Raw genomic sequence first — 55,456 nt, 5'->3', positions numbered from 1 at the left:
CCAGGAGATGGCGTTCCTGAACAAGGGACTGACCATCACGGTCCGCGACGAGCGCAAGACCGAGAGCGCCGACCCCGACGGCGAGGACCTCGACGAGGCGCCGGACGCCGAGGGCTACGTGTCGAAGGTCAAGGAGCGGACCTTCCACTACCCGGGCGGGCTCGAGGACTTCGTCGCCCACATCAACCACGCCAAGGACCCGATCCACCGCAAGCCGGTGGGGTTCCAGGCGGAGGGCACCGGCCACCAGGTCGAGATCGCCATGCAGTGGAACTCGGGCTACTCCGAGTCCGTCTACACCTTCTGCAACACGATCAACACGACCGAGGGCGGCACCCACGAGGAGGGCTTCCGCTCCGCGCTGACCGCGACGGTCAACCGCTACGCGCGCGACAAGAAGCTCATCAAGGACAAGGACCCGGCGCTCACCGGCGACGACATCCGCGAGGGCCTCGCGGCCATCGTCTCGGTGAAGGTGGCCGAGCCCCAGTTCGAGGGCCAGACCAAGACCAAGCTGGGCAACACCGAGGTCCGCTCGTTCGTCCAGAAGGTCTGCAACGAGTACCTGGCCGACTGGTTCGAGGCGAACCCCGCCGAGGCCAAGACCATCATCAACAAGGCGGTGGGATCGGCCCAGGCCCGCCTCGCCGCCCGCAAGGCCCGCGAGCTCGTCCGTCGCAAGACGGCCGGCGACCTCGGCGGCCTGCCCGGCAAGCTGGCCGACTGCCGCAGCAACGACCCGGAGCAGAGCGAGGTCTACATCGTCGAGGGCGACTCGGCGGGCGGCTCCGCGAAGTCCGGTCGCGACTCGATGTTCCAGGCGATCCTCCCGATCCGAGGGAAGATCATCAACGTCGAGAAGGCCCGCATCGACCGCGTCCTCAAGAACAACGAGGTCCAGTCGATCATCACGGCGCTCGGCACGGGCATCCACGACGAGTTCGACCTGTCGAAGCTGCGGTACCACAAGATCGTGCTGATGGCCGACGCCGACGTGGACGGCCAGCACATCCGGACGCTGCTGCTGACCCTGCTGTTCCGGTTCATGCGACCGCTGGTGGAGCAGGGGCACGTGTTCCTCGCGATGCCCCCGCTGTACAAGATCAAGTGGGGCGGCCGGAACGCCGAGCCGGAGTTCGCCTACAGCGACCGCGAGCGGGACAGCCTGATCGAGGCCGGCCGCGCCGCCGGCAAGAAGATCAACAGGGACGACGGCGTGCAGCGCTACAAGGGCCTCGGCGAGATGAACGCCAAGGAGCTGTGGGAGACCACGATGGACCCCGCCACCCGGCTGATGCAGCGAGTGACGCTGGACGACGCGGCCACGGCCGACGAGCTGTTCAGCGTGCTCATGGGCGAGGACGTGGAGTCGCGCCGTTCGTTCATCACCCGCAACGCCAAGGACGTGCGGTTCCTCGACGTCTAGTCGAGGTCGAGGGAAGGGGGCCGGTTTCCCGTGGAACCACGCACTCCGTCCCGAACCCGACAGGCCCCTGACCGGCGCGAACACGCCGCGACGGGCCGTCCGGGGGAGCCGGGAGATCGATCCCGGCCCCGATACGATCGAGAGCGTCCGGTGCCCTGTGCGAGGGGTGCCAGGAGGGTGAGCACCGCGTGACCGAGACGACCCTGCCTCCCGGTGGGTCCGGCGACCGCATCGAGCCGGTCGACATCCAGCAGGAGATGCAGCGCTCCTACATCGACTACGCGATGTCGGTCATCGTGGGTCGCGCGCTGCCCCTGGTGGAGGACGGGCTCAAGCCGGTCCACCGCCGCGTCCTGTACTCGATGTACGACTCGGGCTTCCGGCCCGACCGCAGCTACGTCAAGTGCGCCCGCGTCGTCGGCGACGTCATGGGCAACTACCACCCCCACGGCGACTCGGCGATCTACGACGCCCTCGTGCGCCTCGCCCAGCCGTGGTCGATGCGCTACCCGCTCATCGACGGCCAGGGCAACTTCGGGTCGCCGGGCAACGACCCCGCCGCGGCCATGCGCTACACCGAGTGCCGCCTGACGCCGCTCGCGATGTCGATGCTCGCCGACATCGACGAGGAGACCGTCGACTTCGCCGACAACTACGACGGCCGTACGCAGGAGCCCACGGTGCTCCCCGGTCGGGTGCCGAACCTGCTGATCAACGGCAGCGCCGGGATCGCGGTCGGCATGGCCACCAACATGCCGCCGCACAACCTGCGCGAGGTGGCAGCGGGCGCGACGTGGGCGCTCGACAACCCGGAGGCCTCGGAGGAGGAGACCCTCGAGGCCCTCATGGGCTTCATCAAGGGGCCCGACTTCCCCACCGCCGGCCTCGTCGTCGGCACCGACGGCATCGAGTCGGCCTACCGCACCGGTCGCGGGTCGATCCGCATGCGCGCGGTGGTCGAGGTGGAGGAGGACGCCAAGGGCCGCACGATCCTGGTCGTCACCGAGCTGCCCTACCAGGTCAACCCCGACTCGCTCATCGAGTCGATCGCGACGCTCGTGCGCGACGGCCGCATCCAGGGCATCTCCGAGATCAACGACGAGTCGTCGGACCGCGTGGGCCGCCGCATCGTCATCACGCTGCGCCGCGACGCCGTCGCGAAGGTCGTGCTGAACAACCTCTACAAGCACACGCAGCTGCAGTACAGCTTCGGCGTCAACATGCTCTCGATCGTCGACGGCGTGCCGCGCACCCTGCGGCTCGACCAGATGATCCGGCACTGGATCCGCCACCAGATCGACGTCATCGTCCGGCGCACGCGCTTCCGCCTGCGCAAGGCCGAGGAGCGGGCCCACATCCTGCGTGGTCTGGTCAAGGCGCTCGACGCCCTCGACGAGGTCATCGCCCTGATCCGCGCGTCGGAGACCGTCGACGTCGCCCGCGCCGGCCTGATCGACCTGCTCGAGATCGACGAGATCCAGGCCCAGGCGATCCTGGACATGCAGCTGCGTCGCCTGGCCGCCCTCGAGCGCCAGAAGATCATCGACGAGCTGGCCGAGATCGAGGCGACGATCCGGGACCTCGAGGACATCCTCGCCCGCCCGGAACGCCAGCGGCAGATCATCCGCGACGAGCTCGGCGAGATCGTCGAGAAGTACGGCGACGACCGCCTGACCCGCCTCGTCGGCTACGACGGCGAGGTCGCCGACTCCGACCTCATCGCCGTCGAGGACGTGGTCGTCACGATCACGCGCACCGGCTACGCGAAGCGCACCAAGACCGACCTCTACCGCGCGCAGAAGCGCGGCGGGCGGGGCGTGCAGGGCGCGACGCTCAAGCAGGACGACCTGGTCGCCCACTTCTTCGTCTGCTCCACCCACGACTGGCTGCTGTTCTTCACCAACAAGGGGCGCGTGTACCGGGCGAAGGCCTACGAGCTGCCCGAGGCCAACCGCAACGCGCGCGGCCAGCACGTCGCGAACCTCCTCGCCTTCCAGCCCGAGGAGCAGATCGCGCAGGTCATGCACATCAAGGACTACGACGCGGCGCCGTACCTGGTGCTCGCGACGCAGGGCGGCCTGGTCAAGAAGTCGCGCCTGACCGACTTCGACTCCAACCGCTCCGGCGGCCTCATCGGGATCAACCTGCGCGAGGGCGACGAGCTCGTCGGCGCCGTGCTCTGCTCCGGTGACGACGACCTCCTGCTCGTGTCCGCCGAGGGCCAGTCGATCCGGTTCACGGCCAGCGACGACGCGCTGCGCCCGATGGGCCGCGCCACCTCCGGCGTCACCGGCATGCGTTTCAACTCGGGCGACGAGCTGCTCTCGCTCGGCGTCGTGCGCGACGGGACGTTCCTGCTGGTCGCGACCGGTGGCGGCTACGCCAAGCGCACGCCGATCGACGAGTACCCGGTGCAGAACCGGGGCGGCAAGGGCGTGCTGACGCTGCAGTACGACCGTCGTCGCGGGACCCTCGTCGGCGCGCTCATCGTCGAGCTCGACGACGAGCTGTACGCGATCACGACGAGCGGCGGGGTCATCCGCACGACCGCCAAGGAGGTCCGCAAGGCGGGACGCCAGACCAAGGGCGTGCGCCTGATGAACCTCGGGGAGAACGGCACCCTGCTCGCGATCGCGCGCAACGCCGAGGAGGCCGCCGACCCCGACGCGGGCGGGTCGACGTCCTCGCAGCCGCAGCCGTGACCGTCCCAGCCCTGATCGACGCGTGATCCCTCCCGACCGCCGTCACCGACCGACGAAGCGAGTTCTTCCGTGAGCACACCGAGCAAGCCGGACGATCCGGACCCTGCCTCGTCGGAGACGTCGGGCGCGGGCGGGACGCGGACGAGCACGCAGGAGTCCGCGCCGGCCGAGCGCAGTGCCGAGCGCAACGGGGGAGACGCGGAGTCGACGACCCGGGTCGACGCCGTCGAGGACGAGAAGAAGGCCGCGTCGGCCGGCGAGGCGACCGACGGCGAGTCCACCGGCTCGGCGTCCGCCACCGGCTCGGACGGCGAGACGTCCGGCGGGCCCGCCGGCCCGCCCCCGCCGTGGCAGCGCGGCGGGGCGGCCACCGGCCCGCCGTCGGGCCCGATCCCCACCGGCCGGCCCGGGGGTCCCCCGGGCGGCGGTGCGCCGCGGCCCGGTCCCGGCGGGCCGGGGGGCGCGCACCCGCCGTCCGGCCCGTTCCCGCGTCCGGGCGGCCCCGGCGGTCCCGGTGGTCCGGGTGGGCCCGGCCCGCAGGGTCCCGGCTACGGCCGCCCGCCCGGTGACGGGTCGGGGACGCCGTCGGGCGGCATCCCGATCGCGGCGCGCACCGCGCCCGCACCGGGCACGTCGCGTCCGGGCGAGACGCACGGCGGGCCCGGGACGGTCACCGGGTCCGGCATCGACGCGCCGACCAACCAGCTCTCGCCGGAGCAGCTCGGCCTGCGCAACCGCGAGGACGACGACGCCCGTCGTGAGCCCGACGACGTCGCCGAGCTCTCCGCCGGGCGTCCGCGCAGCGGCAAGGCGCCGCGGCGGGCGAGCCTGCAGGTGCGCCGGTTCGACCCGTGGTCGGTGCTCAAGCTCGCGCTCGTGCTGGGCGTGGCCCTGTTCTTCGTGTGGATGTTCGCCGTCGGCGTGCTCTACGCCGTGCTCGACGGCATGGGCGTGTGGGCGCAGCTCAACGGCACCTACCAGGACCTGACCTCCGACGCGGGGGGCGGCGGCGAGCTCATCACCGCGGGCGGCGTCTTCGGCGTCGCGGCGGTGATCGGGGTCGTGAACATCATCCTGTTCACGGCGCTCGCGAGCGTCTCGGCGTTCATCTACAACATCTCCGCCGACGTCGCCGGCGGCATCGAGGTCACGCTCTCCGAGCGCGACTAGGCGCGGGATCCCGGTGTCGGGCGCCCGGTGACCGTCGGGTACCGTGGCGTCCGCACCTCAGGGGCCCATAGCTCAGTTGGTTAGAGCGCGTCGCTGATAACGACGAGGTCGCTGGTTCAAATCCAGCTGGGCCCACCCTCACGGTGCACCCACACCGACACGAACGGCCCCGGAGCTCCGCGCTCCGGGGCCGTCGTCGTCTCGGGGTGACTCAGCCGGAGAACGTCGCCGAGTGCTCGGAGCCCTTGCGCTGCGACTCCCAGGCCTCCACGACGTTGTTCGGCACGCGGCCGCGGTCGGACACCTCAAAGCCCTGGGCCTTGGCCCACTCACGGATCTGCTTCGAGGTCTCGCGGTCGTACCCACCGGGCGAGGTCGCCCGCGGGGTGCCCGTGCCGGCGCCGGAGCGGCGACGCCCGCCGCCGTTCGAGCGGCGACCGCCGGTGCGGCGCGCGGCGGCGACGTACTCGGCGAGTGCGTCGCGCAGTCGGGCGCTGTTCTTGTCGTCGAGGTCGATCTCGTAGGTCACGCCGTCGAGTGCGAACTCGACCGTCGTGATGTCCTCGGCCTCCTCGCCGGTCAGGTCGTCGACCAGGGTGACGATGGTCTTCTGTGCCATGGCTGGCGTGACTCCTCACTACATCATCGAACCGATGAGGTGCCGTCTATTCGTTGCCGGGCGAGATTAGCAAAGAAAAGGCGGAGAGTTCGAACGGGGAGGAGTTCCGTGCCGTCGACGTCACGCCGACGACGACAAATGCGAGGCCAGACCCTCCAACCCGCTTCCGAACACATCCCTTCCGAACAACGCACTGAGCCGTTCGGCGTCGTCGAGGTCGCAGTCGAAGAGCACCGACCAGGAGACGAAGGATTCGCCGGTGGTCGTCACCGGGAGCACGCGGATGGTGGAGCGGTAGTCCCGGACCGGGAACGGGGATTCGAGGATCGCGTAGGTCAGGAGGCGTTCGCGGTCGTCGAGGGTGACGAGGCTTTCGCGCACGACGCCGCCGTCGCCGAGGGTGAGCCTGCGCACGGCGCCCACACGGTCGGTGTGCTCGCCGCCCTCGAGCTCGCTCGCGGCGATGGCGGGGTGCCAGTCGGGGAGTCCGTCGAAATCGCGGATGACGCGCCACACGGTGTCGGCGTCGGCGGGGATGACGGCGCTCGTGGTCACTTCCGGCATGTCAGTCCTCCTGGGGGGTCGAGGGACGCAGGGAGACGAACTCCCGGGTCGTGGCGGTCAGGGCCTTCTCGGTGGGCAGGCGTTCCATGCTGCTGGCGCCGTAGAAGCCGTGGCAGGCGCGCGTGCGCGAGAGGACGTACGCGGCGTCCTCCGGGGAGGAGACGGGTCCGCCGTGCACGAGCACGAGGACGTCGTCGCGGACCGAGCGCGCGGCCTCGGCCCATTCGTCGACGAGTTCGACACAGTCCGACAGCGATTTCGCCGTCTGCGCACCGATCGTCCCGCCGGTGGTCAGTCCCATGTGACAGACAACGATGTCGGCGCCCGCCTCGGTCATCGCGCGGGCGTCGTCGACCGAGAAGACATAGGGCGTCGTGAGGAGATCCTCGTCGTGCGCGGCGGCGATGAGTTCCACCTCACGGTCGAAGCCCATCCCGGTCTCCTCGAGATTCACCCGGAAGGTGCCATCGATGAGGCCGACGGTCGGAAAGTTCTGCACGCCCGCGAACCCCAGCTCGCGGAGCTCGCGCAGGAAGCGAGGACGGATGAGGAACGGATCGGTGCCGTTGACGCCGGCGAGCACCGGTGTGTGGCGCACAACAGGAATGACCTCGCGCGCCATCTCGACGACGATGTCGTTGGCGTTGCCGTAGGCGAGCAGACCGGCCAGCGACCCGCGTCCGGCCATGCGGTATCGGCCGGAATTGTAGATGACGATGAGGTCGATCCCGCCCTCTTCCTCGCAGCGTGCGGAGAGACCGGTGCCGGCGCCGCCGCCGACGATCGGCTCGCCGCGGTCGACCTTGGCGCGCAGTCGCTCCAGGATCTCGGCGCGGGTCACGGGCGTCCTCCGGTGATCTCCTCGAGCGCGGCGACGAGGGTCGCGGCGAACTCGGGGTCGTTGACGTGGTGCGGGCTCTCGACGACGCGGTGCGTGTCGTCGGTGCGGACCTGCGCGCGCAGGGTGTCGAACAGGGCGGCGTCCGCCTCGGGGTCGGCGAAGGGCATCCCCGGGGCGTCGAGGGCCGAGACGCCGCCGGTGGGCAGCACGAGGCGCACGGGCCCGGGGCAGGCGTTGAGCCGCCCGGCGAGGAACTCCGCCGCCGCGCGGTTCTCCTCGGGCGTGGTGCGCATGAGCGTCACCTGCGCGTTGTGCTCGTAGAGGGTGCGACCGCGGAAGGGCTCCGGGACGGTGTCGGGCGCCCCGAAGTTGACCATGTCCAAAGCTCCGACCGAGCCCACCCACGGCACGCCGGTGCGCGCGATCGCGCCCAGCCGGTCCTCGGTGGCCGCCATGACGCCGCCGACGACGAGGTCGGCGACCTCGGTGGTGCTGACGTCCACGACGGCCTCGACGAGCCGGTCGTCGACGAGCTTCTCCATCGCTCGCCCACCGGTGCCGGTCGCGTGGAAGACCAGGCAGTCCCACCGGTCGCTGACCGCCTCGGTGACCGCGGTGACGCACGGCGTCGTCACCCCGAACATCGTCAGCCCGAGCGCGGGCTTGTCCTGCGCGGCGGGTACCGGCGCGGCGATCGCCCCGCCCAGTGCGTGCGCGGCGTTGGACAGCACCCGTCGGCTGATCCGGTTGAGCCCGGCCACGTCGGTCACCGAGTACATGAGCGTGAGGTCGACCGCGCCGACGTACGGCGCGACGTTGCCCGAGGCCACCGTCGACACCACGATCTTCGGCACCCCGACCGGCAGTCGCTGGAGCGCCGGCGTCACCAGCGCGGTGCCGCCGGACCCGCCGAGCGCGAGCACGCCGGCGACGTCGTCGCGCGCCGGCAGCCAGCGCTCGAGCGCCGCGCTCATCGCGGAGACGGAGCTCCCGCGGTCCCCGGTGAACGCGTCGTCGCCGGCGACCTCGCGCGGCCCGACGTCCGCGGTGCTCGCGTCCGGGTCGCTCGTGCCCACGTCCACGGTGGTCACCGCGTGCCCCGCGTCGCGCAGGAGCCCGGCGACGTACCGCAGCTCCTCGCCCTTCGTGTCGAACGTGCCCACCACGTAGGCACGACCCGCCCCGCCCATCCGAGCTCCCGTCCACGACGCCGTCGTCCGGGTGAGTCCTACCGCTCGCAGCGGGCACGGCGCGAGGCCGCCCGACGATCACCCGGCTTTCCGAGCGAAGGGCACCTTCGCTCGGGTAGACCGGCGAGGGGCGCCCGTCGCCGGAACGGGCGGGCGCGCGACGGGCACGTTCGGCAGTCGCTGAGGCCTGTCGATCATGCGCAGCGTGCCCCTCGCGTGCGGCGGACGGACGTGGTCAGGTGCTGCGGTACCGTGGATCGGGTCGTCGTGGGGAGGGGTGCGGTGAAGGCGCTCGTGACTCTCGCCCTGGCCGCAGGGGCCGTCGTGCTCCTCCGGCGCCAGCGCGAACAGCGACCCACGAAGGACGTCTGGCGCGAGGCGACAGCCTCGGCCTGACTCGCGGGGACGTAGCTCAATTGGCAGAGCACCGCCTTTGCAAGGCGGGGGTTGAGGGTTCGATTCCCTTCGTCTCCACCCACTGTGACCTGCGAAAACGTTGGTCCGACTGAGCGAACGTCAAGCGACGTGGCACGGTTCGTGGCACGAGTCGGCCTAACGTCCCGGGTCATGGCCAAGGCGGTGCGCCCCTCCTCGCGAGACAAGGGCAACATCGAGCTGCTCCCGAGTGGAGCGCTGCGGGTGCGGGTCTACGCAGGCCAGGACCCGGTCACGAAGCGTCGGCACAGTCTCGTCGAGACCGTGCCGGCCGGACCCAAGGCATGGGAGCGGGCCGAGGAGATTCGCCTCGGCTTCCTCGCCGACATCCGCAAGAGGCGCAATCCGCAGACGACGGCCACGGTCAACCAGCTGCTCGACCGCTACCTCGATCAGCACACCGGGGGCCGGCGCACGGTCGAGGGCTACCGGGAGTACGTCGACAAGCACGTCCGCCCGTTCATCGGCACGTCGAAGGTCGGCGCGATCGACGTCGAGATCCTCGACTCGCTCTACGCCGAGATGCGGCGGTGCCGCGATCACTGCCGCGACCGCCGCGGCGTGGACCACCGGACCTCGTTCCCCCACGAGTGCGACGCGCGATGTCGACCGCACCGGTGCCGGCCCCTCGGCAATGCCACCATCCGCAAGATTCACTACGTCCTCAGCGGCGCCTACAAGCGCGCGGTCCGCTGGCGCTGGGTGGCCGTGAGCCCGATGGCCCAGGCCGAGCCGCCACCGGTGCCAGCGCCGGACCCGCAGCCTCCGACTCCCGAGGAGGCGGCACGGCTCGTTGCCGAGGCGTGGCGGCGGGACCCCGACTGGGGGATGTTCGTCTGGTTGACGATGGTGACGGGTGCTCGCCGTGGCGAGGTGTGCGGACTGCGCTGGCAACACGTCGACCTCGAGCGAGGCGTGATCACCATCCGGCGCGCGATCGCCCAGGTCGGAAGCGAGACCGAAGAGAAGGACACCAAGACCCATCAGCGCCGCCACGTGACGATCGACCCGAGCACGATCGAGGCCCTCGCCGAGCACCGCGATCGGTGGAAGGAGCGCTGCTCCGCCCTCGAGCTCGAGCTGTCGACGGACGCCTTCGTCTTCTCGCCCTCACCGACGGGGGCGGAGCACTTGACGCCGTCGTCGGTCACCCAGCGGTACAGCAAGATGGCCGACCGGCTCGGCATCGACACCCACCTCCACAACCTCCGGCACTACTCGGCGACCGAGCTCATCGCCGGCGGGGTCGACGTCCGCACGGTTGCCGGCCGTCTCGGCCACGGTGGCGGAGGCACGACGACACTCCGGGTCTACGCAGCGTGGGTCGCCGAGGCTGACCAACGCGCGGCGGAGGGGTTGGCGGACCGGCTCCCCGAGCGGCCCGCCTTCACTGAGGTCGACGACGTCGAGCGTGCCAAGACCGATCCGCGGTACCCCTTCGAACGCATCGCTGCCGCCCTGAGTGATCGCATCAGTGGTGGTGAGTGGGCCTGTGGCACCCAGCTTCCTACTGGCAAGCAGCTTGGCGTTGCCTTCGGAGTGTCGACTGCGACGGCGCAACGCGCGGTGAAGCTGCTGCACGCATGGGGACTGGTCGAGGTCAGGCGAGGCCAGCGCCCCGTCGTTCGGCCGCAAGTCTGACGCAACCCGACCGGCCACTCCCACACGGCGACCTCGGCAGGGCGTCACGGACCTGCTCCGAGGCACGAGAATGGCTACGCACGCCGACCACGGCCCCGGGACGCCTGCATTCGCGCTCCGCTGGTGTTCATCCGGAAGCGCACCATGTCGGTAGTGACGTAGGTGCGCTGAGCGAGATCGTCGTCGGGCTCCTTGTCCCGCGCGGCGCGCAGCAACAGAGGACGGGGAAGCAAGAGGCAGCCGGCTAGCCAGTTCGCTTCCTCTTCCTGCTCAGGGTCGCAGGTGAGGAACGGATAGCCGGCGATGGTCTTGATCTCGCGCAGCTTGTGACCAAGGACGAGGTGTGCGATCTCGTGGGCCACGTCGCTGCGAGTGCGGCCGTGGGTCTGAGCGGCACGCGCCGTGAGAACCTCGCCGGACTCGTAGACCACGGGGTTGTAGACGACGACGATGCGGTCCCCCGGTAGGTGAAACGTGGCTCCGGAGAAGGCGCCCGGCTGCTCGGCATGCAGATCGAGGAAGGGCTGGACGTCACCCAGGGCGCGATGGCCTGCCAGAACTTCGAGCTTGAGGTGGGCGGCGAGGCGGTGAAGGTTGATCGTCTCGGTGTCCGAGCAGCCTGCCGCTTCTCGCAACTCCGCGGCTTGGCGTTCGGCCTGGGCCTTGAAGCCTCGTCGCACGCTCGCCTACTCCTCCTCGTGCCAACCGTAGTTGGTGCCGAGGGCGTCGTCGGCGACGAGAGCCGCCTGGATGTTCTCGAGGAGGTCCCCAACCTGCCGCGCGGCAGGAGGGGTGAACGTCTTGCTCGCTCGCAGACTCACCTGGCTTTCGGTCGGAGCGGCCGCCAGATTGGCATACATGTTGTCGACCATGTCCGCGATCTGCCGGGCGGCTCGTTCGGTGAGGCGGGGATCGCTGCGCAGGCTGGAAAGTACGACTTCAGGGGTGCTGTCGGCTCGCTGCCGTGGGGCGGTGCCGAACACAGTGGCCGGGTCGAGTCCGATCCATGCCACGAGTCGGCTGAAGTTGGCGAGGTCCGGTAGCTGGCCCTTCTCGACGCGAGAGAGCGTGTTGAGCGGCACGCCGGACTCGTCGGCGGCGGCACGCAGGCTTAGGCCACGTTCGCGCCGGTAGTCCCCGACTCGCCGACGCAACTCCTCGACGTCGACAGGCTCCTCCACGCACCCCCCTCTCGCGTCGTCTTGGTCGACCCCTGGCCGGGGTAGCGCCACCGTAGAGAGCAACGACGCGACACGCCGCGCGACACCCGTGAGCTGCAGCAGCGGTTCTTGTACCGATATTGTTGCACACATGAGGTTGTGATCTGCTAGCGTCCCTCTCGAGACCGAACCGGGACCTCCGGTTGGCTCGCGACAGGACAGGAGGCCACCCCGATGGCCACTGCACAGGTCGGCACTCTCGCCAACACCGGCGAGGTCTGCCCAGAGTCCGGGGTGTGGGTCGTCGTCGGAACACCGACGACCACCGCGCCCATCGCGAAGGGCAACCGCATGCCCCCCTACAACCGGAGGGCGGTGACCTGGCGCCTCGAGCGCCTCGCCTGAGCTCACCCCTGAGTAGCTCTACCGGCTTGCGTGTCACGCAAGCCTCGCTCCCCAAACACAGACAGGAGGGCGTCATGCCCAACCGCTCCGCCAAGACCGGCCGCTACATCAGCAATGCGGCCGCTGCTCGGCACCCGCGCACCAGCGTGCGTGAGAAGCCGGGTCCCAACCGCTCCTCTGCGACCGCTCACCGATCCGCGTCGAGCGGGCGCTTCGTCAACGAGCGCACCGCGAGGCGCAACCCCGGCGGCACCGTCACCGAAAACGGCTAGCGACGGCTGCGCTTGTGCCGAGGAAGGCCCGCCGGCAGCTCTGCCGGCGGGCCTTTCGTTGCCCGAACAGCCGCAGACCAGCACGAGCCCTGAGATCCTTGAAGTTAGCGACGACATCGAGCTTGCTGCTGACGGTGCGACCTAGGCGCGAAGGATGTCGGGCCGACGAGTCTTCGACTCGACCCCTAGGCTGGGGCAGATGCCTCTCGACCCGTTCGACGCGGAGGCGTTGGCACGGCGACTCCTTGACGGTCCTCTACCTCGTCGTTGGTCCCATGTACTTGCCGTCGCTCGTAAGGCTCGGCTCTTGGGCCCCGAGCTCGGTGACGATGCTGGGCTCCTCGAAGCGACGGCCTGGGTGCACGACATCGGCTACGCGCCGGACCTTGCGGTCATCGGCTTCCACCCTCTCGACGGGGCGCGTTACCTCAATGAGGAGGGGGCGCCACGGCGGGTCGTCGACCTCGTCGCCTTCCACTCGTCAGCTTGGGTGGAGGCACAGGAGTTCGGCGTGGCCGACGAGCTCGCCGAGTTCCACGACGAGCGCACCCTGACCCGCGACCTGCTCTGGTACTGCGATATGACGACCGGCCCGGACGGCACGGACTTCGAGTTCGAGGACCGCATGACCGAGGTGCGGGAGCGCTACGGCCCCGACCACTACGTCACGCGCGCGCTCGACGTCGGCATGGACGAACGGCGGGCGGCCGTCGGACGGTCCCGTGAGTGGCTGACGTCGGTCGGGCTCGCGGATCAGGTGTAGTACGGCGGCGCGTCGCTTCTGAAGCCGTGCTCGATCCGGAGCCGGATCGACGGGTGGACTTCGATGCCGGCCAGTTCGGCGCGAGGCACCCACACGACCTCGCTTGACTCATCGCTGGTCCGTGGCGCGCCGGCGACAGCCCGGGCCCGGAAGCAGATCGAGAACTCTTGGCGGACCTCGCCATCGTCGTAGGCAAGGACATGATCCGGGTTCGAGTAGATGCCGACGAGGCTCGTCACCTTGACAGAGATCCCGGTCTCTTCCTCGGTCTCACGAACCGCAGTCTGAGTCATCGTCTCTCCGAGCTCGTGCCGCCCGCCCGGTAATGCGTAGAAGCCATTGTCCGTCCGACGGATCATCAACAGCCGTTCGTCGTTGTCGAGGACGAAAGTGCTGACTGCGATAACGATGCTGTTCGGGCGCGGCGCGTTCGGGTCTTCGAAGTGGTCGGTTCTGGCCACGTCACTACCACTCGGCCGGCTTCGACAGCTCCCACACGTCCACGAAACTGCGCTCATAGGTGTCGAAGACATCGCCCGCCGCCAGCTTGCGGAGATGCATTGCGGGAGCGTGCGGACCCGGAACGCCGAAGACGTGCATGTTGACGATCATCTCATCGTCAAACCGGAAGATGGAGTTGTACAGCGTCGTCTCGTGGAAGCGGAACTCGACACCGGCGGTGTGGAGGAGCGGTCGGTAGCTCGCGAGGCCGTACCGGATGCGGGCCCCCAGGACGCCAGGACCGAGCTTCTCCTCGGTGCTGCGGAGCTCGGTGGCGGTGCTCTCGGGCGCGCCGAACGCGATCCGGACGTCGACGCCGGACTCCGCCTTGGCCTTCACCGTGGAGATGAAGCCTGCGCGTTCGTGGAGGAACTGCCCAGCGTGCACCAGCACGTCGATCCGCTCTGAGGATCGTTGGAGAAGGTCATCCCACAGGTGGAGCGGCACGTCGCTGCGGTGCGGAAACGTCTCGACGATCTCCGAGGTCGCGGCCTTCTTCTGTCGCTGAGCTGGTACGGCATCGGGCCACAGGTACGACTCGCTCCGGTCGACGAGGGCCGCCAGAGCACCGCGATGACGGGGGTAGGGCACCCGATCCTGGGTGAGCCAGCGTTCGACTGTCTTCGCGTCGACCCCGACCTGGTCGGCGGCTGTGGCCGTGGAGTGCCCGGCGTGCATCAGCGCGTCACGGAGACGTTCATTGGCCATCTCTGACCTCCAGGCCGTGCCTAGGGACGACTTTAGTCTAGCGAAGACGTCCCTAGTTGTCCTGCCTGATGGTGTAGGCGTCCCCTGCTTTTTCCGCACTCTTGCGTTGCCTCGCCGCCACTCGGTGAGCACGGAGGAGCTTCGGAGGACAATGTGACACTCAACGAGAGGACTGCGACAGCGCCGACGTTCTACGACGTGGCCGAGGTCGCCGCAATGTTCAAGATGTCGCGCATGACGGTCTACCGCGCGATCAATTCTGGCGAGCTGCGGGCGATCCGCATTCGTGGTCGCCTCCTGATCCCCGCCGCGGTCATCGATGGACTCGTCGAGGAGGCGACCGCCGAGCGATCCGACGGCGACTCCGCCATGCTTGACGTTCTCCGAGGAGGCCGGTCATGAGCGTCGGCCTGCTGATTCTCTTCGCGATCTTGGGCGCGTTCATCTGCGCGAAGACGCGGTCCGCCGCGGGAGCCGTCGTGTTCTCCCTCGTCGCGCTGGTGCTGTTCATCGGCACCCCAGTCGGGCAGGGCCTGCCGGCCGCGATCGGCGGGCTGATGTCAGCCGTGGACGACGCCACCACGCCGGCCCTCTCAGGCGCTTCGAGCGCGACCACGGACCGCTAGAGCCCAACGCAACCGCCGGCCGAGCGCCAAAGGCCGCGAGGCCGAGGAGCCGGCCGGAGCCGCTGGAGTGGCGCCCACCAGATGTGTCCCGCCGAGCTTGAGCGGGCCGTTCCTCCCGCCTCAAGGGCGCCTGCGGCGCCGCTGCGCGGCCGGACGAGTCCGGCCCTTGACCCGGGAGACCTCGACGGCCCGCGGCGCCCGCACGCGGGGTGGAGGCAGCCAGGACGCCTTCACCCGCCACCGGCGGGACTCACGACCCAGCTGTGCGGCTGTCGCAGCTGGTCAGACCTGAGGAGATCGAGATGAACGAGACCACGCTGACCATCGTCGGCAACCTCACGGACGCCCCGGAGCTCCGGTACCTGCCCAGCGGAGCGGCACGGGCGGGGCTCACGGTGGCCTCGACACCGCGTCGCTTCGATCGGTCGAGCGGTGACTGGGTGGACGGGGATGCGCTCTTCCTGCGCTCTGTCGCATGGGGCCCGCTCGCCGAGCATGCCGCGGAGTCGCTGAGCAAGGGCGACCGAGTGGTCGTGACCGGTCGGCTGCGGCAGCGGTCGTTCGAGACCGCGGAGGGCCAGCGCCGACAGGTGATCGAGCTCGAGGTCGACGAGCTCGGGGTGTCGCTGCGATACGCCACGGCCCGCCCGCAGCGCACCACGGCACCCACGCGAGGGGACGTCGCGGGCACGGCCCAGGACGTCGACGACCAGGCGGAGGACCTGGTGGGCGGCCATGGCTGACACGAACTGGCGGGTACGGGCCGCGTGCCGAGGTGTGGACCCGGAGCTGTTCTTCCCGGAACCGTCGGACGAGCCCCGGGTGCGTCAGCAGGTCGCGGCCGCGAAGGCGGTGTGTCGCAGCTGCCCGGTACGCGAGAAGTGCCTCACGGACGCGTTCGAGCGTCTCCCGCACGGCGTCGCGGGTGGGATGACCGAGCACGAGCGTCGTCGGGCGCGGGCACAGCGCGAGCGCCCTGTCGAGCGGAAGCCGCGGTGGGTCCGTCTCCTCGAGGCCGGCTCGTCCCAGCCCGAGGTCGCGGCCGAGTACGGCGTGAGCGCTCGCACCATCGCGCGATGGGCTTCCCGCCTGCCCACCGAGCACGCGGCGCCCTGCCATCGAGGTGGTTCCCGGTGAGCGCCATCGAGACGAGTCGGCGTGAGCAGGCGGCGTGGTCGACACGCGAGCACGTGCGCCGAGTGGCCGTCGCCGCCTTCGGCACCGTCGAGCAGAGGGAGCCCGTCCAGGGCATCCACGGGCTGTCCCGCCCCGTGCTCGACGACCCGCTCGCCGGGGTGAAAGCAGGCCGGCTGGTCGCCGACGTCGCGGCGGGCGCGCTGCGGGACTGGGCACTGCGTGCTCGAGGCGCAGGCCACACCTGGGACGCCGTTGGCGAGGCGCTCGGCCTTCCCGCTGAACCCGACCTGACGACTCGCGACCAGGCGGCGTGGGAGTGGCTCATCGAGCACCGACCGCCTCCTCCCGCGCCCGGCACCCAGCCGGCTTCGGCCGTGTGGACGTGCACGACGTGCCGGGGCCGGGTGCGCGACAGCGGCCCGTTCGCCTCGCACCCCGACGACCGCGAGGTCGGCCATGTCCCTGACTGCGCCCGGCGCAGTACGGCGCTCGAGGCGTGGCGACGTGAGACCGACGAGCACACAGAAGGAGACGAGGATGTCTAGCCGTCCGACAGCGAACCCGCGAGTCTCGTTCTCCACCCAGGATCGTGCTGCGCCCCTCCTGCTCGGGGTGGAGCTCATCCGCGCCGACCTCGCCCGGAGCGCACTCGGTTTGGAGCTCGGCGAGGCCCCGTGCGGCGGGCCGATCACGTGGGCGCTGTTCATCGACGGCGCGCTGGTCGGTCGTACTGACGAACCGATGACCGACGACGCTGCGCAGGCATGGGCCCGCCGCATCACCGGTGATGGGGTGCACTTCCAGCTCGCCCACCGCGCCGGCGGCTACTGGCTCGCCGACACCACAGGCCTCGCCGACGCCGCGGGCCGTCCGGGTGAGGGCGGGTGGTCGCGGTGATGACCACGCTGCTGATCTTGGTCCTGTTGGCCGGGGTGACGGTGGTGCTGGTCGCGCGGGGCGCGCGGCTGTGGGCGTGCGTGCCGGGGCTGCTGGCGCTCCTGCCCGCGGTGACGCTGCTGCAGGCCCTGTCGTGGCCTGGGCTGGTGGTCGCCGGCGGGCTGCTCATGCTCGTGGGCTGGCACCGCTGGTCGCGGTCGCGGGCGACGATCACTCGGTGGTCGGCGCGATCCCGGCGCCGCGCCGGCGTCGCGTCCACCCTCGACATCGCCCGCCACGCGGGCACTACGGCGACCCGCCACCGCGCCGGAACGGTGCGCCCGACGCTGGCGGGGCTGTCGCGCCGGGAGCGCCTGAGGCTGCCGACCTCGGCGGTCGGGGTGGAGCTGTGCCGGGTCGGTGTGCAGCGGGTGTGGTCCTCGGTCGAGGACGTGACCCTGGTGTTCGGTGGGCCGCGTACCGGCAAGACCGGCTGGCTCGCCGGCCGGGTGCTCGACGCCCCAGGTGCCGCGGTCGTCACCTCCACCCGGACCGACCTGCTGGAGCTGTGCGCGCCGATCCGGCAGAGGTCCCGGGGTCCGGTGTTCGTCTTCAACGCGGTCGGGCTCGGCGGTATCCGCTCGACGATCAGCTTCGACCCGCTGACCGGCTGTACGAACCCGGTGACCGCGGTCGAGCGCGCCACCGACATGGTCGCCGCCACGTCCCGCGCCTCGAGCGGGGATGCCGAGCGGTGGGACGCCCAAGCCCGCCGGGTACTGGCGGCGTTACTGCACGCCGCGGCGCTCGGTGGGGGGTCGATGCGCGACGTGCTCGGCTGGGTCGCCGACAACGACCGCGCCGCCCGCGAGGTGCCTGCGCTGCTGCGCCGCAGTCAGGTGGAGACCTTCGATAAGGCCGCCGAGCAGTTCGTGTCCACCAACGACCGGACCCGCACCAGCATCACGAACTCGATCATGCCGGCGCTGGGGTGGCTGAACCATCCCGACGCCGCGGCCGCCGCGGCACCCACGGACCAGCCGTTCGACGTCGAAGCCTTGCTCGATTCGCGAGCGACGGTGTTCCTGCTCGGCGCCGAGGAGGCCGACACCGGACCTCTGGTGTGCGCGCTGACCGGGCACATCGCCCGCGAGGCGCGCCGGCTCGCCGTGGGCATGCCGTCGGGTCGACTGGACCCGCCGCTGCTGCTCGCGCTCGACGAGGCCGCGCTGATCAGCCCGGTGCCGTTGGAGAACTGGACCGCGGACATGGGCGGACGCGGGGTCACGATCATCGCCCCGTTCCAGTCCCGCGCGCAGCTGCTCGCCCGCTACGGGGAGCACAAGACCGCGACCATCCTGAACAACACCGCCTCGGTGATGCTGTTCGGCGGCACGCGCGACCAGTCCGACCTGCAGTTCTGGTCGACCCTGGCTGGGGAGCGCGACGAGCGAATCACCACCACCGACCTGAACGGGCGCGTCGCCAGCCGGACGGTACGCAAGGTGCCGGTGCTCGCCCCCGCCCAGCTCGCGAACCTCCCGACCGGCAAGGTCGTGGTCTACCGGCGCGGGATCGCACCGGTGATCGGGCAGGCCCGCATGGCCTGGACCCGGCCGGACGTCCGCGCTCATCAGGATCGGCCCTCCACAGCCACCCGGTGGCGCAAATCGGCCCACCGCCACTGGCGGCAGGCCCGCGCGTGGGTCCGTGTTGGCCTGCCGGCGCTGCGGCAACGGATGACGGTGCATCGAGCAGACCCGTCCTCCACCAGGACGCCGAGCGGCGGCGCGCCGCTGGTGATCGACGTCGACCCGACCGTCGAGCCAGTGATCGGAGAGCACGGCCCCACTGCTGAGCGGGGGTGGCGGCGATGACCAGCCCTGAATCGGCGAACCTGTCGACGCCGGTGCCGAGCATGCAGCGACTGCTGGCGACCTGGCAGGCGTGGAACAGCCGGGACGTTCTCGCCCAGGCTGCGCACCGCGCCCACACCGACGGCGACACCGAACGTGCCGCCGCCCTCCACTCCCTGCTCGATGCCGACGGACAGCCGGCCGCGCCGTCCGCGACCGAGGCGCTCGCTGCACAGCACGAGCTCGCCAGCCGGCTGGCCGGATGGCGCTGGCAGACCGTGGCCGCCGCCCGCGCCGAGGGCGCCACCTGGCGTGACATCGCCGCGGCCACCGGAGCCACAGCCGAGCACGCCCGCACCGAGTACGCGATGGACGTCGAGCGCGCCGAACAGGCCGCCACGGCCGCCGGGGCCGCCTTCGACCACGACCGCTACCGCGGCCCCCTCACCGACGAGCCCGACGACGAGCTCGACGCAGCCATCGCTTCCACCGAGGAGCTCCCGATGCCCGACCGCACCCACGAGGACCGCAACACCCAGAGCGAGGAGGCACCGGCCGAGGCGCCTCGCTGGCCGACCCCGGGCCTGACCGTGCCGGTCGGCGAGCTCACCGCCCGGGAGCTCATCGCCCGGGCCGAGCGCTGCGACGAGCTCGCCCACACTGGCAGCCCAGCCGACCAGGCCGCTGCGCGGCGCGACCTCGACGCCGCCTGGGCCGAGGCCGAACGCCGCGCGGACGGGCATCCCGCGGTGAGCATCCCGGCCCAGGTCGCCGGTTACATCGGGCTGGTCCGCGAGGACTACGACCACGCCCTCGCCGCCGAAAGCACGACGTGGCGCCAAGAGCTCGACCACGCGCTCCGACCGCTGGAGATCGACGACTCGGGGCCCCGCCAGGTCATCCCGACCGCGCACGTCCTCACCGCCGACCAGGCGTCAGCCGATCCCGAGGGGGGCTGGCGGCCCTACGCGGCCCAGGAGCTGACCCTCGAGGAGCGGGCCGACCGGGCGCAGAGTCTCGCCCAGGGCGCCGGGGTGGACGTCGCGGGCTACGACCCAGATGCCGATATCTACACCGACCCCGAGACCGGGCAGGTGGTCCGCCTCGACGGCCGGGCCACCGAGGGCGCTACGCCGGCATTCGCCGGAGGCGATGCGGCTCGGGGAGCTGAACCGACGGGGGACTGGGACGCGGCGTTCGCGATCGCCGAGCGAGACGGGCATGTCGCCTTCGACCCGGCGGAGCCGGGCGGCTTCCGCGCGCTGACCGCCGGCGAGCATCAAGCGCTGACCGACCAGGTCCGCGCGACCCAGCCGGACACCTGGACGGCGACCCAGCACGAGGCCTACCTCGACAGCCGTCCCGACGAGACCGCGCCCTATAACCCCGCCGCCGAGTACGGCGAGCCCGACTGGCGGGAACCCGCCTCCGATGCCGAAGCAGCTGCCCGCACGGCGTGGCTCGACGAGCACACCGCACCGGCCCCCGGGTGGCGGCCGCGGCCGCTCACCGAGGTCGAGACCGCATGGCAGGACGCGCAGGAGCGCGCGGTGCTCTCCGACCGTGCGCACGACTCCGACCCCTACGCCTGGGCCGAGGCTCAGCGACTCGAAGTCCTCACTGACCTCGCTCCGCTCCCCGCCCGCGACGCGTTGGACGACCTACCCCTCGACGAGCAGGGCCAGCCAGACACCCTCGCGGGACGGGAATGGGACGACGGCGCCGTGGGCAACGGCGGAGCCGACAGTCGCGAGGGCCCCTTCACGGACACGCAGGGTCAGTCGTGGCCGTCCACCGGCGCGTGGGCCGCCGGCACGTGCGACCCGGCCAGAGATCACGACGACGATCAGCTCGAAGCCCCAGACGACCCGCAGCGGTTGAACCGGCGCATGGACGACCTGCGCGTCACGCTCGCCGCCTGGGACGCGAACGCCGATGGCGAGAACGAGCAGCGCCTCGAGCAATTGGCCCGCTGGCACGAGAACGACAACGGCGTTGCCGACACCGCCGAGGTTCAGGACGGCGAGACCGTCCACGACGGAGCCAACGAGGGCGGGTCGGGGCGATGACCCGCCGCCCACCCGGAGCGCCCGGGGTTGGGGACGACGGCGAGGAGTTCGCCCGCGTCGAGGCGCTCGCGGGGCTGGCCCGCGAGGTCGACGGCCTCCGCCGCGGCATGGACGCGCTGGTCGGCACACCGACCCGCGTCGACGACCTCGCCCGCACCGTCGCCCAGCTCGCCGACGCCATCGCCGCAACGCCCACGCGGCCCGGCCCTACTGTGGCGCCGTCGTGGCTGGCCGCCCCGACCGACTCCGAAGCCCTCGCCGCCCTGCTCGACGAGCTGTGCCGATGGTTGCACGCGATCTTCCTGCGCTATCCCGACGGCGCCGCCGTGCTGCCCGAGTGCTGGCTGTGGCACCCCGACGTCGTCGAGGAGCTGCTCTGGCTCATGCACGCCTGGCGCGCGGCCTACGAAGCCCGCGGCGCGTCGGTCCAGCTGGCCGGTGACTGGCACGACCGCCAACGACCCGGGGTCGTGCGCCGGCTGCGCAGTGCGGTCGGCTCGTGCTCTCGGGAACGCCACCAGACGCGGCCCGGCTGGAACAGCGCCCCAGCCGGCGCCACGCCTGTCCTAGGTGCTGACGCCGCGACCTCGATCGCCTGGTGGTGGGCCGCTGCCCGCGACGACGCGCCCCCGGAGCCGGCACCCGAGAACCCCGGGCGCAACGGGTCGGGTATCAGCGCCGCCGTCGACGGCACAGGCGGCGGAGCCGGGTGGTCGCGATGACGGTGGAACCGGGCGAGACCAGGACGCAGCGCAAGGAGCGGGAGCGCGCCGAACGGGCCGAGTGGGACTACCTCACCGACCGGCTCGGCATCCTGTGGCCCAACTACGACTGCTTCTGCGGCACTCTCGACGACCTCCGGCGGACCGTCGCCGAGCTCGAGCGTCGCCAGGCTCGTGTTCGTCCTCCCCGCAACAGCGCGAGCGAGGGCGTGGTCGCGCGCGACGCCGACCCGACGACGAGCGCCAAGCTCGCCGTCGCCCGAGCTGCCGGACGTCTCTCGGACGACGGCGAGACCGCAGGCCAGCATCGCCCGTCCTCCCCAACGCGGAGTGTCGATCGTGCCGAGTTCGGCTCGTTCGACGCCGACGCGGGGTGAGGCGCCATGGCCGAGACCGCACCGAGTGCACCGACCGGAGCAGGCCGAGGAGGTGGGCGCGGGAAGGGCGCGCTGCTCTGGCTACCGGGACTGGCGGTCGCGCTCGGCGCCGCTATCGCCACTGCCCACGGTCTGTTTGAGGTCGCCGTCGCAGCACGGGTGCCGACCGGGATCGCGTGGCTCTACCCGCTGATCACCGATGGCCTCGCGCTGGTCGCCTACAGCTCCACCGTGCGGCTGCGGGAGGGCGCCGCTCGCTACGCCTGGGCCGTGGTGGTGATCGCCGCGGGCCTCTCCGGGCTCGCCCAGGCCGCCTACCTTGCCGGCGGCCCCACCGTCGAGGTCGCACCTGCGTTGCGCTTCGGGGTCGGCGCGTGGCCAGCCGTCGCGGCGGCCGTGGTCGCGCACCTGCTCTACCTCCTCGCCTCCGCCGAACCCGCGGATGGGAAGCACGCTGGTCAGTCGGTACCAGCGCGCGACGACCCATTCGACTCGGCGGTCGTTCAGTCCACGAGCGTTCAGACCGAACCGTTCACCACGCCGGGCGTTCAGCCCGAGGGGCTCCGGACGCCGATAGAACCGTCGCCGAACGACGCGGCCGGAGCGGCCGGAGCAGCCGGAGACCGCGCCTCGGAGAACGGCCCGGCCGACCCCCCGCGCCCGCGGATCGCGGCCTCCCCGGCCCGCGACCGGGCGGAGGCTGCCGCCTCGCGACACGCCCAGCGCCACGGCGCCTGGCCGACGGTCACCGAGCTCGAGGCGGCCGCCGCGGTGTCCCGCGGCACCGCCGGAGCCGCGCTCAAGGGCCTGAGGGACCGCCCGCTGCCCCTCCACCTGATCAACACCACCGACCCCGACACCACTGACGAGGCCCGACCATGACCACCCCGCAGCCGATCACCACGACCACAAGCAAGAACAAGAGCCAAGACGAAGCGCAAGAACCACGACCACTTCCCGACACCGATCACTACACCGATCACTACACCGATCAGACGACAAGACACGAGCAACAAGACGCAAGAACGAAAGGATCAAGGGAAAGATCAGAAGACGCACACCTAGGCATCACGATCCGAGGGTCCGGGCCGGCCTGCGGCCGGCCGGAAGAACCACGCGCGTCCGGCGTGCTCGCAGAGCCACCGCGGACGATCTCCGGGAGGTCGTCCGAATGCTGAGCGTCTCGTCCGGATACTCGCCGGACTACCTCCTCAACGAGGTAGCCACCGGCCGCGAGTCCTACTACACCGGTGCGGTCACCGATGGTGAGCCGCCTGGTCGCTGGTGGGGCTCCGGCGCCGAGAAGCTCGGCCTGAGCGGGCTCGTCGACGCCCAGGACATGCGCGGGATCTACGAGCGCTTCCTCGATCCGCGCCACGAGGGATTCGCTGACCCGCAGCGGTGGGACGAGGTGCCGACTCTCGGCCACACCGGCCGCCGCTACGCGACCGAGGACGAGCTATACGCCGCAGCGCTTGAACGCGAGCCCGACGTCTCGGCTGAACGTCGCGCTGAACTCCAGGTCGAGGCGGGCAAGCAGGCCCGCCACAACGTCGCCTTCCTGGACGCCACGTTCAGCGTTCAGAAGAGCGTCACTGTGCTGCATACAGCGTTCGAGGCCGAGGAGGTCAGGGCCCGCGACGCCGGCGACGAGGACGCCGCGGCGGCGTGGGGCGAGTACCGCCGAGCGGTCGAGGACGCCATCTGGGCGGGCAACAACGCTGCGCTGTCGTACCTACAGGACAAGGCCGGCTACGCCCGGGTCGGGCACCACGGTGGCGCCGCGGGGCGGTGGGTCGACGCGCATGGCTGGGTGGTGGCGTCGTTCTTCCAGCACGACTCGCGTGACCACGACCCGCAGCTGCACATCCACAACCCGATCCTCAACCGCGCCCCGGGCGACACCGACGACGAGTGGCGCACGCTGGACTCCCGCGCGATCCACAAGTTCCGGCCCGCCGCGGCCGCCATCGGTGAGCGAACCACCGAGGAACACCTCGCCCGCGCGCTCGGGCTCCGGATGGCGATGCGCCCCGACGGGAAGGCACGCGAGGTCATCGGCATCGACGACACGGTCACCGACCTGTTCTCGTCTCGGCGCCGCGCGGTCACCGAGAAGGCCGCCGAGCTCATCGCCGAGTTCGAGGCCCACCACGACCGCGAGGCCAACGGCCTCGAGCGCGATCGGCTCTCTCGCCAGGCCACCATGGCCACCCGCAAAGCGAAATCCCACGAGGGTGAGACCCGCACCCAGTTCCTCGAGAGGGTCGACGCCCAGCTGCGCGACGAGGTCGCCGGCGGCCTGCGCTCGGTCGCGCAGGACGCCCTCGCCGCCCGGGACGAGGACCCGCCCGCTGCCGACGAATGGTCACCGAAGGAGGTTCTTGAGACCGCGTTGGCCGACGTCCAGTCCCGCAAGGCCGCCTGGACCCGCGCCGATCTCACCCGCGCGATCAACGACGCCCTTCCCGACACCCTCGGCCTGACCGACGGCGACGACGTCGCCGGCCTGCTGGACTGGCTCACCGAGGAAGGCCTCGCGCTCTCCACCCCGCTCGACGCTGCCCGTCCTGGCGACGACGCCCTGCCCGACCAGCTGCGCCTGGCCAACGGGCGTTCGGCCTACGACGCGCCCGGCGCGAAGCTCTACGCCACCCCCGACCACGTCCACACCGAACGCGCGATGACCGCCGCCGCCCGCCGCGGCGACGCCGCCGCCACACCATCCGCGATCGCGGAACGCTTCCTCAGTCAGGTTCGGGAATCCGGGCGCGAGCTCGGCGTGGACCAGGCCGCTGCGGTCCGCGGGGTGCTCACCTCCGGCGCGCGGATCGAGACCCTCGTCGGCCCCGCCGGCACCGGCAAGAGCTTCATCGTCGGCGCCCTCGCCAGAGCTTGGGCCGATCCCGAGCTCCGCGGCGCCGCCGCCGGGCGCGTCTACGGGCTCGCCACCAGCCAGATCGCGACCGGCGTCCTCGCCGACGAGGGACTCGACGCCCGCAACGTCAAGCGCTGGCTCGACACCCAGGACCGGCTCGCCCTCGGCGCCCAGGTCGACGACGCGGCGACGTGGAGGCTGCGAGCCGGCGACCTGGTCGTGGTCGACGAGTCCGCGATGACCGACACCACGGCTCTTGCTGCGATCTACGAGCACGTCGAGGCCGCTGACGCCAAGCTCCTGCTGGTCGGGGACCACCGTCAGCTCGCCGCCGTCGGGGCCGGCGGGGCGATGGACCTGCTGGCCCAGGCCGGAGCCCGCTACGAGCTCACCGAGACCCGCCGCTTCCGAGACGACTGGGAAGGGCCCGCGTCACTGCGGCTGCGCGACGGCGACAACACCGTGCTGCGCGACTACCAACGCCACGGGCGCCTTATCGACGCCGGCACCCTCGACGACGCCGAGGCGTCCGCCAGCCGCGCCTGGCTCGCCGACACCCTGGCCGGGCGCCACTCGGTGCTCGTTGTCGACACCAACGACCAGGCCGACCGCCTCGCCGGCGCGCTGCGCGCCGAACTGGTGCGCCTCGGACGCGTCGAGGAACACGGGGTGGTGCTCGGACGGGACGGCAACCACGCCGGCGTCGGGGACCTCGTCGCCACCCGCCGCAACGGCTGGGAGCTCGCCGGACACCGCACCACGACCGACACAGGCGACCACGTCAACCGACGGGGCCCGATCAACCGGGAGAACTACCGGGTCACCGCCGTCGGCGAGGACGGCTCGCTGACCGTCGCCCCCGTCCACGGCCGCAACAACGAGGGCAGCGAAGTCCTCGGGAAGCCGATGGTGCTGCCGCGCGACTACGTCGACGCCGACGTGACGCTCGCCTACGCCGGCACCGTCCACGCGACCCAAGGCCTCACCGTCGACACCAGCCACCTCGTCGCCGGCCCCGGCACCAGCCGCGCCGCCAGCTACGTCGGGCTCACCCGCGGCCGCGAGTCCAACACCGCCCACGTGGCCACCATCGCCGGGCCCGTCGATGCCGCTGACGGGTCGCGAGTGGACCACTCCCTGCACCGCGATCCGGTTGCCGTGATGGCTGGGATCGTCACCCGCGACGACGGCGTCGACTCCGTCTCCGCGCTCACGACCGCCACCGAGTCCGCCACGCAGTCGGGCAGCACCCGCACCGCCGGGGAGCTCTTCAGCGACGCCGCACACCTGGCCGCCACCGAGCGCACCAGCCGCTGGCTCGACCAGCTCGTCGCCGAGGGAACCATCACCGGCCACGACCGCGCCCGACTCGCCGCCGAGGACGGCGCCGCCTCGCTCACCCGCATCCTGCGCCGCGCCGAGATCGCAGGCCACGACCCCGAGAACGTCCTACGCGAAGCGGTCACCGACCGGCCCCTCGACGGGGCCCGCAATCTCACCAACGTCATCCACGGCCGCATCCGCGACGCCCACACCTTCGATCCCGCCGGCCGCAGCTGGGCCGACTGGACCCCGAGCACCGGGCGGGCGGACTGGGACCAGTACCTCACCGCCCTGGCCGGTGCGGCGGACCGACGCAGCACAGAGCTCGGCGAACAGCTCGCATCCACGCCGCCGACGTGGCTGACCGACGCCATCGGCCCGGTGCCCGAGTCCCTCGCCGAGCGCGACCAGTGGCAGGACCGCGCAAGCACGGTCGCCGCGTGGCGCGAGCTCAGCGGCCACGACGACGCCGAGGACGCCCTCGGCCCCGCGCCCGGGCCGGGCAAGGTCGAGTCCTACGCCTCCTACCGCGCCGCCTGGCGTGCGCTCGGGCGTCCCGAGATCGACCGCGAGGAACTCGAGATGTCGGACGGTCAGCTCCGCGTCCGCGTGCGAGCCCACGAGCGCGAATCGGCCTGGGCGCCCCGCTACGTGGCCAACGAGCTCGCCGGCACCCACCAAGCCGCGACGCGCGCCGACCAGGACGCCCAGCTCCGCCGCGCCGAAGCTGACGCCGCCACCGACCCGGACGAACGACACAGGCTCAGCGCCGAAGCCGACCAGACGTCGACGCTCGCCGCGACCCTCGGTGCACGAGCTACCGAGCTCGACGCGCTCGACGAGGCACGCTCCCGGTGGCTGGCCCACACCGCTGGCACCCGGTCGGCCGCGGAGCGAGCCAAGGCCGAGCTCGCCGCCCGCCACGCCGATGACGCCGAGCCCGAGCAACGCACCACCGCCGCGGAGTGGCTCGCCGCGCACCGGGCCGCCGTCACGGAAGACGAGACCCACCGCGACGTGACCGAGGACGACGTGACCAACCGACCACAGGACCTCCACGAGCGCGAACCTGATGCTGAGGAGCACGACGGCGAGACCGACCGGGTCGAGCCTCGGCCGGATGGGCCGACGGACATCGAGCCGTCGGAGCTCGACATCCGCGAGGTGGCTACGTCAGAGCCGAGCCCTGTTGCCGAAGACCATGTACGCGTACCCACCGCCGACGAGACCTCGGCCGCGGTCGAGAAGGCCAACCGTGCCCTCGCCGAGATGCGTGCGCGCGAAGACGCCGACGCGAGAGCCGAAGCTGAACAGCGCGAGGCGCAACTCGCTCAGTGGCAAGCCCGCGACCAGGCACTGGAGAGCTCTGACGACTCGGGCGAGCCGGTGGACGACTCGAGCCAGGACGGGGTGGATGACTTCGACGAGGCCGAGGCATAGCCGGCGTCGTCAGCTGTCGGTCAGCAGGTCGACCTCGAGGGGTCGAGGACCCTGTCGGCGCCACGCCCACCGCAGTGTGGCCCGCACGCCGTCGCACCAGCCGGGTCGTGATCGCACCAGGTCGGGCCGCCGCTCCTCGAGCCGCTCGGCGGCCAGGAACTCCGCTTCGATCAACTCCTCGTAGGCCAGCGCCGTCCGCCGCGTTGCAGGGGCCGGTGTCGGGTCGGTGAGGCCGTTGTTCAGCCGGGAAGGCGCGGTGGCGAGCCAGCGGCACGTGGCAGCCACGCCGGCCGCGTACCAGCCCTCGCCGTCGTGCGCGAGATCATGGATGTCCCGGTCCGAAGCGGCCCGCCACACGGCCACGAACTCGCTTCGTGGCACGCGGACGTTGCGTGCCGGGATCGCCGCAACATCCGCGTCGGTCACGTCCACGTCCACGACGGTGACACCCGGCACCGACAGCTGGAAGTCACGCTTCGGCACTACCGGACAACACTCAGGGGTAGAGGGTGACCTTGGCGGGAAACGCGGCCGGATGGGCGGGGTCGGTGACCGGTTCGCCGTCCACCCGCGTGCCACCGCCGGCGATCCAGTTCCGAGCCCGGTCCTCCGAGAGCCCGGCAGCCAGCAGCCGGTCGAGCACCGTCGCCGCTGACGGAGTGGTGGGAGGTGCGTCGGTGTCGGTCACGACCTGACGCTAGGTCGACCGTCCGGCAGTGGACGGTTGCGCCGCGCGTGACTCACCCCTCCAGGGGGCGGGGAGTCGCCGCGCTCGGGTCAGCCGTCGAGGAGACCTCGTCGGATGTTCGGGTTCTCGTGCCCGGCCGGGGCCGGTCCGGGGAACTGGGGTGCGGGGTCGAACTCGGGTCCGAGCACCTTGTCGGCGACGCGGGTCGCGGCTTCCCAGACCCGCGGTGCGGTCGGCTTGTCGCGCCACCCTGAGGCGAGTTCTTCGAGCAGTTCGGACACGGCGGCGGCAGAGGCCCGGTCGAGGCCGGCGAAGCCGCCGGGGCCGCGCACGCGGACCTTCTCGGCCGCTCGACGCATCTCGGCGGCCTGGGCCTCGCGCTCCGCTCGCCGGTGAAGGTCCCGGTGGTTGGCCATCGCAGTTCTCCCTTCGGACAGACGCCAGGCATCTGCCGCGGGGGAGCGCGGCACGACCAGGTTGACACACCAGGTGCTGGCCGGCGCCGGCTGCGGTGCTCGAGACGCCGAGCCCGTTGTAGCCGCCGGACCCGACAGCGTGAGCCGCACGTCGAGGCCGGGCCTGTTCGGTCGCCGTGGTGTAGACCCGGTGCGGTGTCCCGCCCGCGTAGCACCCCGCGTGCGGGTCTCGCGCGCGTGGCTCCGATGCTGGCCACCGCCGGCGAGGTGCCGAGCGGGCCGGGGTGGGCGCTGGAGCTGAAGTGGGACGGCATGCGGGCCCTGGCCTACGTCGAGGGCGCGAAGCCGGACGCGGTGACGCTGGTCAGCCGCAACCAGCGGGCGGTGACCGGCTCCTACCCGGAGCTCGCGGCGGCGCTCGCCGAGACCGTCGGCACCCGGCAGGTGGCGCTGGACGGTGAGGTCGTGGCCCTGTCGGTCCCCACCCCGGGGGCTCCGGCGCGGCCGAGCTTCGACCGGTTGCAGCTCCGCATGGGCGTGGTGAAGCCGTCGGCCGCGCTGCGCGCTGAGGTGCCGGTGACGTTCGTGGCCTTCGACGTGCTCGCCCTCGACGGCGAGACCGTCGCCGACCGGCCCTGGGAGGAGCGCCGCCGGCTGCTCGAGGGCCTGGGACTGGACGCCCACCCACGCTTGACGACGTCGCCGTGGCTCGAGGGCGTCGACCCGGCGGCCGCGCTCGAGCTCGCCGAAGCCCACGGCATGGAGGGCGTGCTCGCGAAGCGACGCGATGCTCCCTACCGGTCAGGTCGAACACAGACCTGGGTCAAGACCCCGATCTGGCGCACGGTCGAGGCAGTGATCGGTGGGTGGGCGCCGGGCCGTGGCCGCAACCACGGCAGCCTCGGCGCCGTCCTGCTCGGTCTGCCCGAGACCGACGGGCGCCTGCGCTACATCGGGCACGTCGGCACCGGCTTCACCCACGCCGGCCGCGACCGGCTGCGCGACCAGCTCGTCGCCGACGCCGTCGACGACAGCCCGTTCACGACGGCCGTCCCCGAGGAGCGCTCCGCGCGGTGGTGCAGACCCCGGCTCGTGGGCGAGGCGCGGTTCCGCAGCTGGACCGACGACGGTCACCTGCGCCACCCGAGCTGGCGCGGCCTGCGGCCCGACCGCGACGTCGACGAGCTCCGAGCCCCCGCCCGCTCGTAGCGGGCGGGAGCTCGGGCCGGCTGCCTATTCGGCGAGCTTGGCGATGGACTGGGCCCAGAGGAAGTACTTGTTGGTGCCCAGGTCGCGGACGGTCTTGATGTTGAAGGCGTCCTTGAGCTTCTGGGCGTCGCCCTCGCTCACGCCCTGCAGCGCGTCCACCGGCGCGTCCGCGATCTCCGCGATGGTCTTGTCCTCGTAGGCCTTGTCGACCTTGCCGGCGATGTCACCCATCGGTCGGTTCCCTTCATGAGCTGACGCCTCAGCATCGATGTGCCGGCCAGCGTCGTGTGCGGGGTAGCTGCCGCGCCTTCTGTGCCCGCCCAGCGTCTCGATACACGTCGGCGTAGCTCGAGAACCTGATCTCCGGCTGGTCGTCGCCGCTCCCTCACGATCGTCTCCCTCAAGGCCGGCGGGCCGAGCGTGCCTTCGGCACCGAGGTGGACGCCGCTGCGCGGCGGTCGGTGCTAGAGGGCCCCGGAGCTTGATCGGGCCGCCCCTCCCGGTCAAGGGCGCTGCGCGTCGCTGCGCGACCGGACTTCGTCCGGCCCTTGACCGCGAGCCTCCGCGGCCCGCTCGGCGCCCTTCGGGCGGTGGAGGCAGCAAGCGCCTCCGCCCACCGCCCGGGGCCCGCCAGCCCCGACCTCTTCTCCCGGTCGGAGGCCACCATGACCACCCAGCCCACTGATGACCCACGTACCGACGCCGAGCTGCTCGCGGAGTACGTCGGCGGAGACACCGACGCGCTCGCGGTCCTGGTGCACCGGTACCAGCGGGTACTGCTGACCCTCGTCCGACGGATGGCTTGGTCCGAGCCAGACCCCGAAGCCGTCGTGCAGGAGGTGTGGCTGCGCGTGCTCACGAACGCGGCGACGTTCAGGGGTGAGTCGAAGGTGTCGACCTGGCTGCACCGCATCACCGTGAACGAGACGCTGAGCGCCGCGCGCCGACGCAAGGCCAGGCCCTTCACGCCGATCGGGGAGCTGTACAAGTCGCACGAGCAGCCCGACCGCACCGACCCGGGCGACCCCTCACTGGAGATCGTCGACCGCGAGCACGCGGCGGCCATGCTGCCCGACCTGCTCGCGCTGCTGCCGAGGGACCAGCGCCTGGTGCTGGAGATGCTCCACCTCGACGGACTCACGAACGAGGAGGCCGCCGAGCTCTTGGGAGTGGCCGTCGGAACGGTGAAGTCTCGGGCCCACCGCGCCCGCGGCACCATCCTGTCCCACCTCGCAGCGGAGGGTCGTCGAGAGGCCCGAGCTGATCTGTGACGGTTGCTCGCCGTTCCCACCTCCTCCGCGACGGTGGGAACGGCGAGCCCGCGAGCTGCGTCCAACCAACATGACCACCCACCGCATGAGTACCTGTGACACCGACTACCTCAAGGCCGGCGCCCCCCGCGGCGCGCGGGACGCGATCGGTCGGCTATTCACGGCCGCCCTTGACGGCGACCGCCACGCCGAGGCAGCACTGCACGTTCTGGGCGGATTCGACGACACCGCACATCGCGCGTCCTGGACGCTACTTCGCGCTGACTTGGACCATGCTCAGCCCGAACCCCCCAACGTGCTCGCAAGCATCGACCGCACCCTGGCCGCGCTTCGCGACCTGCAGCGCTCCTCGTGACCGCGACTGTTGCGTTGGCGGTCGTGACCAGTTCACTGGGAGTCCTGCTGATCGAACGCCCCGACCGCCGTCCGCCGGTCGCCTTCCCCGGGGGGCAAGGTCGAGCCCGGCGAAACCGTCGAGCAGGCCGCGGTACGCGAAACCGAGGAAGAGACAGGCCACCGCGTTCGTGCGATACGAGTCCTCGGCGAGCGACCACATCCAGTCACTGAAGTTCGAATCGCCTATGTGGCCGCTGAACCCGCCTCATCGTCCGGCTGGACGGGCTCGGTCACTGAGAACGCTCGCGGCGAGGTAGCCGCCAGATATTGGCGGCCCACGTCTGTGGCGCTGCAACTTCTCGGGCCCACTCTGTTCGGCCCTGCCCGTCAATACCTCGAGCAGGTCTCAGCCAACTCCCGCGGCTGATGATTCCGAGTCCTCGCGACCCGCACCTGCCGGATACACCTCTTCAACTTCAAGGCAGCGCCCCGCGCCCCGCGCCCCGCGCCCCGCCACGGCCTCTCGGCCCTGGCCTCCCGCTCCGATTCGGCGGGCCGGGGCCAGGCCGACACTGGACCGGTGCTAGACCTGATCCGGGAGGGCTAGTGCGACGCTGGGCCGCAGTACCGACGGAAGGGCTGGCATGACCCTAGTGCTGTTCTTCGGCTGCTCGGACTACGTGGCTGTGGCTGCCGATAGGCGGATAACCGATGGAAGAACGCTCATAGAGAGCGACCGTACGAAGTTGATGACCTGGGGAAGCGATCTTTTCAAGATGATCTGGGGATTCACCGGACCCGCCTCCGTGTTGCACGAACGGAAGAGTAAGCCGACACTAGAATGGTTTGCAGAAAGAGTGGCTCAGCAGGAGAATGCTGGGCTGATCGACTTCGGCCAACTTGCCGAAGAGCTGGACTCCTTACCGTTCTCGCCCGGTCACGAGCGGCTTACCCTGATGGGCATCGGCTACATCAAGAATGCTCCGCATTGGCTCAGGATCACGAACATGTACGACGACAACGGGCAGATGCTGTCAGCGCCGAGGGAAAAGTTCGTTGTTCAAGCGTGCGCGTTCGAAGGGGAGATCGTCGAGGCGATCGGCGGGAACCTCACGCGGCCAGCGAGGCGACTGATCCAAAATTCGATCTCTAGGCTATACAGGAATCGTGTGGCAATGCAGCAGGTTCTGGCTGGGGCGATAGAGCGCTCAATGAGTGTCGGCATCGGCGACGAAGCATTGGTGGCGCTGCACGAACGCGATCCCACAGGGACGGACGCTGGCTTCGCGTGCAATCTGGTCACCCCAGGCCGTCGTGGTCCGGTCCCGCTGTCTCAACAAGCTATGCCCGTCTTCGTCTCCAACGGTTGGGCCGTGGCGATGCGGCATCAGGGACCCGAACATGTGGACGAGGGGGGTGGCTGGGTCGTGACTTGCGAGAACCTGGTCATGCCACGTCCTCAGGCGGAGAGCGCAACTCTGCCTGATGCCGGACGGGATGTTGCGCGACCTCCCATGGCTCGCACTCGCTCTTGGTCGGTGCGGTAGGGCGCTCCGCTCCGCCAATCCAACTGGGTCACGCCCGGGCTTACAGCTCGGAAGCGGAGGCCGAGATGCCGTAACTGTTGATCAGGCCCGGGTCGTCGTCAGGCCCGTCTCCCATGGGGGAGGGCCGAATTGAGCTGGGCGAGCGCCGAGCAGCTTCGGCCCAGCTCGGAGCCGATCCAGCTGGAGTCGACGCGAGTCGCGCACGGCACGGCCCGCGACAGATCTACGCCCTCTGCGTCTCAAGTGGCTGGCCGACTCGGCAGCAGACGCCGGCCTCGACCCCGCGCTCCGCTCGCGGTAACGACCGCCGGCCCTACCGCTGCACCCGCGCCCCGTGCAGCTCTGTGCCGTGGCACGCCTCGTGGCACGAAACGAGGGCTACCGGCGATGCAGCGGAGGGCCGAGTGAACGCGCGCGAGACGTCGGTGCTGGTAGAGGCCCTGGGCTACGTGGTCGTCCATCTTTGCAAGGCGGGGTTGAGGGTTCGATTCCCTTCGTCTCCACCCACTTTGAGCTGCGGTAATGGCTGCCCGCCGTGATCTTCCGTGTTCAGACGTGACGCGAAACCGAGGCGGTGCTCGGCGGCGCCTTCCGTCGCACTGGTTGATTGGGTTATCGGCTCGACGTGCTGACGCGCTCGGGACGTCTCAGACGAGTTGGCGACGAGCCTTGCTGTCCCCGCAGGGAGGGGCGGGCCGGTGGATCAAGAGGCCGTGACGGAACACCCAGGCACCGGCTCCGTCTGCGGACGCCATGTTCCTTCGTGAGTACGCAGGCGCCTCGGCTCCGTACGCGCCGTGGACGCCTTCCGTGGCGGCGGCACCTGCCAGGCGGGGAAGGTCCGGGTGGGCCAGCGAGCTGAACGCCACGGTGCGGGTGGCGCTCCAGCGGCCGTCGTCGGCCAGGCGGGGCCCGATCCCGGCCCATCCAGTGGGGTGGTCGGCGATGAGCCAGGTGTCGGCGTCCTCGGTCAGTTTCGTGGCCTGGCGGAGCCAGGAGGCGGCCGTGTCCGGCCATGACACGAGGGCGGCCAGGTGACCTCCGCGTGCCTCCCATCGCTGAGCGGCGAGGTGTGCCCGTCGCGTCGCGGTGGTGTCGCGGCCGTGCCCGATGCCCAGGACCTCGGGGCGGAGCTCGTCGAGCAGGGCGATCAGCAGGTCGAGCTCGTCGTGGGCCACTGGTGCGAGAGGTTCGGCTGGGAGGGTCACGCTCCCGTGAACCCCGGAGCTTCATGGCCGGTTTGCGCCCGGAGGCCGACACCTCCGCGGCCGGCCTTGGCGGCGGGCCGCGGAGGTCACGGTGTTCAGCCGAGAAACTTGCGCAGGGCGTGGTCGATGAACTCGACGGCGTCGGGGTCGGCGCCGAGTCCGGCGAAGTGGCCGTAGATGCTGGGGATGACCTGGACCTGGCCGTGGGCCACGAACTGGGACCAGTGCTGTTCGTCCTCGGGCGGGAAGTAGAGGTCGGTGCGGCATGGCAGGTCGAGCACGGGGCAGCGGATCGTGCGCAGCGCGGCTTCGGTGTCGCCGTCGAACCCGGGGGTTTGACCCACGTCGGCGGCGTCCCACGCGCCGACCATGGTGAGCAGGTTGTTGGGGTCGCGGCCGTCGAGGAAGAACGCTTCCCAGAAGCCGGTGAGGAATTCCTCGAGGGAGGTGAAGCCGAGGTTGCGGTAGGCCTGTTGCCAGTAGAAGGCCTGCGAGAATCCCCAGCCGGCGTAGACCCGGGCGAAAGCCCGGAGCCCGTCGGTGGGGGGCTTGTCGGGGTCGTAGCGCCCAGCGGTGAAGACCTGGTCGGTGGTGAGCGCGGCGCGCAGGCTGGCCAGGAACACGCGGTTGTGCTCGCTGGTCTTCGGCGATCCGACGATGGGGGGCGGCCCGGTCGACCATCTCGGGGTGGCTGACGGCCCATTGCCAGGTCTGTCCGGCGCCCATCGAGGAGCCGATGACCAGCGCGAGACGCTCGAGACCGAAGTTCTCGGTGACGAGCCGGTGCTGTGCGGTGACCTGGTCGCGCATCGACAGGGCGGGGAAGTCGGCGCCGCCGTGGGGCGCGGGGGTGTTGCTGGGCGAGGACGACAGTCCGTTGCCGAGCTGGTTGGGCATGATCACGAAGTAGTCGTCGAGGGTCTTTCCCTCGCCGAGGGCCCACTCGTTGTCGGTGTGGTACGCCGAGAACCAGGTCGGGAACAGCACGGCGTTCGACCTGTCGGCGTTGAGGGTGCCGTGGGTCGTGTAGGCCAGGGTGGCGCCGGGGAGGGTCGTGCCGTTGGCGAGCGGAAGGTCGCCGAGGTCGTAGGTCTCGAAGTCGGTGGGCGGAGGCATGCGAAAGAGGCCTTCCTCGGGAAAGGGTTCTGGAGGCGGGCACGGCGCGCGGCCGGCCCGGAAGAGTCGGCCGCGCGCCGAGGACCGCCGGCTACTTCTCGGGGGCGAGTCCGAGCTGCTGCAGGGCGGTGAGGGCGCCCTCCTCGCCGATCTCCTCGGCGATCTTGCCGTCGACGATGCGGTAGACGGTGGTGCCGGTGAAGTGAATCTTCCGCCCGGTGTTGGCCGGCAGGGATCCCACGGGCAGGTCGTCGAAGGCGGGGCCGGTGTGGGTGCCGCCGCCCTCCCAGCGGCCCACGACGTACTCGCCCTCGGCGACCAGGTCGCTGACGACGGCGAAGCTCATGTCGGGGAAGGCCTCGGTGAAGTCGATCAGGCACTGCTTGACCGCTTGCTTGCCGCGGCGCTCTCCGTGCATGGGGTAGCTGAACAGGATGTCGTCGGTGGCGAGCTCGTCGACGACGTCCGGGTTGCCCTTGGCCCAGTACTCGGTGAACCACCGGACGGCGACGTCCTTGTTCTGCTGGATGTCCTGGGGCATCGCGCCGCTCCCTTCTCGAGGCGTCTCACGGCGTGCGGCTCTCACCGTGCCGCGCGTCCCGCCGCGGTTGCTGGCAGGAAACCGACACCCACCTGCGTGCGAGGGGGATGTCGTTTTTCTGCTACGACGGGCTGGGGAGGCCTGGGAGGGTGAGGTCGTGATCCAGGACGTGCAGGGGTGTCTGCGCGCGGTCCGCGCGCGCGATGCGCGCTTCGACGGCTGGTTCTACTTCGCGGTCACGACCACCGGCATCTACTGCCGTCCGAGCTGCTCCTCGGCGCCGCCGAAGGCATCGAACGTCCGCTTCTTCGCGAGCTCGGCCGCGGCCCAGCAGGGCGGGTTCCGCGCGTGCAAGCGCTGCCGGCCCGACACCTCGCCGGGGTCACCACACTGGAACGAGCGCGGCGACGTGGTGGCGCGGGCGATGCGGCTGATCGCGGACGGCGTGGTCGATCGGGACGGGGTAACCGGCCTGGCCGCCCAGCTCGGATACAGCACGCGACAGGTCGAGCGGCAGGTCCGCGCCGAGCTCGGTGCCGGCCCGGCCGCCATCGCCCGGGCGCAGCGTGCTCAGACCGCGCGCACGCTGATCGAGACCACGGCCCTGCCGATGACCGAGATCGCCGCGGCCGCCGGGTTCGCCAGCATCAGGGCGTTCAACGGCACGCTCAAAGAGGTCTACGCGAGCACCCCGACCGAGCTGCGTCGTCGCACGGTCCCGGCCGACTCCGAGACGTCCGAGGCGCCCGGGGCGCCGGCGCCGGCGCTGCGGCTGCGGCTGCCGGTGCGGGTGCCGTTCGCCGCAGACGCGCTGTTCGACCACCTGGGCCGGGAAGCCGTCGCCGGCGTGGAGGAGTGGCGCGACGGGGTCTACCGGCGCTCGGTGCGCCTGCCCCACGGCGTCGCGGTGGTGTCCCTGCGTCCGTTCGATGACCACGTCTCCTGTCGGCTGACCTTGCAGGACCTGCGCGACCTCCCGCAGGCCATCCACCGCTGCCGGCGCCTGCTCGACCTCGACGCCGACCCGGTCGCGATCGACGAGGTGCTCGCCGCCGATCCATCGCTGGCGGCCCTGATCGCGCGCCGGCCCGGGCTGCGGATGCCCCAGACCGTCGACCCCCGTGAGCTGGCGCTGCGGGTCGCGCTCGGTCAGCACCTCTCGGAGTCCGCGAGCAGCGCGCATTGCGCGCGCCTGGTCGCGGTGCACGGTGACCGGCTACCGGACGGCTTCGATCCGCAGGGGACGCTGACCCACCTGTTTCCCACCCCCGAGTCCCTGAGTGCGTGCGCGCCGCACGTGCGGGCGCTACCCGCCCCGCGTGCCCTGGTGATGGACGCGCTCATCGCCGCGCTCGCCGAGGGCGAGATCGAGCTCGGGCTCGGCGCGGATCGGGAGCAGGCCCGCGCCCAGCTCGCTGCGCTGCCCGACCTGGGCGCCAGCGCGGGCGAGCTGATCGCGATGCGCGCCCTGGGTGATCCCGATGCGTTTCCGCCCAACGAACCTTCCCTGCGCGCCGCAGCCCACCGCGCCGGGGTGACCGGGACGCCTTCCCTCGACGACCGGTCGCCGCGATGGGCGCCGTGGCGGGCCTACGCCGCCGAGCACCTCTGGGCCGCCGCCGCGGAGGACCGAGACGTGGCCCGGTCGGGTCGAACGGGCCTCGAGCCGGACGAGGGGGAGTGAGATGTCGTCGGTGATGCAGAAGGCCGCCTTCGATGATGCGGCGGAGGACCGGCATGGGGGGGTCGCGAAGCGCTCGGTGAGTCTGGACGGGGTGACCGCCACCCGGGTGCGCTACGACCCCGGGGCGCGGTGGTCGATCGACATGGCTCCCGACGCGGGAAGCCCGACCTGCCCGTTGCCGCACGTGGCGGTCATGGTCGAAGGCACCCTGCGGGTGCGGATGGACGACGGCAGTGAGCAGGACTTCCACGCCGGCGAGGTGATGATGCTGCCCGGCGGGCACGACGCTTGGCCGGTCGGGGATCAGCCGGCGGCGTTCGTCGAGCTCTCCCGCGGCACCGACTACTACCACTAGATGCCGTCGGTCCCGGCCGGCCACCGAAGTCGCGGGCCGGGACCGGCCGGTGCGGCTCAGCGGGTGAGGTGGTCGCGGAGCTCGGCGTTGAGTCGGCTGGGGTACTCCTCGGGCAGCAGCAGGTGCGCGCCGGGAATCTCGGTCCGTCGGCGAACGTCGGGCAGGGTGCGGGCGAGCCAGTGCGACCAGGTGACGTCGAAGAAGATGTCGCCGGTGCCCCACACCACCAGGGTCGGCACATGCAGGGCCTTGAGCTCGTTCTCCACCGCGACGGTCTGGGCCGGGTCGAACGCGAGGATGAACGCTTCCAGCCCGGCGACGGTGTCCGGGCGGTCCAGGTAGGGCAGCAGGTAGGCGGTCACCGTGTCGTCGCTGACAGTGTCCGGGCGGGCGTACGCCCCGCCGAGCCCGTCGGCTGCGCGGTAGCGGTGCGGGTCGTCGAGCATCGCCTGCACAGTGGTGGCGAGCCCACCGTCGCGGACCATGTCGACGAAGCCGGCGAAGTCGGCCGGTGGCCAGTTGTCGTGCACGTCGCCGTTGGTCAGGGCCAGCGTGCGGACGCGGTCGGGTTCGGCGACCGCGAACAGCTGGGCGATGCCGGTGCCGGAGTCGTTGGCGATCAGGTCGACCTGCTCGATGCCGAGGGCGTCGAGGAACTCCGCGAGCATCCGGGCCTGCGCGGTGAACGAGTGGTCGCTGCCGCGGGCGATCGAGTGGCCGTGCCCGAGCAGGTCGACCGCGATGCAGCGCCGCAGGTCGGACAGGTCGTCGAGCTGGTGGCGCCACAGGTAGCTGTTGACGATCACTCCGTGCACGAACAGCGCGGCCGGTGCCTGCGGGTCGCCGGTCTCGATGTAGCCGACCTGCCCCGAGGGTGTGTCGACGGTCGTCCGCCGGGCCTCGTACTCGGTGACGTCCATGAGTGCTTCGGTCCTTTCCGGGTGAGTGAGCGGAGGGCGTCCGGGTCAGCGGGCGTTGTGGAAGATCACGCCGAGGACGTGGCGGTCGCCGGTGTGCACCGCGGAGACGCCGTGGCGCATCTGCACGCGGTGGTAGCCCCGGGCGCCCTGCTTGGGGCGGTTGCGCACCGGGAAGATCACGGCCTGGCCGAGGGCGGGGCGCGCGACCATGGGTCGGGACTGTTGGCGCGGGCGCTGCTCGACGAACACGCTCTCGCCGCCGGTGAAATCGACGTCGGGGGTGTTCAGCATGAACAGCACCTGCAGCGGGAAGGTCAGGTCGCCGTAGACGTCCTGGTGCAGGCAGTTGTAGCCGGTCGGGCCGTAGCGCAGCACCAGCGGCGTGGGCTTGTGCTGGCCGGCCGCGGCGCACGCCTCGACCAGCTCGGCGTGGGTGTCGGGCCACGGGTCCTCGCCGAGCACGCTCGCCCACCGGTTGGCGATCCGGGCCATCGGCGGGTAGAGCCGGGTGCGCAGCTGCTGCACCAGCGGGGGGAGCGGGTCGGCGAAGTACCGGTAGCGGCCCTCGCCGAACGAGAGCCGGGCCATGTCGACCGTGGAGCGGAAAGCGGCGTCGTCGTCGAACACGTCGATCATCTGCCGGCACTGGTCGGGGCTCAGCACCGGCGGGGTCATGGCGAACCCGTTGCCGTCGAGCTGCAGGGCCAGGTCGTCCCAGTCCAGGCGGTCGAAGGCCGGGAATGCCTCGTCCCGGGGCTCGGTGGTGACGGGCACGGCGGTCGGGCTCAACGTTCCTCCTGCTCGTGGGGAGTTCTCGGCGGGCTGTAGGCGGTGCCCGCAGCGTCTGTCGTGGGGTGGGACCCCGGCGGTGGCGGATCGGTTGCAGCCCGATCCGGGCGATCTCCCGTCGCCTCCCCGGTCGGACCCCGCTCTGCATGCGCCGATCCGGCCCCCCTGCCGGCCCAGCGGCGGTAGGCGTCGGGGAGGCAGACCGCGCAGGGGCGGTAGCCGGCGGCGCGTGCGGTGGCCTCGTCGGCGAAGAACACCCGGTGGCGGGCGTAGTGGCCGCGGGCGAGCCAGCGCAGTGCGCTGGGGCAGTCCAGCCGTCCGTAGATGCGGTGGCGGCGGTGCCCGCCCCACGCACCCGGTGTGCGCGACAGGTAGGCCCGGCCGTCCGCGCCGAGCAGACGGAAGGTGCGATCCGTGGCGTTCACCGGGTCGGGCGAGGTCATCGGGGGTTGCCGTCGTGGAGGCCGGAGACGCGAAGGGTCAGGTTGAGCCGCTCGCCGGCCTCGGTGCCGATGGGCGGCACGTCGCGCGCGGGCAGCAGCTTGGGCACGCCGTGATAGGCCAGGCGGTGCTCGCGGCCGAACACCAGCAGGTCACCGGAGCACAGTTCGATGTCGTGCCAGGGGCCGCGGCGGTGGTGCGGGCTGCCGATCCGGAACACGCACGCCGCCCCGAGGCTCAGCGACACCACCGGGTCCGATGCGTGTTCCTCGCGGTCCTGGTGCATCCCCAACCGGGCGTCGCCGCGGTAGGAGTTCACCAGCGCCACGTCCGGGTGGTACGCCGCGCCGGCGGCGGGGTCGTCGTAGGCGTCGGCGACGGCGTCCGCGCCGATCGCGGCCAGCCAGGCGGGGAAGGGCTGCACCGGCGAGCCGTCCTGGTCGTCGCGGGTGCGGCTGTAGCGGTAGGGAATCCAGTGCCAGCCCAGGCACACCGTCTCCACGCTCATCCGAGCCCCGCCGGGAAGGGTGGCACGCCGCGCCCCCGGACCCTGCCGGGCCCATCCGCGGGTGGCCTCGACCAGCATCCGCTGCGCGGGCAGACCGAGCCAGCCCGGGACGTGAACCACCCCGGGAGCGACGGCGCGCCGCTGGCGAGGGATCAGCTCGAGGGCAGTCTCACCGTCGTCACAGGTCATGGGCGCGGGCGTGCTCGCTGCTGAGCAGTCGCTGCTTGGTCTCGGGACCGAACAGGTACTGACCGGGGCTGCCGTCGCTGCGCACCACCCGGTGACACGGCACCAGCAGCGGCACCGGGTTGCGGGCCAGCACCGATCCCGCCGCGCGGACCGCCCGTGGGCTGCCGGCCTCCCTGGCCACCCACGCGTACGGGCGGGTCTCCCCGAGCGGGATCGTGCGGGTCGCGGCGAGCACGTCGTGCTCGAACGCCGACAGCCCCTCCAGGTCTACCTCCGGGGCAGCGCCCGGGCGTCCCCACAGCGCGTCGACCAGTCCCGACGGCGCGCTGTCGGCCCGGCGCAACGGCCGCCCGAAGCGGCGGCGGTGGGTCTCGAGGAACTGCTCGCCGGGCACCAATGCGCTCGTGCGCACGAAGCTGACCCCGCGGGTGGTGTAGGCGACCAGCACCGGACCCAGCGGGCTCTCGGTGCTCAGCCATCGGTCGAACAGCCGGTCGCGCAAGCTCTCGGCGAGCTCGGCGGGCGGCGGACTCGCGAGGCTCGCCAGCTCGTCGAGCAGAGCTGTCGATCGGGCGTCGTCGGTGTTGTCGTCGGTGTCGTTGTTGATCGTGTCGTTCATGGGTTGCTCCTCGAGGTGGCCGCGGTGTGGGCACCGTCGGGTGGGGTCATCAGGTCACGGAGCCGGCTCAAGCCGCGCGAGACGTGGGACTTCGCGGTGCCCGGCGGGCAGCCAAGGACCTCGGCGACCTCGTCGATGGGCAGGTCGACCACGTGGCGCAGCACCACCGCGGTGCGCTGAGCCTCGGACAGGCGGGCCAGCTGCGCGGCGAGCTCGTCGCTGGTCTCCCCGTCCTGGGCTCGGTCCTCGACGCTGCGCTCGGTGCTCGCGCGCTCGGGTAGCTCGCCGCCGTCCGCGCGAGGGCGCCGGGCCGCGTCCCGAACCTGGTTGCGGCGGGTGTTCACCACGATCGTGAGCAGCCACGCCCGCGGTTGGAGCTCCCGCAATCTGGTCGTGTCGTAGCCGCGTAATGCCCGGTAGGCGCGCAGGAACGACTCGGCGACCAGGTCTTCCGCGTCCGCACGCTGACCGGTGGTGCGCAGCGCGACCGCGTACGCCACCGCCTGGTGGGTGCGGACGAGCTGCGCGAAGCCCTCGTCGAGGTCGTCGACGAGGGCCTCACGCAGCTCGAGGAGCGCGTCGTCTGCCTCCCGGCCGTCGGGCGAATCCCCGGACGACGTCGTGGTCGCGTCGGGCGCTGTGCGCGCTCGGCGGGCCGTCGTGTTCATGCCGTGGTGAACACCGATCCCGCCCGGGGCGTTGCAGCGGACAAGGATCGATCCTCCCCCTCGCCGCAAAACACGGGTCAGCTCGCCGCCGGAAGGTCCGCGGCGGTCTCACGCTCGAGATCGAGCAGCGCGCGCTTGCGCTCCAGCCCACCGGCGTAGCCGGTCAGGTCACCGCTCGCGCCGAGAACGCGGTGGCAGGCGACCAGCACCAGCACCGGGTTGCGGGCCATCACCCCGCCGACCCGCCGCGCGCCCTGGGGGCCGGCGCCGGCGCGGACCGCCAGCTCGCCGTAGGTCGTGGTGCGCCCGGCCGGCACCTCCTGCAGGGCTGCCAGCACCCGCCGGTCGAACTCAGGGACAGAGCGGAGGTCCACCTGGACGGTGAACTCGGCCAGTGCACCTGCGAAGTAGGCGTCGAGCTCCTGGCATGCACGGCTCAGCCACAGCGACGCGACCTCCGAGTCGCCGGTCGGCCGGACCGCCTTCACCTGCTTCCAGGTCTTCCTCGGAGTGTCCTCGAAGGCGCAGAAGCTGATGCCGTGCTCCGTGGCCGACAGCGACAGCGGGCCGAGGACGGTCGGGTGGGTCGTCGAGGTAGTCACGAGTGCTCCTCACTCTGGAGCCGCGGCGCCGTGCCGGGCCGTCGGGATGGGACGCCCCTCAGGACCCCACTGCCGGCCCGCGGGTTGCAGTCCTGCCTAGGTCGTGAACCACGCCACGCCGAGCCGTCGATCCGGCGGAGCCTGCAACGAACCCGGGATATCGGGGTTCACCGGGACATGCAACACACCGAGCAGACACCCTGCGGCGACTGTGGGTCGACGCGAACCTGGATGGCCCGGCAGGTCGTCCACCACGGCGCCTGCCCGCACTACGGACGCGGCCGGAACACCCTCGACCGCGGTGAGCGACTCCTGTTCAGCCACCCCGACCTGATCGACATCGATCTCTTCGCAGCAGCCTGGTACGAGCTGCCGGAGCCGAGGTAGGTGACGAGCCAGGGCCTCCGTGAGCGGGGCGACGTGACACGGCTCGTGACAGGAACAAGGGTCAACCGTCGATGCTGTGGAGCACCGAGTGACCGTCCGCGGGGATGTTGTTGCTGGTAGAGGCCCTGGCCAACGCGGTCGTCCATCTTTGCAAGGCGGGGGTTGAGGGTTCGATTCCCTTCGTCTCCACCCATCTTGACCTGCGATGACGTTAACCTGACATGATCTTCCGTGTCCGGACGTGACGCGAATTGCGGCGGTGCTCGACGTCGACACCGGCCGCGTCACGTTGACAGCAGCCACAAGGTGCGGCTCCGCCACGTGCGCTGTGGGAACAGGACCCTTGGCAACGCCCCGAGCCCTGATCACGACGACAATGCAACGGGGCGATCGACCCTCGAGTGACCGGACGGCCCGGGTCGATACGATTCACGCCCTCTCGGTCAGGCGGACCGTGTTCGGCGCCGGGCGCGCGACGCTCGCAGGTTGGCAGTATTGCCGCAGGTCTTGACGTCGTGCCAGGTGCGGGTGGCGCCGGGTGATCCGTCGTAGAACGCCGCGCGGCAGGCGTGGTTGGCGCACGTCTTGAGCCGACGGAGCCGTCCCGTCCGCGACGCGATCACGAGCTCGGTCGTGACGAGCCCGGTGATCTGGTCCGCGCCGATGCCGTCGGGCGTGTAGATCGCACCGTCGCGTCGAAGGGCCACGGCGAGCGTGGCGGTCCGACCGAGGCCCGCCGTCGGGTCGAGCAGCCAGCGGCGGAGCTCGTCGCGAAGCTCGCGCAAGGGTTCGAGGTCGGACTCGCCGAGTGTCACGACGGGCGTGTCCGAACCGGTCTGCTCCGCCCAGAGCGCCACGGCGGCGTCCATCGAGCAGCGCGCCGAGGCGACGTCGCCGAGCAGGTCGGACACGCCCGACCCCGCGATCGGTGCGGTGTTCAGCACGTCCTGGGCGATCGAGAGGCCCTCGGGGGCGGCGTCCAGGCCCAGGCGGCGGGTGCTTCCGGGGTCGGCCACATCACGATCCTAACCACAGAAAGACATAGGCAGAATCAATCTGGCTATGTCAGGCTGGTGCGGCCCGCCCGGGACCGACGATCGGAGACAGACATGGACACCCCTCTCGCAGGCACGGCGGCGCTGGTCACCGGAGCGAGCAGCGGCATCGGCGCCGCGACCGCCTCGGGCCTCGCCGCGCAGGGCGCGAGCGTGGCGCTCGTCGCCCGCCGAAAGGACCGCCTCGACGACCTGGTCGAGACGATCCGCGCCGCCGGCGGCGACGCGATCGCGGTGGCCGCCGACATCACCGACCGCCGCCAGGCCGCGTCGGCGGTCGATCAGGCGGTCCAGGCATTCGGCCGCCTCGACACGCTGGTCAACAACGCCGGCGTCATGCTCCTCGGCCCGATCGAGGACGCGCCGGTCGAGGAGTGGGACCGCATGCTCGCCATCAACGTGCAGGGCCTGCTCTACACCACGCACGCCGCCCTGCCGCACCTGCTCGCCGCCGTAGAGACCGGCGACCGCCGCACAGCGGACATCGTCAACGTCAGCTCCGAGGCCGGGCGGACCTCCCGCGTCGGGATGGGCGTCTACAACCTGACCAAGCACGGTGTCGGTGGGTTCAGCGAGTCGCTGCGCCAGGAGGTCGCCGGCCGTCACGTCCGGGTCTCGCTCGTCGAGCCCGGCCCGGTCGCCACCGAGCTCTTCGGGCACATCCGTCCCGAGGTGCTCAAGGGGGCCGAGGGGACGTTCGGCACCACCAACCTCCTCACCGCCGAGGACGTCGCCGAGACGATCTCGTTCGTCGTCACCCGCCGGGCCGGGGCCGTGGTCAACGAGGTCCTGCTCCGCCCCGACGCCGCCCTATGACCGGACCGGACCCGGACGCCCCGAGCGGCGTCCGGGCCGGCCGGCTGCAACCCGCCCGCACGACCCCTCGAAAGGCAGCCATGAGCCACGCGACGACCACCCGTACCTGGTTCGTCACCGGAGCGACCTCCGGCATCGGACGCGCGTTGACCGCACTCGCCCTGCAGCGCGGGGAGCAGGTCGCCGCCGTCGCCCGTCACTCGGCGGCACTCACCGACCTGCACGCCGAGCATGGTGAGCGCCTGCTGCCCGTCGAGGCAGACGTCCGTGAGGAGCAGTCGGTGCGCCGCGCGGTCGAGGCCACCCTCGCGGCGTTCGGCCGCATCGACGTCGTGGCCAACAACGCTGGCTACGGGCTCTTCGGCGCCGTCGAGGAGGCAACCGACGTCCAGGTGCGCGCCGTGTTCGACACGAACGTGTTCGGGGTCCTCAACGTCCTGCGCGCCACTCTGCCTGTCCTGCGCCGACAGGGCAGCGGGCACTTGCTGGAGGGCTCATCACTCTACGGGCAGTCCGCGCACCCGGGCGTCGGGCTGCTCGCGGCCACGAAGTACGCCGTCGAAGGTCTGACCGACGCCCTCGTCGCGGAGGTCGCCCCGCTCGGCATCGCGGTCACCCTCGTCCAGCCAGGGCCCACCGCCAGTGCCTTCCTGACCAACCTCGACACGACCGGCACCCTCGCCGACTACGACGGCACGGTGCGCGCGGTGCAGAAGGCCCTCGCCGAGCGGCCCCCCGACGCGTTCTCCGCTCCCGAGCGCATCGCCGAGGGCATGCTCGCGGCGGCCGACGCCGACCGCCCACCGCTGCGCCTGGCCCTCGGAGCCTCGGGCGCGCGAGACATGCGGGCCGCCCTCGAGGCGCGCCTGGCCGAGCTCGACGAATGGCGCGCCGTCACCGACGCCGTCGACGCCTGACCCCGGCAGCCGCCACGACGAGGAGGACGACCGTGCTCACCCTCGGAACACGGGTACCGCTGGCTACCTGGCCCACCCCCGTGGAGCCCGCTCCGCGGCTCGCCCGTGCCCTTGGCCTGCAGCCCGATGACCTCCTGGTCAAACGGGACGACCTCACAGGGCTCGGCGGCGGCGGCAACAAGGTTCGCAAGCTGGAGTGGACGGTGGGCGCTGCGCTCGACCGCGGTGCCCACACCCTCGTTACCGCCGGCGCTCCGCAGAGCAACCACGCCCGGCTCACCGCGGCGGCCGCAGCCCGTACTGGCCTCGCCGCGGTCCTCGTGTTCCCCGGATATCCGGACGACGCCCCGGCCGCCGGGAACCTTGTCCTCGACGCACTGCTCGGCGCTCGGATCGTCTGGGCAGGCGACGTCGACCACGACGGGCTCATCGCGACCGCCGCGACCGTCGCCGCCGCTCCGGGGCACGCCCTCGTCCCGTTCGGCGGTTCCAGCCCGACCGGGGCCCTCGGCTACCGCGAGGCGGGCTTCGAGCTCCGCGACCAGATCTCGGACCTCGACACCGTCGTCGTCGCCCTCGGCTCTGGCGGCACGATGGCCGGGCTGGTGTCCGCGCTCGGGCCGGCATCCGTCCTCGGTGTCGACTCGGGTGCTGTCGACGACCCCCACGACGTCGTCGCCGGTCTCCTCGACGAGCTGCCCGCCCCGGCGGGCGGCGGGGAGCTCCGAATCCGCCGGGACCAGGTCGGCGACGGGTACGCCACCCAGACCGATGCGGTCGCACGCGCCATGCTGCTCGCCGCGCGCACCGAGGGCCTCGTCCTCGACCCCGTCTACACCGGCCGGGCCCTGGCCGGACTCGTTGCCGCCCTCGCCGACGGCACGATCCGTCCCGGGCGCCGCACGGTCCTGCTGCACAGCGGCGGTCTGCCTGGGCTGTTCGGCCATCCCCGGGCGCTCGTGCGCGCCGCAGCGTCCGGGCCCGGCTGCCCGGCGCCCACGCTGTGACAACCTCCGGGTCCACCACCCCTGCCGCGCCGCCTGCGCGGCGAGCCCCTGCCGCCGTGCTGGTCGTGGTACTGCTGGGCCAGTTCATGGCGGTGCTGGACACCACGATCGTCAACGTCGCCGCACCCACCATCCGCACCGACCTTCACGCCTCCGGGCCCGGCCTGGCACTGTCGGTCTCCGGCTACACCCTGAGCTACGCGGTGCTGCTGATCCTCGGCGCCCGCCTCGGCGACCGCTGCGGCCACAGCCGGATGTTCTGCACCGGTCTGCTCGCCTTCACCGCGACCTCGTTGCTGTGCGGCGTCGCGCCGACCACCGCCAGCCTGGTGGCGTTCCGCGTGGCGCAGGGCGCCGCGGCGGCGCTGATGGTGCCTCAGATCATGAGCCTCATCCAACGCACCTCCACAGGTGCCGCCCGGACCCGCGCCCTGTCGCTGTTCGCGGCGACCGTCGCCGGCGCCGGCATCCTCGGACAGATCGCCGGCGGCCTGCTCGTCAGCGCGGACGTCGCCGGCACCGGTTGGCGGCCCGTCTTCCTGGTCAACGTCCCCGTCGGCATGGGCTTGGTCGTACTCGCACGACGTGCCCTGCCCCGCGACGGAGGTGACCCCACCCGGCGTCTCGACCCGGCGGGCTCTGTGACGTTCGGCGTCGCCATCCTGCTGCTCGTCCTCCCGCTGGTCCTCGGAGACGAGGCGGGGTGGCCGACGTGGTGTCTCGTCTCGCTGGCCGGCAGCGCCGTCGCGGCCGGGGTGTTCCTGGCCGTCGAACGACGAGTCGAGACGCACGGCGGTTCGCCGATCCTGTCGCGGCGCGCGCTGCGGGCACCCGGCCTGGCCATCGGTGCCGTCGCGCTGCTGTTCGCGATGATCACCTACAGCAGCCAACTGTTCACCCTCGCCCTGCATCTGCAGTCCGGGCTCGGGGAGAGCGCCGCGCGCGCCGGCCTGGAGTTCGCACCCTCGGCCATCGGGTTCGCGACGACCTCCCTGACTTGGCAGCGCCTGCCCGCCCGCTGGCACCCTCGCGTCGCCCCGACCGGACTCTTCCTCGCGGTCCTCGGCTACGCGGGCTCCGTCGCGGTGCTCCACGACGGCTCACCGGCAGGCTTGTCCCTGATGGCGGTGCTGCTGGTCCTCGGCGCCGCCCTGGGACTAGGGGTCAGCCCGTTGGTCGGGATGACGCTTGCCCGTGTCCCCGTCGAGGACGCGGCCGACGCGAGCGCGGTGGTGGTGACGGTCTTCCAGCTCGGTCAGGTCGTCGGCGTCGCCACGCTCGGCAGTCTCTACCTCTCGCTCGCCGACGTGCCGGGCGCCGTGGTCTCCGCCCACGCGTACTCCTGGACGGCGACGGGCCTGGCCATCGCCGCCATCACCGCTGGCGGCTGCGCAACGCTTCTTGCCGCCCGCCGCTCCGACCCGGGGCACCAGGTCGTGAACCGACCATGACACGGCTCGTGACACGAAACGAGGGCTACCGGCGCTGCAGTAGAGCGCCGAGTGACAGTTCGCGAGGACGTTGCTCCTGGTAGAGGCCCTGGGCTAGGCGATCGCGCATCTTTGCAAGGCGGGGGTTGAGGGTTCGATTCCCTTCGTCTCCACCCACTGTGACCAGCAAGAACGGTCGACTAGATGATCGTCCGGGTCCGGACGTGGCACGAAATCGAGGCGGTGCCCTTCCGCTCGATACGTCGCCCATCAGGAGGGGTCGGCGGATCGCCGCTGCACGGACCACACCGGACGCGCTGGATGGCCGGAACCTCTGGTCGCTCGCTTCTCCCTCACCGAGCTCCAGCGCGCTACGGCGAGGGGGAAAGACGCGTGAGGCGCGCGAAGGCCAGCTGCGCGACGACGATCACGACCAGCACGGGCCACCGCCACCACGTCGGGTTGGTCAGTGTCGCGAGCAAGAAGACGAGGTCGAAGGCGATCAAGCTGCCGACGAGGACTCGTCCGGCGGCGCGCCCGGCCTTGGGGCTGAGAGCGACGTCGGGGACGGCGGTGTCGCGGTCTGAGCTGTCGGTCCCGGAGGGGCTTCGGCCGGGATTCACGACGGCCCTGCTCCCGATGCTGTCGGCGGCTCGGTGATCCCGAGGACTCGGTGCAGGGCGTCCTCGAGCGCCCGCTGCGCGTCGTCGTCGTCCCATTGGGCGTCGAGGTGGCGCCAGGCGACGAAGCCGTCGGGGCGGACGAGGACGGCGCCGGCGTCGTGGACCTCGCGCAGGCGATCCCAACCGCGGTAAGGGTCCTCCGTGCCCTTCGCGCCGACGACGACCGCGTCGAGGAACGGCAGGTCGAGCTTGCGGACCGCGGCGACCCACGCCTGCCCGGCGAATCCGGTGAGGAGGGTGAACTGGCCGTGCCCAGTGACATCGAGGGTCGAGGTGCGCCGTCCGCGGGCGTCGACGAGCCAGGTGTGGGGGACCTTGGCGCCCGGCCTGGTGGTGGCCTGCAGGTAGAGCTCGGGGTCGCAGGGCCACTCCTCCGGGGCGGCGTTGGGATCGGGAACGACGGCGGTGGAGGTGTAGCGCTGGTTGAGCTCGACGCCCTGGGCGTTGAACTCGTGGTTCTTGAGCTCGAGGGCCTCGGTGAGCGCGGCGCGCACCTCGACGCCGGCCGGGGAGGGGTCGCGCAGCTTGGCGAGTCCGGCGGCGATGGGGTCCGCCTCGCCCTCGGTGCGGAAGCAGTCGTTGAGCGGGGCGTAGTCGACGCGCGACTGGTTGGCGCGGGCGACGATCTGCTCGCCGACGGGGCGGCGCTCGTCGTCGTAGGTGTCGAGAAGATCGGGTCCGGCCCAGCCGCGGACGGCGTAGGCGAGTTTCCAGGCCAGGTTGTGGCCGTCCTGGATGGAGGTGTTGGAGCCCAGTCCGCTCGACGGTGGGTGGCGGTGCACGGCGTCGCCGCCGCAGAACACGCGGCCCTTCGACCACTGGGTGACGTTGGCCTGGTTCACGTACCAGGGCGCGCAGGACACGATCTCGATGTCCTGGTCGGGGTCACCGATCAGTTCGCGAATCTTGGCGGTGACGCGCTCGGGGTCGGTGTCGGGGTCGCCGTCGGCCATGTCGTAGCCCCAGCCGGCGATCCAGTCGTCCCAGGGGCGGATGGCGCGCAGCAGGCCCATGCCGATCTCGCCGAAGCTGGCGCCGGGGCGCATGAACCAGTGCAGGATGCTCGGCCGGTGCTCGACGTGACGTGAGAGGTCGGCGCGGAAGCGGGTGTAGAGGGTGCCGGCGCGGGCGATGGTGCCCTCGATGGGCAGGTCGAGGTCGGCGACGACCTGGGAGCGGGCGCCGTCGGCGCCGACGAGGTAGCGGGCGCGCAGGTCGTAGGTGCGGCCGTCGAGGGCGTTGGCGAGGTGGACGGTGACGCCGTCGTCGTCCTGGTCGAGGCCGCGGTACTCGGTGTTGAAGTCGAAGATGCAGCCGCGCTCGGCGGCGGCGGCGACCAGCACGGGCTCCATGTAGGGCTGGGGGATGTCGGCGAGCGGGCAGGGGCTGCCGAGGACGTAGTCGCCGTGTCGGTCGTCGCCAGTGCCCCAGGTGCGTAGCCGGGCGATCTCGTCGCCGGTGAGGCTGGTGGCGAACAGGGTGTCGCCCATCAGCTCCCACGGGGTGGCGTGCTTGAGGGCTTCCTGCTCGACGTCGAGGTCGCGCAGGACCTCGAGGGTGCGCTGGTTGGTGATGTGGGCGCGGGGTCCGTTGGCTACCCAGTTCCAGCGGGTGACCGTGCGGACCCGGATGCCGTAGGTGGCCAGGGCGAGAGCGGTGGCGATGCCGAAGGGTCCGGTGCCGATGACCAGGACGTCGGTGTCGAAGCCGTCCGCGTCCGGTCCGGCGACGACACGGGCGCCGGGTGCCTCGGAGGTGAGGGCGCCCTGGGGCAGTCGGCCGGTGTAGGTGCTGGGAGTGGTGGCTGGCATGGACATGACGTCTCCAGGTCGTGCTCGAGGAGGTCTTCGGAGGTGGCGCGGCGGTGTGGTCGCCGCAGCTCAGAGGTCGGTGATCTTGATGCCGGCGTGGACCTTGTAGCGGCGGTTGATCGCGATGAGGTTCGCGGTCAGGCACTCCACCTGGTAGGCGTTGCGCAGCCGTCCGCCGTAGATCCCGCGCATGCCGGGGATGGCGTCGGCGAGGGCGCGGACGACGTCGGTGGCGTCGCGGTCGTCGCCCAGGACGAGGACATCGCAGTCGACCTCGGACTGCTCGAGGTCGGCGAGCAGTACCGCCGAGACGTTGTGGAACGCCGCCGTGACCCGGGACTGCGGAAGGAGGTGCTCGGCCTGCTGGGCGACGCTGCCCTCCTCGACCGGCAACGGGTACGGACCCTTCTTGTCGAACCCGATCGGGTTGACGCAGTCGACAAGGATCTTGCCCGTCAGTGGTGCAGCCAGCCCGTGCAGCGTCTCGGCGTGCGACTCCCACGGGATCGCGGCGAGCACGACGTCGGACTCGGCGGCGCAGGTGGCGTTGTCGGTGCCCCGAACGTGGTCGACACCGGTGGCCTCGCGGTATTCCTTGGCGGCGACCTCGGCGCGACCGGCGTCGCGGGAACCGATGACGACGCTGATGCCGGCACGAGCCCAGTGCAGGGCCAGGCCCGTGCCCTGGGCGCCGGTGCCGCCCAGCACCCCGACGGTGAGCGTCGTCGGGTCGATCGGTGCCGTCACGCGGCACCCCGCTCGGTCACGAGGTCGAGCGCGACGTCGACGATCATGTCTTCCTGGCCGCCGACGAGCCCGCGCCGTCCGATCTCGGCGAGGATGTCGCGGGTGTCGAGCCCGTAGTGGGCGGCGGCGTTCTCGGCGTGGCGCAGGAAGCTGCCGTAGACGCCCGCATAGCCGAGGGTCAGCGTCTCGCGGTCGACACGCACCGGCCGGTCCTGCAGCGGGCGAACGAGGTCGTCGGCCGCATCCTGCAGGGCGAACAGGTCGCAGCGGTGGGTCCAGCCGTGGATGTTCGCGACGGCGACGAAGGCCTCGATCGGGCAGTTGCCGGCGCCGGCGCCTTGACCGGCGAGGGAGGCGTCGACGCGGGTGACGCCGTTCTCGACGGCGACGACGGAGTTGGCGACCGAGAGCGAGAGGTTCTCGTGGGCGTGCATGCCGATCTGGGTGACCGGCTCGAGGACGTCGCGGTACGCGCGGATGCGGTCGCGGACGTCGTCCATGGTGAGGCGGCCGCCGGAGTCGGTGACGTAGACGCAGTGGGCGCCGTAGGACTCCATGAGCTTGGCCTGCCGGGCGAGCTCCTCGGCGGGAGCCATGTGGCTCATCATGAGGAAGCCGGAGACGTCCATGCCCAGCTCGCGGTCGGTGGCCACGTGCTGGGCGGCGACGTCGGCCTCGGTGGCGTGGGTGGCGACCCGTACCGAGCGCACCCCGAGGTCGTAGGCGCGACGCAGCTCGGCGATGGTGCCGATGCCGGGCAGCAGCAGCGTGGTCAGCACCGGGCTGTTCTCGGCGGCGTCAATCGCCTCGGCCGCGGCGCTGATCCATTCCCAGTCGGTGTTCGATCCGGGCCCGTAGGTCAGGCTCGCGCCGGCGAGCCCGTCGCCGTGGGAGACCTCGATGGCGTCGACGCCGGCGTCGGCCAGGGCGCGGGTGATCGTGCCGACGGTCTCGGGGGCGAGGCGGTGGCGGATGGCGTGCATGCCGTCCCGCAGGGTCACGTCCTGGACGTAGAGGTTCGGGGTGCTCATGAGGCGCTCCGGGTGGCGAGTTCCTCGCCGACGCGCAGGGCCGCCGAGGTCATGATGTCGAGGTTGCCGGCGTAGGCCGGGAGGTAGTGCGCGGCGCCCTCGACCTCGAGGAACACCGACACCTGGTGGGTCGGGCGGTGCTCGGAGGCGGCGTGCTCGCCGATGAGGGTGTGCAGTGGCTGGTCGTCGGGGACGGGCCGGACCTGGACGGCCTGCTTGAGGCGATAGCCGGGGACGTACTCGGCGACGGTCTTGACCATCGCCTCGACCGCTGCCGTGAGCTCCGCGGCGAGGACCTGCTCATCCGGCGGGTTCGTGGCGTCGCCGACGAGGCAGAGCACGGTGTCGCGCATGATCAGCGGCGGGTCGGCGGGGTTGAGGACGATGATCGCCTTGCCGCGCTCCGCGCCGCCGACATGCTCGATCGCGGCCGCGGTGGTCTCGGTGAACTCGTCGATGTTCGCCCGGGTGCCGGGGCCGGCGGACTTCGAGGCGATCGAGGCGACGATCTCGGCGTAGGGCACCGGGGCCACCGAGGAGATCGCGGCGACGATCGGGATCGTGGCCTGGCCGCCGCAGGTGACCATGTTGACGTCGGTGACGTCTCCGGCGTCGACCAGCGACTCGAGGTTCACGGGCGGCACGACGTAGGGGCCGATCGCCGCGGGCGTGAGGTCGACCAGGCGCTTGCCGTGCGGGCGCAGCAGCTCGGCGTTGGCGACGTGCGCCCTGGCGGACGTGGCGTCGAAGACGATGTCGGTGTCGTCGAAGCCCTCGAGCTCGACGAGCCCCTGGGCGCCGGTGTCGACCGCGGCGATGCCGAGGCGCCTGGCCCGGGCGAGTCCGTCGGAATCGGGGTCGATGCCGACCAGTGCCGCGACCTCGAGCTTCTCGGAGAGCCGAACGATCTTGAGCATGAGGTCGGAGCCGATGTTGCCCGACCCGATGATGGCGACCTTGGTGGTGGTCATGAGTGCTCCTGGGAGGAGGGGGTGAAGCGGGCGGCGACGGAGCCCAGGCCGGTGATGTCGGCCCGGAAGGTGTCGCCGGCGGCGACCGGCACCATCGGGCCGAGGGCGCCGGCGAGGATCACCTGGCCGGCGCGCAGCGGGTCGCCGAACCGGACCGCCGTGGCGGCGAGCCAGGCCAGCGCCCGGAGCGGGCTGCCCAGGCAGTCGGCGCCGTGTCCGGCGGAGACCTGCTCCGCATCGGCCGTGTCGCCGCGCGTCATGGTCATCGACACTGCGGCGAGGCCGGCGTCGAGGTCGGGCCCGAAGAGGTCGGGCTCGGCACGGTCAGTGCCGAGCACGTAGAGCCCGGACGAGGCGTTGTCGGCGACCGTGTCCCCGAAGGAGATGTCCCACCCGGCGACGCGGGAGTCCACGATCTCCAGCGCCGGGACCACCGCGGCGATGGCGTCGGCCAGCTCCTCGGCTCGGAAGGTCCCGTCCGCGGTGGGGCTGTGCAGGTCCTGTGCCAGCACGAAGGCGACTTCGGCCTCGATCTTCGGCTGGAGCAGCCTCGTGGTCTCCACGCCGCTGCCCGTGGCGTCGGCGGTGACGTCCATGTCGGCGTAGAGCACGCCGAAGTCGGGCTGATCGACCCCGAGCTGGGCCTGGACGGCCGGCGCGGTGAGACCGATCTTGCGGCCCGTGACGCGGCGTCCGGCGGCCAGTGCGCGCTCGTGGAGGACGCTCTGGACCGCGTAGGCGGCGCGCACGTCGTCGCGCCCGATCAGGTCGCGCACCGGCGGGCACGGCTGGCGCTCGTCGGCGGCGGTGATCAGTCGGGCGGCCGCGTCCTCGACGGCGGCCTGGTCGACGTGCGCGGTGGAGCTGGGGGACGGCACGGAGGCGTCCTTCCTGACAGATATCGGGTGGGACCGGCGGCGGCCCGTCCCCGGAGCGGGGCGACCGGGGACGGGCGTCTCCTGGTCAGTCCTCGAGGAAGTCCAGGACGAGGTCGGTGAAGTGCTCGGACTGCTCCCACTGGGGCCAGTGGCCGGCCCCGGTGATGACCTCGAAGCGCGCGTTGGGGATCTTCTCGGCCATGTCCATGCCGGTCTTGGCCGGTCCGGACGGGTCGTCGCTGGTCCAGACCACGAGGGTTGGTCCGGGCACGGCGGCGAGGTCGTCGTCGGTGACCATGTTGCGGCGGCGGATGTCGGGGTCCTGGAGGCACAGGATGTGCCGGGCGGACTCCGCGTAGCCGGGGCGGGCGTAGAGGGTGCGCCGGACGTCGACGAGCTCGTCGGTGACGGTGGCGTTGTCGGCCATCAGCCACTCGAGGCGGGCCCGCACCTGCTCGGGGGTCGGGTCGTCCGCCGCGGCCTGGGAGAGGCTGCGGATGCGCTCCATGACCTCAGGTGTGGCCATGGTGCCGCCGGGGGTGTTGAGCACGCTCTTGGCCACTCGCTGCGGGTGGGCAGCGGCGAACTTGATCGCCACCCAGCCGCCGAGGGACTCCCCGTTCAGGTGGGCCTTCTCGACACCGAGCTCGTCGAGCAGCCCGGCCAGGTGCTCGACGTAGGTGTCGAGCTCGAGGTCGGCCTTGGCGTGGGTCGTGCCGCCGTGACCGGGGAAGTCGTAGGCGACCACGTGGTAGCGCTCGGCGAAGCGGGCGATGTTGTGGGTGTAGGCCTCGAGGTGCCCGCCGGTCCCGTGCATGAGCACGAGCGCTTCCTGACTGCCCTGGCCGGCTTCGAGAACACGGGTGTCCCAGTCACCGACCTGGACCCACCGCACGGTGTGCGGAACGAGCTTGA

Annotated in this window: 58 protein-coding genes, 2 tRNA genes and 3 pseudogenes (2 of these 63 cut by a window edge); 32 read left to right on the top strand and 31 right to left on the bottom strand. The window is 71.6% G+C overall.

Annotation, left to right across the window (positions count from 1 at the left end; genetic code table 11):
- The 4 genes and pseudogenes from gyrB to EV188_RS13700 all read left to right on the top strand — a co-directional run.
- A protein-coding gene (gyrB, locus tag EV188_RS13715; RefSeq protein WP_133826807.1) for a DNA topoisomerase (ATP-hydrolyzing) subunit B crosses the window boundary here: on the top strand, positions 1-1,426 show its 3' portion. Its footprint begins 596 nt before the window's first position; the window shows 1,426 of its 2,022 coding nt (coding positions 597-2,022); its start codon lies beyond the left edge, outside the window; it ends in the stop codon at positions 1,424-1,426.
- Between the two features lie 188 nt (positions 1,427-1,614).
- A complete protein-coding gene (gene gyrA, locus EV188_RS13710; RefSeq protein WP_133826806.1) occupies positions 1,615-4,128 on the top strand; it encodes a DNA gyrase subunit A in 2,514 nt (837 codons plus the stop codon).
- Positions 4,129-4,926: 798 nt separating this feature from the next.
- A pseudogene (locus tag EV188_RS33310) lies at positions 4,927-5,298 on the top strand (DUF3566 domain-containing protein); the annotation flags it as partial.
- Positions 5,299-5,359: 61 nt separating this feature from the next.
- Positions 5,360-5,433, top strand: a tRNA-Ile gene (locus EV188_RS13700).
- 76 nt (positions 5,434-5,509) lie between these two features.
- Here EV188_RS13700 and EV188_RS13695 read toward each other — a convergent pair.
- The 4 genes from EV188_RS13695 to EV188_RS13680 all read right to left on the bottom strand — a co-directional run bounded on the left by EV188_RS13695 (position 5,510) and on the right by EV188_RS13680 (position 8,512).
- The gene (locus EV188_RS13695; RefSeq protein ID WP_133826805.1) at positions 5,510-5,917 is read right to left on the bottom strand and encodes a histone-like nucleoid-structuring protein Lsr2; all 408 of its coding nucleotides are present in this window, start codon (positions 5,915-5,917) and stop codon (positions 5,510-5,512) included.
- Positions 5,918-6,037: 120 nt separating this feature from the next.
- A complete protein-coding gene (locus EV188_RS13690) occupies positions 6,038-6,433 on the bottom strand; it encodes an SRPBCC family protein (protein WP_243741677.1) in 396 nt (131 codons plus the stop codon).
- Positions 6,434-6,482: 49 nt separating this feature from the next.
- On the bottom strand, positions 6,483-7,322 hold the full coding sequence (locus EV188_RS13685; RefSeq protein WP_133826803.1) for a phosphoenolpyruvate hydrolase family protein: 840 nt from the start codon (positions 7,320-7,322) through the stop codon (positions 6,483-6,485).
- Positions 7,319-8,512 carry a Tm-1-like ATP-binding domain-containing protein gene (locus tag EV188_RS13680; RefSeq protein WP_133826802.1) on the bottom strand — a complete coding sequence of 398 codons (1,194 nt, stop codon included), beginning with the start codon at positions 8,510-8,512 and terminating at the stop codon, positions 7,319-7,321. The genes EV188_RS13685 and EV188_RS13680 overlap by 4 nt, the downstream gene beginning before the upstream one ends.
- A gap of 401 nt (positions 8,513-8,913) precedes the next feature.
- On the opposite strand from EV188_RS13680, the gene EV188_RS13675 reads away from it, so the two are divergent.
- Both EV188_RS13675 and EV188_RS13670 read left to right on the top strand, forming a co-directional pair.
- A tRNA-Ala gene (locus tag EV188_RS13675) sits at positions 8,914-8,986 on the top strand.
- Positions 8,987-9,079: 93 nt separating this feature from the next.
- Complete coding sequence (locus EV188_RS13670; protein ID WP_133826801.1) at positions 9,080-10,588, top strand: tyrosine-type recombinase/integrase; 1,509 nt, start codon at positions 9,080-9,082, stop codon at positions 10,586-10,588.
- A gap of 74 nt (positions 10,589-10,662) precedes the next feature.
- Here EV188_RS13670 and EV188_RS13665 read toward each other — a convergent pair whose 3' ends face one another.
- Both EV188_RS13665 and EV188_RS13660 read right to left on the bottom strand, forming a co-directional pair.
- Positions 10,663-11,268 (bottom strand): ImmA/IrrE family metallo-endopeptidase, encoded by a 606-nt coding sequence (locus EV188_RS13665; RefSeq protein WP_133826800.1) that lies wholly within the window; start codon positions 11,266-11,268, stop codon positions 10,663-10,665.
- Between the two features lie 6 nt (positions 11,269-11,274).
- Entirely contained in the window at positions 11,275-11,769 is a 495-nt protein-coding gene (locus EV188_RS13660) for a helix-turn-helix domain-containing protein (protein ID WP_166659871.1), read from the bottom strand.
- 213 nt (positions 11,770-11,982) lie between these two features.
- Here EV188_RS13660 and EV188_RS31570 point away from each other — a divergent pair, with 213 nt between their 5' ends.
- The 3 genes from EV188_RS31570 to EV188_RS13650 all read left to right on the top strand — a co-directional run bounded on the left by EV188_RS31570 (position 11,983) and on the right by EV188_RS13650 (position 13,188).
- On the top strand, positions 11,983-12,153 hold the full coding sequence (locus EV188_RS31570; RefSeq protein ID WP_166659870.1) for a hypothetical protein: 171 nt from the start codon (positions 11,983-11,985) through the stop codon (positions 12,151-12,153).
- 74 nt (positions 12,154-12,227) lie between these two features.
- On the top strand, positions 12,228-12,425 hold the full coding sequence (locus tag EV188_RS13655) for an ABC transporter ATP-binding protein (RefSeq protein WP_133826798.1): 198 nt from the start codon (positions 12,228-12,230) through the stop codon (positions 12,423-12,425).
- Between the two features lie 199 nt (positions 12,426-12,624).
- The gene (locus EV188_RS13650) at positions 12,625-13,188 is read left to right on the top strand and encodes an HD domain-containing protein (protein WP_133826797.1); all 564 of its coding nucleotides are present in this window, start codon (positions 12,625-12,627) and stop codon (positions 13,186-13,188) included.
- Here EV188_RS13650 and EV188_RS13645 read toward each other — a convergent pair.
- Both EV188_RS13645 and EV188_RS13640 read right to left on the bottom strand, forming a co-directional pair.
- Positions 13,179-13,649, bottom strand: coding sequence for an NUDIX hydrolase (locus EV188_RS13645; protein ID WP_133826796.1), 471 nt, complete (start codon positions 13,647-13,649; stop codon positions 13,179-13,181). The two genes, EV188_RS13650 and EV188_RS13645, sit on opposite strands and share 10 nt — an antisense overlap.
- A gap of 4 nt (positions 13,650-13,653) precedes the next feature.
- Positions 13,654-14,397, bottom strand: a complete 744-nt coding sequence (locus EV188_RS13640) for an XRE family transcriptional regulator (RefSeq protein ID WP_133826795.1) — start codon at positions 14,395-14,397, stop codon at positions 13,654-13,656.
- A 198-nt stretch (positions 14,398-14,595) separates the two neighbouring features.
- On the opposite strand from EV188_RS13640, the gene EV188_RS13635 reads away from it, so the two are divergent.
- The 12 genes from EV188_RS13635 (at position 14,596) to mobF (ending at position 27,701) form a co-directional block, all read left to right on the top strand.
- Positions 14,596-14,799, top strand: a complete 204-nt coding sequence (locus EV188_RS13635; protein WP_243741675.1) for a helix-turn-helix domain-containing protein — start codon at positions 14,596-14,598, stop codon at positions 14,797-14,799.
- On the top strand, positions 14,796-15,023 hold the full coding sequence (locus EV188_RS13630; protein ID WP_243741674.1) for a hypothetical protein: 228 nt from the start codon (positions 14,796-14,798) through the stop codon (positions 15,021-15,023). Before EV188_RS13635 ends, EV188_RS13630 begins: the two co-directional genes overlap by 4 nt.
- A 302-nt stretch (positions 15,024-15,325) precedes the next feature.
- Positions 15,326-15,766 (top strand): single-stranded DNA-binding protein, encoded by a 441-nt coding sequence (gene ssb, locus EV188_RS13625; RefSeq protein ID WP_133826794.1) that lies wholly within the window; start codon positions 15,326-15,328, stop codon positions 15,764-15,766.
- A complete protein-coding gene (locus EV188_RS33095) occupies positions 15,759-16,160 on the top strand; it encodes a WhiB family transcriptional regulator (protein ID WP_133826793.1) in 402 nt (133 codons plus the stop codon). The genes ssb and EV188_RS33095 overlap by 8 nt, the downstream gene beginning before the upstream one ends.
- Positions 16,157-16,705, top strand: a complete 549-nt coding sequence (locus EV188_RS13615) for a hypothetical protein (RefSeq protein ID WP_133826792.1) — start codon at positions 16,157-16,159, stop codon at positions 16,703-16,705. Before EV188_RS33095 ends, EV188_RS13615 begins: the two co-directional genes overlap by 4 nt.
- Positions 16,698-17,057: a hypothetical protein gene (locus EV188_RS13610; protein WP_133826791.1), complete on the top strand. Its 360-nt coding sequence runs from the start codon at positions 16,698-16,700 to the stop codon at positions 17,055-17,057. The genes EV188_RS13615 and EV188_RS13610 overlap by 8 nt, the downstream gene beginning before the upstream one ends.
- 314 nt (positions 17,058-17,371) lie before the next feature.
- Positions 17,372-18,913 (top strand): type IV secretory system conjugative DNA transfer family protein, encoded by a 1,542-nt coding sequence (locus EV188_RS13605; protein ID WP_243741673.1) that lies wholly within the window; start codon positions 17,372-17,374, stop codon positions 18,911-18,913.
- On the top strand, positions 18,910-20,961 hold the full coding sequence (locus EV188_RS13600) for a hypothetical protein (RefSeq protein WP_133826789.1): 2,052 nt from the start codon (positions 18,910-18,912) through the stop codon (positions 20,959-20,961). Before EV188_RS13605 ends, EV188_RS13600 begins: the two co-directional genes overlap by 4 nt.
- On the top strand, positions 20,958-21,683 hold the full coding sequence (locus EV188_RS13595; RefSeq protein ID WP_208114175.1) for a hypothetical protein: 726 nt from the start codon (positions 20,958-20,960) through the stop codon (positions 21,681-21,683). The genes EV188_RS13600 and EV188_RS13595 overlap by 4 nt, the downstream gene beginning before the upstream one ends.
- Positions 21,680-22,060, top strand: coding sequence for a hypothetical protein (locus tag EV188_RS13590; RefSeq protein ID WP_133826788.1), 381 nt, complete (start codon positions 21,680-21,682; stop codon positions 22,058-22,060). Before EV188_RS13595 ends, EV188_RS13590 begins: the two co-directional genes overlap by 4 nt.
- Before the next feature lie 6 nt (positions 22,061-22,066).
- Positions 22,067-22,942, top strand: coding sequence for a hypothetical protein (locus EV188_RS13585; protein ID WP_133826787.1), 876 nt, complete (start codon positions 22,067-22,069; stop codon positions 22,940-22,942).
- Between the two features lie 289 nt (positions 22,943-23,231).
- A complete protein-coding gene (gene mobF / locus EV188_RS13580; protein ID WP_133826786.1) occupies positions 23,232-27,701 on the top strand; it encodes a MobF family relaxase in 4,470 nt (1,489 codons plus the stop codon).
- Positions 27,702-27,710: 9 nt separating this feature from the next.
- Here the strand turns inward: mobF and EV188_RS13575 are convergent, their stop codons facing one another.
- The 3 genes from EV188_RS13575 to EV188_RS13565 form a co-directional block, all read right to left on the bottom strand.
- A complete protein-coding gene (locus EV188_RS13575; protein ID WP_133826785.1) occupies positions 27,711-28,133 on the bottom strand; it encodes a hypothetical protein in 423 nt (140 codons plus the stop codon).
- A gap of 64 nt (positions 28,134-28,197) precedes the next feature.
- Positions 28,198-28,389: an Hsp15 family protein gene (locus EV188_RS13570; RefSeq protein ID WP_133826784.1), complete on the bottom strand. Its 192-nt coding sequence runs from the start codon at positions 28,387-28,389 to the stop codon at positions 28,198-28,200.
- Between the two features lie 89 nt (positions 28,390-28,478).
- Positions 28,479-28,805, bottom strand: a complete 327-nt coding sequence (locus EV188_RS13565) for a hypothetical protein (protein ID WP_133826783.1) — start codon at positions 28,803-28,805, stop codon at positions 28,479-28,481.
- Between the two features lie 246 nt (positions 28,806-29,051).
- On the opposite strand from EV188_RS13565, the gene ligD reads away from it, so the two are divergent.
- Positions 29,052-30,014: a non-homologous end-joining DNA ligase gene (gene ligD / locus EV188_RS13560; RefSeq protein ID WP_133827105.1), complete on the top strand. Its 963-nt coding sequence runs from the start codon at positions 29,052-29,054 to the stop codon at positions 30,012-30,014.
- 24 nt (positions 30,015-30,038) lie between these two features.
- Here ligD and EV188_RS13555 read toward each other — a convergent pair whose 3' ends face one another.
- Positions 30,039-30,245, bottom strand: a complete 207-nt coding sequence (locus EV188_RS13555; protein WP_133826782.1) for a hypothetical protein — start codon at positions 30,243-30,245, stop codon at positions 30,039-30,041.
- A gap of 434 nt (positions 30,246-30,679) precedes the next feature.
- Between EV188_RS13555 and EV188_RS13550 the strand changes: the two genes are divergently transcribed.
- From EV188_RS13550 to EV188_RS13535, 4 genes and pseudogenes are all read left to right on the top strand, one after another.
- Positions 30,680-31,285, top strand: a complete 606-nt coding sequence (locus tag EV188_RS13550) for an RNA polymerase sigma factor (RefSeq protein ID WP_133826781.1) — start codon at positions 30,680-30,682, stop codon at positions 31,283-31,285.
- A 70-nt stretch (positions 31,286-31,355) separates the two neighbouring features.
- Complete coding sequence (locus EV188_RS13545) at positions 31,356-31,640, top strand: hypothetical protein (protein WP_133826780.1); 285 nt, start codon at positions 31,356-31,358, stop codon at positions 31,638-31,640.
- A 96-nt stretch (positions 31,641-31,736) separates the two neighbouring features.
- A pseudogene (locus tag EV188_RS13540) lies at positions 31,737-32,048 on the top strand (NUDIX hydrolase); the annotation flags it as partial.
- A gap of 217 nt (positions 32,049-32,265) precedes the next feature.
- Entirely contained in the window at positions 32,266-33,168 is a 903-nt protein-coding gene (locus tag EV188_RS13535; protein WP_133826779.1) for a hypothetical protein, read from the top strand.
- Between the two features lie 647 nt (positions 33,169-33,815).
- On the opposite strand, the gene EV188_RS13530 is transcribed toward EV188_RS13535, so the two are convergent.
- The 4 genes and pseudogenes from EV188_RS13530 to EV188_RS13520 all read right to left on the bottom strand — a co-directional run bounded on the left by EV188_RS13530 (position 33,816) and on the right by EV188_RS13520 (position 36,033).
- Positions 33,816-34,346 (bottom strand): hypothetical protein, encoded by a 531-nt coding sequence (locus tag EV188_RS13530; RefSeq protein WP_133826778.1) that lies wholly within the window; start codon positions 34,344-34,346, stop codon positions 33,816-33,818.
- Positions 34,347-34,471: 125 nt separating this feature from the next.
- Positions 34,472-34,999, bottom strand: a complete 528-nt coding sequence (locus tag EV188_RS32575) for an alpha/beta hydrolase family protein (protein WP_243741672.1) — start codon at positions 34,997-34,999, stop codon at positions 34,472-34,474.
- Positions 35,000-35,102: 103 nt separating this feature from the next.
- Positions 35,103-35,273 (bottom strand): annotated as a pseudogene (locus EV188_RS32570) (hypothetical protein); the annotation flags it as partial.
- Positions 35,274-35,583: 310 nt separating this feature from the next.
- Complete coding sequence (locus tag EV188_RS13520; RefSeq protein ID WP_133826777.1) at positions 35,584-36,033, bottom strand: ester cyclase; 450 nt, start codon at positions 36,031-36,033, stop codon at positions 35,584-35,586.
- A 157-nt stretch (positions 36,034-36,190) separates the two neighbouring features.
- On the opposite strand from EV188_RS13520, the gene EV188_RS13515 reads away from it, so the two are divergent.
- Entirely contained in the window at positions 36,191-37,717 is a 1,527-nt protein-coding gene (locus EV188_RS13515; protein ID WP_133826776.1) for a bifunctional transcriptional activator/DNA repair enzyme AdaA, read from the top strand.
- 1 nt (position 37,718) lies between these two features.
- Positions 37,719-38,072: a cupin domain-containing protein gene (locus EV188_RS13510; protein WP_133826775.1), complete on the top strand. Its 354-nt coding sequence runs from the start codon at positions 37,719-37,721 to the stop codon at positions 38,070-38,072.
- 56 nt (positions 38,073-38,128) lie between these two features.
- Here EV188_RS13510 and EV188_RS13505 read toward each other — a convergent pair whose 3' ends face one another.
- From EV188_RS13505 to EV188_RS13470, 8 genes are all read right to left on the bottom strand, one after another.
- The gene (locus tag EV188_RS13505) at positions 38,129-38,992 is read right to left on the bottom strand and encodes an alpha/beta fold hydrolase (protein WP_133826774.1); all 864 of its coding nucleotides are present in this window, start codon (positions 38,990-38,992) and stop codon (positions 38,129-38,131) included.
- A gap of 45 nt (positions 38,993-39,037) precedes the next feature.
- Positions 39,038-39,781, bottom strand: a complete 744-nt coding sequence (locus EV188_RS13500; RefSeq protein ID WP_424922926.1) for a 2OG-Fe(II) oxygenase — start codon at positions 39,779-39,781, stop codon at positions 39,038-39,040.
- A complete protein-coding gene (locus EV188_RS13495) occupies positions 39,778-40,224 on the bottom strand; it encodes an Ada metal-binding domain-containing protein (protein WP_133826773.1) in 447 nt (148 codons plus the stop codon). The genes EV188_RS13500 and EV188_RS13495 overlap by 4 nt, the downstream gene beginning before the upstream one ends.
- Positions 40,221-40,919, bottom strand: a complete 699-nt coding sequence (locus tag EV188_RS13490; protein ID WP_133826772.1) for an alpha-ketoglutarate-dependent dioxygenase AlkB family protein — start codon at positions 40,917-40,919, stop codon at positions 40,221-40,223. The genes EV188_RS13495 and EV188_RS13490 overlap by 4 nt, the downstream gene beginning before the upstream one ends.
- Complete coding sequence (locus tag EV188_RS13485) at positions 40,909-41,538, bottom strand: methylated-DNA--[protein]-cysteine S-methyltransferase (protein WP_133826771.1); 630 nt, start codon at positions 41,536-41,538, stop codon at positions 40,909-40,911. The genes EV188_RS13490 and EV188_RS13485 overlap by 11 nt, the downstream gene beginning before the upstream one ends.
- Positions 41,535-42,206: an RNA polymerase sigma factor gene (locus tag EV188_RS13480; protein ID WP_133826770.1), complete on the bottom strand. Its 672-nt coding sequence runs from the start codon at positions 42,204-42,206 to the stop codon at positions 41,535-41,537. Before EV188_RS13480 ends, EV188_RS13485 begins: the two co-directional genes overlap by 4 nt.
- A gap of 77 nt (positions 42,207-42,283) precedes the next feature.
- Positions 42,284-42,808, bottom strand: coding sequence for a methylated-DNA--[protein]-cysteine S-methyltransferase (locus EV188_RS13475; RefSeq protein ID WP_133826769.1), 525 nt, complete (start codon positions 42,806-42,808; stop codon positions 42,284-42,286).
- A gap of 830 nt (positions 42,809-43,638) precedes the next feature.
- Positions 43,639-44,211: a CGNR zinc finger domain-containing protein gene (locus EV188_RS13470; protein WP_133826768.1), complete on the bottom strand. Its 573-nt coding sequence runs from the start codon at positions 44,209-44,211 to the stop codon at positions 43,639-43,641.
- 93 nt (positions 44,212-44,304) lie between these two features.
- Here EV188_RS13470 and EV188_RS13465 point away from each other — a divergent pair, with 93 nt between their 5' ends.
- Genes EV188_RS13465 through EV188_RS13450 form a run of 4 tightly spaced genes read left to right on the top strand, consistent with a single transcriptional unit; the run spans position 44,305 to position 48,441 of the window.
- Positions 44,305-45,066 (top strand): SDR family NAD(P)-dependent oxidoreductase, encoded by a 762-nt coding sequence (locus EV188_RS13465; protein WP_133826767.1) that lies wholly within the window; start codon positions 44,305-44,307, stop codon positions 45,064-45,066.
- Positions 45,063-45,983, top strand: coding sequence for an SDR family NAD(P)-dependent oxidoreductase (locus EV188_RS13460; protein WP_341770758.1), 921 nt, complete (start codon positions 45,063-45,065; stop codon positions 45,981-45,983). Before EV188_RS13465 ends, EV188_RS13460 begins: the two co-directional genes overlap by 4 nt.
- A gap of 32 nt (positions 45,984-46,015) precedes the next feature.
- A complete protein-coding gene (locus EV188_RS13455) occupies positions 46,016-46,990 on the top strand; it encodes a pyridoxal-phosphate dependent enzyme (RefSeq protein ID WP_208114173.1) in 975 nt (324 codons plus the stop codon).
- 56 nt (positions 46,991-47,046) lie between these two features.
- Positions 47,047-48,441: an MFS transporter gene (locus EV188_RS13450; RefSeq protein WP_243741671.1), complete on the top strand. Its 1,395-nt coding sequence runs from the start codon at positions 47,047-47,049 to the stop codon at positions 48,439-48,441.
- Positions 48,442-48,791: 350 nt separating this feature from the next.
- On the opposite strand, the gene EV188_RS13445 is transcribed toward EV188_RS13450, so the two are convergent.
- From EV188_RS13445 to EV188_RS13415, 7 genes are all read right to left on the bottom strand, one after another.
- A complete protein-coding gene (locus EV188_RS13445) occupies positions 48,792-49,043 on the bottom strand; it encodes a hypothetical protein (protein WP_133826764.1) in 252 nt (83 codons plus the stop codon).
- Positions 49,040-50,920, bottom strand: a complete 1,881-nt coding sequence (locus tag EV188_RS13440; protein WP_243741670.1) for an FAD-dependent monooxygenase — start codon at positions 50,918-50,920, stop codon at positions 49,040-49,042. Before EV188_RS13440 ends, EV188_RS13445 begins: the two co-directional genes overlap by 4 nt.
- A gap of 63 nt (positions 50,921-50,983) precedes the next feature.
- Entirely contained in the window at positions 50,984-51,661 is a 678-nt protein-coding gene (gene npdG, locus EV188_RS13435) for an NADPH-dependent F420 reductase (protein WP_133826763.1), read from the bottom strand.
- Positions 51,658-52,692 (bottom strand): 4-hydroxy-2-oxovalerate aldolase, encoded by a 1,035-nt coding sequence (gene dmpG / locus EV188_RS13430; protein WP_133826762.1) that lies wholly within the window; start codon positions 52,690-52,692, stop codon positions 51,658-51,660. Before dmpG ends, npdG begins: the two co-directional genes overlap by 4 nt.
- The gene (locus EV188_RS13425; protein ID WP_133826761.1) at positions 52,689-53,663 is read right to left on the bottom strand and encodes an acetaldehyde dehydrogenase (acetylating); all 975 of its coding nucleotides are present in this window, start codon (positions 53,661-53,663) and stop codon (positions 52,689-52,691) included. Before EV188_RS13425 ends, dmpG begins: the two co-directional genes overlap by 4 nt.
- A complete protein-coding gene (locus EV188_RS13420) occupies positions 53,660-54,541 on the bottom strand; it encodes a 2-keto-4-pentenoate hydratase (RefSeq protein ID WP_133826760.1) in 882 nt (293 codons plus the stop codon). Before EV188_RS13420 ends, EV188_RS13425 begins: the two co-directional genes overlap by 4 nt.
- An 85-nt stretch (positions 54,542-54,626) precedes the next feature.
- Positions 54,627-55,456, bottom strand: the 3' portion of a protein-coding gene (locus EV188_RS13415; protein ID WP_133826759.1) for an alpha/beta fold hydrolase. It continues 43 nt past the right edge of the window; 830 of the gene's 873 nt are visible here — the last part of the coding sequence; the start codon falls outside the window, past its right edge; its stop codon occupies positions 54,627-54,629.

This window comes from Actinomycetospora succinea, from assembly GCF_004363095.1.
In the GTDB taxonomy this organism is placed as follows: domain Bacteria; phylum Actinomycetota; class Actinomycetes; order Mycobacteriales; family Pseudonocardiaceae; genus Actinomycetospora; species Actinomycetospora succinea.
Note: the sequence above shows the minus strand (reverse complement) of the source record. Positions and strands in the feature narration are given on the sequence as shown.

What these genes read in the sequence shown, in the direction of transcription:
- EV188_RS13695 (WP_133826805.1), bottom strand. Translation starts at nt 5,917, where the DNA reads ATGGCACAGAAGACCATCGTCACCCTGGTCGACGACCTGACCGGCGAG.
- EV188_RS13680 (WP_133826802.1), bottom strand. Translation starts at nt 8,512, where the DNA reads ATGGGCGGGGCGGGTCGTGCCTACGTGGTGGGCACGTTCGACACGAAG.
- EV188_RS13670 (WP_133826801.1), top strand. Translation starts at nt 9,080, where the DNA reads ATGGCCAAGGCGGTGCGCCCCTCCTCGCGAGACAAGGGCAACATCGAG.
- EV188_RS31570 (WP_166659870.1), top strand. Translation starts at nt 11,983, where the DNA reads ATGGCCACTGCACAGGTCGGCACTCTCGCCAACACCGGCGAGGTCTGC.
- EV188_RS13655 (WP_133826798.1), top strand. Translation starts at nt 12,228, where the DNA reads ATGCCCAACCGCTCCGCCAAGACCGGCCGCTACATCAGCAATGCGGCC.
- EV188_RS13650 (WP_133826797.1), top strand. Translation starts at nt 12,625, where the DNA reads ATGCCTCTCGACCCGTTCGACGCGGAGGCGTTGGCACGGCGACTCCTT.
- EV188_RS13640 (WP_133826795.1), bottom strand. Translation starts at nt 14,397, where the DNA reads ATGGCCAATGAACGTCTCCGTGACGCGCTGATGCACGCCGGGCACTCC.
- EV188_RS13630 (WP_243741674.1), top strand. Translation starts at nt 14,796, where the DNA reads ATGAGCGTCGGCCTGCTGATTCTCTTCGCGATCTTGGGCGCGTTCATC.
- ssb (WP_133826794.1), top strand. Translation starts at nt 15,326, where the DNA reads ATGAACGAGACCACGCTGACCATCGTCGGCAACCTCACGGACGCCCCG.
- EV188_RS33095 (WP_133826793.1), top strand. Translation starts at nt 15,759, where the DNA reads ATGGCTGACACGAACTGGCGGGTACGGGCCGCGTGCCGAGGTGTGGAC.
- EV188_RS13610 (WP_133826791.1), top strand. Translation starts at nt 16,698, where the DNA reads ATGTCTAGCCGTCCGACAGCGAACCCGCGAGTCTCGTTCTCCACCCAG.
- EV188_RS13600 (WP_133826789.1), top strand. Translation starts at nt 18,910, where the DNA reads ATGACCAGCCCTGAATCGGCGAACCTGTCGACGCCGGTGCCGAGCATG.
- EV188_RS13595 (WP_208114175.1), top strand. Translation starts at nt 20,958, where the DNA reads ATGACCCGCCGCCCACCCGGAGCGCCCGGGGTTGGGGACGACGGCGAG.
- EV188_RS13590 (WP_133826788.1), top strand. Translation starts at nt 21,680, where the DNA reads ATGACGGTGGAACCGGGCGAGACCAGGACGCAGCGCAAGGAGCGGGAG.
- EV188_RS13585 (WP_133826787.1), top strand. Translation starts at nt 22,067, where the DNA reads ATGGCCGAGACCGCACCGAGTGCACCGACCGGAGCAGGCCGAGGAGGT.
- mobF (WP_133826786.1), top strand. Translation starts at nt 23,232, where the DNA reads ATGCTGAGCGTCTCGTCCGGATACTCGCCGGACTACCTCCTCAACGAG.
- EV188_RS13565 (WP_133826783.1), bottom strand. Translation starts at nt 28,805, where the DNA reads ATGGCCAACCACCGGGACCTTCACCGGCGAGCGGAGCGCGAGGCCCAG.
- ligD (WP_133827105.1), top strand. Translation starts at nt 29,052, where the DNA reads ATGCTGGCCACCGCCGGCGAGGTGCCGAGCGGGCCGGGGTGGGCGCTG.
- EV188_RS13555 (WP_133826782.1), bottom strand. Translation starts at nt 30,245, where the DNA reads ATGGGTGACATCGCCGGCAAGGTCGACAAGGCCTACGAGGACAAGACC.
- EV188_RS13550 (WP_133826781.1), top strand. Translation starts at nt 30,680, where the DNA reads ATGACCACCCAGCCCACTGATGACCCACGTACCGACGCCGAGCTGCTC.
- EV188_RS13545 (WP_133826780.1), top strand. Translation starts at nt 31,356, where the DNA reads ATGACCACCCACCGCATGAGTACCTGTGACACCGACTACCTCAAGGCC.
- EV188_RS13535 (WP_133826779.1), top strand. Translation starts at nt 32,266, where the DNA reads ATGACCCTAGTGCTGTTCTTCGGCTGCTCGGACTACGTGGCTGTGGCT.
- EV188_RS13520 (WP_133826777.1), bottom strand. Translation starts at nt 36,033, where the DNA reads ATGCCCCAGGACATCCAGCAGAACAAGGACGTCGCCGTCCGGTGGTTC.
- EV188_RS13510 (WP_133826775.1), top strand. Translation starts at nt 37,719, where the DNA reads ATGTCGTCGGTGATGCAGAAGGCCGCCTTCGATGATGCGGCGGAGGAC.
- EV188_RS13505 (WP_133826774.1), bottom strand. Translation starts at nt 38,992, where the DNA reads ATGGACGTCACCGAGTACGAGGCCCGGCGGACGACCGTCGACACACCC.
- EV188_RS13495 (WP_133826773.1), bottom strand. Translation starts at nt 40,224, where the DNA reads ATGACCTCGCCCGACCCGGTGAACGCCACGGATCGCACCTTCCGTCTG.
- EV188_RS13490 (WP_133826772.1), bottom strand. Translation starts at nt 40,919, where the DNA reads ATGACCTGTGACGACGGTGAGACTGCCCTCGAGCTGATCCCTCGCCAG.
- EV188_RS13485 (WP_133826771.1), bottom strand. Translation starts at nt 41,538, where the DNA reads ATGAACGACACGATCAACAACGACACCGACGACAACACCGACGACGCC.
- EV188_RS13480 (WP_133826770.1), bottom strand. Translation starts at nt 42,206, where the DNA reads ATGAACACGACGGCCCGCCGAGCGCGCACAGCGCCCGACGCGACCACG.
- EV188_RS13465 (WP_133826767.1), top strand. Translation starts at nt 44,305, where the DNA reads ATGGACACCCCTCTCGCAGGCACGGCGGCGCTGGTCACCGGAGCGAGC.
- EV188_RS13460 (WP_341770758.1), top strand. Translation starts at nt 45,063, where the DNA reads ATGACCGGACCGGACCCGGACGCCCCGAGCGGCGTCCGGGCCGGCCGG.
- EV188_RS13440 (WP_243741670.1), bottom strand. Translation starts at nt 50,920, where the DNA reads ATGTCCATGCCAGCCACCACTCCCAGCACCTACACCGGCCGACTGCCC.
- dmpG (WP_133826762.1), bottom strand. Translation starts at nt 52,692, where the DNA reads ATGAGCACCCCGAACCTCTACGTCCAGGACGTGACCCTGCGGGACGGC.
- EV188_RS13425 (WP_133826761.1), bottom strand. Translation starts at nt 53,663, where the DNA reads ATGACCACCACCAAGGTCGCCATCATCGGGTCGGGCAACATCGGCTCC.